Source organism: Sphaerisporangium aureirubrum, assembly GCF_042658925.1.
Lineage (GTDB): Bacteria > Actinomycetota > Actinomycetes > Streptosporangiales > Streptosporangiaceae > Sphaerisporangium > Sphaerisporangium aureirubrum.
The window spans coordinates 1-57,458 of the sequence record NZ_JBHSRF010000026.1 but is presented as its reverse complement, the minus strand read 5'-3'; the positions used below and the strand labels follow the sequence as shown (position 1 = coordinate 57,458).

Below are 57,458 nucleotides of genomic sequence, written 5' to 3'. Positions count from 1 at the left end.
GCCGTCCCGGCCGGCGGCGGGCAGCCCGTAGCCGTCCAGGAACATGCCGAGCCACCCGGCACGGGTGGCCGCGTCAGGCAGGTCGTTGCGCTCGGCGACGTCGTCGTCGTGCAGCTGCGCCTGCCACCACGCGGTGGCCACCACCTCGTCGAGCGGGTCGACCGGTCCCGCCAGCGTCCAGTCGATGAACGCCACCGGGAGCCCGTCCCTGAGCACGGTGTGCCAGGGGCCCGCGTCGCAGTGCCCGATCACCGACCCCGGGCCCTCCCGGTGCATCCACCACGGTTGCCAGCTCAGCCCCGGCGGTGGCCGGAAGCCCGCCGTGGCGGTGTGCAGGTCGCCGAGCAGGCGGCCCGCCTGCCAGACGGCCTCGCCCGACAGGGTGCGCAGGTGGACCACGGACCCCTCGACGTAGGTCAGGATCTCGTTGTCGTCGTCGTCGAGCCCGGTGCCGGCCACCCGGGGGGCGCCGGTGAACCCGGCCTCCTCCAGATGGCGCAGCAACGCGTGGACGGCTCCCGTCCACGGGCCGGCGGCACTCCTGACGGTGCCGTCGGAACGGGTGACGCGACTGGGTCCTCCCTCGGCCGCGGGCAGCGGCTCGAAGGATGATGAGGATCGCACGATTTCTCCTCGTGTCAGCGTGCTGAAGCGGTGCCGCGATGCCGGGAATCGGCACCGCGGGCACGCGGCGCGGTGTGGACCGCGGCCGCGTGGGACCGCCGCGCGGTGAGGAGACGCACGTCTCGCCGGGTCGCTCACGGCGAGAGGGGAGGTCAGACTCCGGCGTGCTCCCGCGCCGCGGCGGTGACGACCACTTCACGCTCGACCATGCACACCATCATCGACCTCCTAGGGGTGGACGCGGTCAGGCTAACCCGGCCGCCGTCCCCGCCGCATCGGGTTTTGCGCCCGCACGGCGAACGGCCACCTCCCGGGGTCGGGAGGTGGCCGTCGGACCGGGGGTACCGGCCCCGCGTGGACCGGAGGTCAGGTGACCCGCTCCCTAGCGGACGGTGAGCAGGGCGTTGTAGGCGGGCTTGGGCGCCAGGTTCTCGTCGAAGACGCAGGCGGCACCCTCACCGGTGAACCAGCCGGGGACCCACGAGTGGCGGTCGGTGTAGCCCCAGACGGTGAACTCCACGCAGCGGCGGTTGTCGGCGCAGGTGGTCAGCATCCGCTTGTAGTAGTCGGCCTGGGTGGCCAGCTTCTCCGGGGTCACCGGCAGCACCATGCGCACGTCGGCCTCGGTGATCGCGGCCTCCAGCCCGAGGTCGGTGAACTGCTTCATGACGGAGGGGAAGTCGGCCGGGTAGTCGTACTGGATGCCGAGGTGCCCCTGGAAGCCGACGCCGTGGATCGGCACCCGCTTGGCCTTGAGGTCCTTGACGATGTTCAGCGTGGTCGCGATCTTGGCGGCGTTCCACTCGATGTTGTAGTCGTTGATGTAGAGCTTGGCGTGCGGGTCGGCCTGGTGGGCCCAGCGGAAGGCGTCGGCGATGTAGCCGGGGCCGAGCTTCTCCAGCCAGATGGTCTGGCGCATGTTGCCCTCGTCGTCCACGACCTCGTTGACGACGTCCCAGGCGCGGATCTTGCCGCGGTAGCGGCCGACCTCCTTGAAGATGTGGTCGCGCAGGATCCCGCGCAGCTCGGCGGCGTCGATGCTGCCGTCCGCGACGCCCGCGGTGAGCCAGGCGGGGATCTGGTTGTGCCACACCAGCGTGTGCCCGCGCACCTTCTGGTCGTTGCGCATGGCGTTGCGGACCACGGCGTCGGCGCCCTCCCAGGTGAACCGGCCGCGCTCGGGCTCGACCGACTCCCACTTCATCGCGTTCTCCGCGGTGATGTGGGTGAATTCACGGTTGAGCGTGCGGCGGTAGTCGCTCTCGTCCGCCAGTGCCGTGACGTCCACGGCCGATCCGATGAACACCTTGGTCTTCTGCGACAGCTCGCGCAGGTTGTCCGGGGTCCTTCCGCCGTGCCCCGGGTGCTGCGCGGCGATCGCCGGCAAAGGTACGGCCACCGCGAGCGCGATGGTTGCCAGGCCCAGTAGGACGCGTTTCATGGATTCCTCACTTGGGGTCATGGATGACGATCTGCTGGTCCCCCGACTAACGACGCACGATCTTTGAAACTTTCGTACTGATGCCGAGATGTTTCGTGTCATGAAACGTAGATGTAACGCAGAGCGCCGTCAACGGTCCGAAATCTTTCGGAGACATCACCCCAGGTGACGCTGATTTTTCCCTTCAGACCTTTCTGGAGCCCGGAAAACGGAAAGGCCACATCCCGCGAGGGGAGGTGGCCGGGCACGTTCCGAGCCGGTGGTCAGGCCGGAAGCGGGTACCGGTAGGACAGGTCGGCCTGGATCCAGCCCGGGTACTCCATCGGCAGCGCGCTGACGGCGTCCAGCTCGGCGACGTCCTCCCCGGTGAGCTCCAGGTCCACGGCGGCGAGGTTCTCGGCGAGCTGGTCCACGCGCTTGGCGCCGACGATGGCGCTGGTCACGCCGGGCCGGGCGAGCAGCCAGGCGAGGGCGACCCTGGCGACGCCCACCTCGTGGCGGGCCGCGACCCGGCGCAGCACGTCGACGACGTCGTACGTGCGCTCCCGGTCCACCGGCGGGAACTCCAGCGTCGCGCGCCGCCCGCCGCCGTCCCGCTCGCCGTCCCGGTCGAACTTGCCCGACAGCAGGCCTCCGGCCAGCGGGCTCCACACCAGCAGGCCGAGCCCCTGGTCCCGCACGACGGGCAGGACCTCGCGCTCGATGTCGCGGGCGGAGAGCGAGTAGTGCGACTGCAGGGAGGCGAACCGGGCCCAGCCCTGCCGCTCGGAGACGCCGAGGGCCTTCATGGTCTGCCAGGCGGTCAGGTTCGAGGCGCCGACGTAGCGGATCTTGCCCTGCCGCACGGCGTCGTCCAGCGCGGACAGCGACTCCTCGAACGGCGTCACCGGGTCGAAGTTGTGGATCTGGTAGAGGTCGATGTGGTCGGTGCGCAGCCGCCGCAGGCTGTCCTCCAGCGACCGCATGATGTACATGCGGGACTGGCCGACGTCGTTCGGGCCCGTGCCCGTCCGCGCGGTCATCTTGGTGGCCAGCACCACGTCACGGCGGCGGCTGCCGAGCACCTGACCGAGGATCTCCTCCGACTCGCCGCCGGCGTACACGTCGGCGGTGTCGATGAGGTTGACACCGTGGTCGAGCGCGACGCCTACCAGGCGGTCGCCGTCCTTCGCGTCCAGCGCGCCGACCGCGTCCCAGACCTGGTCTCCGCGCCCGCCGAGGGTCATCGCGCCCAGTGAGATACGGGAAACGTAGACTCCGGTGGTCCCGAGCTGCGCGTATTTCATCGTTCATGCCTTCCGGATGGGTGGGGTCATCGGCACGCTACATCCGGACAAATGGGACAATCTATGAGTTAACGTCCGCCATTCATGCGCGATCGTCCGGAGGTCTCGTGGACCCGATGTCCGACGTGCTGACCCTGCTGAACATCCGCGGCGCCTACTCCTCGCGCTTCGAGGCCACGGGCCGCTGGGCGCTGCGCTTCCGCGGGTTCCAGCACATCAAGATCGGCGCGATGGTGTCCGGCCACTGCTGGGTCACCGTCGAGGGCGAGCCCCCGGTGCGGCTGTCGCCCGGCGACTGCTACCTGCTCGCGGGCGGGCGGCCGTACCAGGTGGCCGGTGAGCTCGGCGTCGAGCCCGAGGACGGCCACGCGGTCTACGAGCGGTCGCCCACCGTCCGCAACGTGCGCTACGCCGCCGGCCCGGACGACCGGGACGGCCCCCCGGACGTGCTGGTCGGCGGGAGCATCACGCTGGACGACGTGACCGCCGCGCTGCTGCTCGACTGCCTGCCGCCGATCGCCCGCATCCCCGCGGCCGGCGCGCCCGCGCGTGCACTGCGCCCTGTGCTGAGGATGCTGGCCGACGAGACCGCGGCCGAGCCCCTCGGCGCGGCGGTGATGATCGAGCACCTGACCCAGATCCTGTTCATCCAGGCGCTGCGCGCTCACCTCGTGGCCGCCGAGCACGTCCCCGGCTGGCTCGGGGCGCTGAGCCACCCGCGGATCGGGGCCGCGCTCACCCTGATACACCAGCAGGCCACCCGGCGCTGGACGGTCGCGGGCCTCGCCGCCGAGGTGGGCATGTCCAGGTCGAGCTTCGCGGAGCGGTTCAAGGCCCTCGTGGGGCTGGCGCCGCTGGACTATCTGCTGCACTGGCGCATCCGTTCCGCCGCCGAGGCGCTGCGCGGCGGCGACCGCACGGTGGCCTCCGTCGCCGCCGAATGGGGCTACTCCTCGGAGAGCGCCTTCAGCAACGCCTTCAAACGCGTCACCGGCCTCCCGCCCGCCCGCTACCGCGCGTCCCTCCCGGCACCGCCACTGGTCCCCGTGCCGCACGGGTGACCCCGTGCCGTGGAACTTTCACGGGCGGGCCGGCGCGGGCCAGGGGTGGCCGGTGGGTTCGCCCGGCGGTCCGGCGGGATACGGCGCCGATCTTGACACTCCGATCCGGCTTGGGAGACTCCGTCCAGCCGATTCCTCGCAGGACACTGGAGATCTCGTTGCCGATCCTCCGCACGGTGACGGCGCTCGTGGCGGCCGTCGTGCTGCTAGCGGGCGGCGCGCCCGCGCACGCCGGGACGGCCGGGGGGAGCGGCCCGGAGTGGCGGGGGACCCCGGTACGGCTGGAGCCGCTGGCCGAGCCGCTGCGGCTCGCCGGTGCCGGGCGGTCGTGGTCGCTGCGGTACCTCTCCACCTCCTGGAACGGCGGGCGCGCGGTGGTCGGCGGGACGCTCTCCCTGCCGTCCGGCCGGCCGCCGTCCGGTGGCTGGCCGGTGGTCTCCTTCGGGCACGGCTTCAACGGCGTCGCCGACGCCTGCGCCCCGTCCCGCACCGGGCCGAGCCCGTGGGAGCGCGCGGCGCAGGAGGCGCTGATCGCCGCCGGGTACGCCGTCGCGGTCACCGACTACGAAGGACTCGGCACCCCCGGGCCGAGCCCCGGGATCCACGGCAGGTCCGAGGCGTACAACATGATCGACATCGTGCGGGCCGCCCACGTGATCGCCCCGGTGTCCCGGTCCTGGGCCTCGGCCGGCTACTCCATGGGCGGGCACGCCGCCCTGTTCGCCGGAGCCCTGGCCCACCGGTACGCGCCGGCGCTGCGGCACACCGGCACCATCGCGATGGCCCCGATCACGCAGTGGGGTGTGCAACTGGCCGGTCCCGCGTTCCGCGACCCGGGCGCGCAGGTCCCCTTCACCGTGCTCTACAGCGGGCGCACCCTCGCGCTGACCGACCCCGGCTTCCGTCCCGCCGACTGGTTCACCCCCGCCGGACTGGAACTGGTGGATCTCGCCGGCCGGGCCTGCGTCGCGGAGATGCTCCAGGCCGTCGCCGGGCACGGCAACGGGGAGGTTCTCAAGGATCCGGCGGCGGCGGCCGACGTGTTCGCCCGCGCCCTCGCCGACGACGAGGTCATCGTGTCCCGATATCCGCGGCCGGTGTACATCGCGCACGGCGTGGCCGACGACGGGGTCCCCATCGCCCTCAGCGAGCTGACCGCCCGGCAGCTGTCCGGCGCCGGGAGCGACGTCACCTTCGTCCCGGTGCCCGGGGCCGACCACATCACCCTGCTCCCCATGATCGCCGCGCGGGTGACCGGATGGGCCGGGCTGCTCTTCGGGTAGCGGCTCCCGGCCCTCGCACCGGGAGAGCGGACGCCGTACAGTGCGAGCGATGCCTAGAAGGTCGGCGCCCGGCCGTGGTGGTCCCGCCGGGAACCCATGGCGGTCCCCGGTGGCCGTGCTCGGGTTCCTCGCGGTCGTCGTCACGGTGATCCTGGTCGGGGGCGCGCTGGCCTCGCCGGAAGACTCCCCTGCTCCCGCCCTCAGCTCCGTGCCCCAGGCGACGGGCACGGTGGACCGGAGCAGCCTGGAGCGTAACCCGATCTACCGGGCCAGGCCGCTGACCGCCACCTGCCGGGCTCCCGAGGCGGACGACACCGAGACTCGGCTGGCGCTCCTCAACACCATGGCCGACTGCATGGACGCCGCCTGGCACCCGGCCTTCACCGCGCGCGCCCTCTCCTTCCAGCTCCCCACCCGGATCTTCTGGACCGAACCCGGCCGGGGGCCGTGCGGCGACTACCCCGGGGACGCCGCCGCGTACTACTGCTGGGCCAACCACGGCATCTACCTCGGCGCGGCGGACGACGAGCACCGGATGGTGCTGACCGCGATCCTCGCCCACGAGTACGGCCACCACGTGCAGGAGATCTCCGGCCTCTCGGACGCCGCGGTGGACCGGATGTACCACGCGACCAGCAAGGACGCCGTCAACGCCGTCAGCCGCCGCGTCGAACTGCAGGCCGACTGCTTCGCCGGCGTCTGGTTCGGCGCGGCCCGCCGCTCGCTGCCGGTGACGCCGGACGACTGGCGGCTGATCCTGGACGACTTCGCCCGGCGCGGTGACGACGACGACGATCGCACCCACGGCACCGGCGAGCACGGCGCCGCCTGGCTCAACGGCGGCTACCTCGGCCGCACCCCCGGCCACTGCGTCACCTGGGCCGCCCCGGCGGCCGACGTGGACTGACCACCGGGAGCACGCCGCGACGTCCTCCGGGGTGACCTGCCACCAAGAGAACGCCGCGACCTCGTCCCGCGTGACCGGCTACCAGGAGAGCGCCGCGACCTCGTCCGGCGTCAGCGCGACCCCCGCGGCCTCCCCCGCCGGGGTGTACGCCAGGGCGGTGTCCAGCAGCGTGACCCCCGCGTCCAGGGCGGCGCGGACGGTCCGCTCGGCGCGGCCCGGGTCGTCCGCGAAGGCGAACGAGAACCTCGCGCAGCCGAGGCCGACCGCGCTCACGTCCGTGCCGCCGATCCTGCGGGCCGGGCTCATGGTCATGGGTCACCTGGGTCGTGCGGGGGCCGTCGATCCGATCACCTGAAGGATAGGGTCCGGGCATGAAGGATCACCCCTGGCCACCCCCCGAGGGGAACGTGCCGGACGGGGCAGGAAACGCCCCGCACGCCGGCGACGTGCGGGACCCGGAACAGATCCTCCCGCCCACCGAGCAGGACGTCCTGGACGTGGTGCGCGCGCACCTGCCCGGCGTGCCCGCCCGGTCCGTGGCGCTGCTCGGGGAGGGCATGGACAACGTCGCCTACGAGGTCGGCGGCGAGCTGGTCGTGCGCTACGGCAAGGATCCCTCGGCGCGGGTGGATCTGATCGCCCGCGAGACCGGCCTCCTGCGCGTGGTCGCGGAGATCTCTCCCCTGCCGGTGCCCACCCCCGTGTTCACCGACCTCGGCCGGGGCTGCTGGGCCTACGCCAAGCTCCCCGGCGTCCCCCTGCTGAGCCTCCCGCCGTCCGCGCGCGCGGCCCGCACCACGGCGATCGCCGCCGTGCTCGGCGGGTTCCTCGCCGCCCTGCACGCGGTCCCGGCCGGGCGCGTGGCGTCTCTCGCCGGGCGGGACGACGACCCGCTGGTCACGTGGCGGGACGAGGCGGCCGAGCTCCACCCGTCCGTCGGCGACGTGATCCCGGCCGCCCACCGCGGCGCCGTGGAGGCCTTCCTCACCGCCCCGCCCCCGGACGACGCCCCTTCCCTGGTCTTCTCGCACAACGACCTCGGCATCGAGCACGTCCTGATGGACCCGGCCACCGGCGCCGTCACCGGCGTCATCGACTGGACGGACGCCGCCCTCACCGACCCGGCCTACGATCTCGGTCTCCTGTACCGCGACCTCGGCCCGGCCGCACTGGCCGCCGCCCTGAAGGCCTACCGCCCGCCCGCCCCCGGGCCGCTGCGCGAGCGTGCCGTCTTCTACGCCCGCTGCTCCGTGCTGGAGGACCTGGCCTACGGCGTGCGAACGGGCCTGGCCGCGTACACGGACAAGAGCCTGGCCGCGCTCGCGTGGCTGTTCCCCCCGCCGTCGCCCGGCGTCTGAGCGGGCCACGGCGGGGCGCGCGGTTCCGTGTGGCTCTCCCCCGGAGGACTATCCTCCCCGTATGGCACGTGACGACCACGGTGTGACACCTCAGAGTGAGGACTTCTCGGCCTGGTACAACGAGCTGGTCGCCAAGGCCCAGCTCGCCGACCGGGGCCCGGCGAAGGGCACCATGGTCATCCGACCGTACGGGTACCGGTTGTGGGAACTGCTCCAGCACGAGCTGGACCGGCGGATCAAGGACACCGGGCACGAGAACGCCTACTTCCCGCTGCTGATCCCGGAGAGCTATCTGCGCAGGGAGGCCGCGCACGTCGAGGGCTTCTCACCAGAGCTCGCCGTGGTCACCCACGCGGGCGGCAAGGAGCTCGAGGAGCCCCTGATCGTCCGGCCCACCTCCGAGACCGTCATCGGCGAGATGATGTCCAAGTGGATCTCGTCGCACCGCGACCTGCCGCTGCTGCTGAACCAGTGGGCGAACGTGGTGCGGTGGGAGCTGCGGCCCCGCATGTTCCTGCGCACCACGGAGTTCCTCTGGCAGGAGGGCCACACCGCGCACGCCGGCGCCGGCGACGCGATGCGGGAGACGATGCTCGCGCTCGGCCTCTACACCGAGGTGGCGCGGGACGTCGCGGCCATGCCGGTGGTCCCGGGGGAGAAGACGGCGGGGGAGCGGTTCGCCGGGGCGGAGCGCACCTTCACCGTCGAGGGCATGATGCGCGACGGCAAGGCGCTCCAGTCCGGCACCTCCCACTACATGGGGACGAACTTCGCCAAGGCCTTCGATATCCAGTACACCTCGGACACCGGGCGCCTGGAGCCGTGCCACACGACGTCCTGGGGCATGTCCACCCGCATGGTCGGTGGGGTGATCATGACCCACGGCGACGACAAGGGGCTGGTGCTCCCCCCGATGCTCGCCCCGCACCAGGTGGTGATCGTGCCCATCGGCCGCGGCGAGCAGGCGGAGCAGACCCTGGCCGCGGCCCGCGAGCTCGCGGCGCGGCTGAAGGCCGCGGGGGTGCGCGCCCACGTCGACGACCGGTCCCAGCTGTCACCGGGCTTCCGCTTCAACGACTGGGAGCTGCGCGGCGTCCCGGTCCGCCTGGAGCTCGGGCCGCGCGACCTCGCGTCCGGCACCGCGCTCATGTCCAGGCGCCTCGGCGACGAGGGCAAGCAGCCGATCCCCCTGGCGTCACTGCCGGGGGACATGCCCGGCATCCTCGCGGACTTCCAGGCGTTCCTGCTGCGCAGGGCCACCGAGTTCCGCGACACCCACACGAGGGTCGCCGACGGCTGGGAGGCGTTCGCCGGCGCGGTGGCGTCGGGCTGGGCCCTGGCGCTCCACTGCGGCGACCCGGCCTGCGAGGCGGAGATCAAGACGCGGACCGCGGCGACCCCGCGCTGCGTCCCCCTCGACGGCCCTCCGGCCTCCGGGCCGTGCGTGCTCTGCGGCGCCCCCGCGGCGTACGGCAAGCGGGTGATCTTCGGCCGGGCCTACTGAGCGGGGCCGCCTCGCCGATCAGAACAGGGTCAGCGGTTCGGCAGGCAGGGGGTCGGGGAGCGGCTCGACCTCCGGCAGGCCGGCCCGTACCTCGTCGTGGAAACGGCGGGCGAGCGTCAGCGCGTCGGCGTTGTCCGGGGTGTGGACGAACACGGTCGGCGAGCGGCCCTCCCGCAGCCACCCGGTGACGGTCTCGACCCAGAACCGCCAGCCCTCGACCGTCGCCGCCGTGGCGTCCCTGCCGATGTAGCGGACCATCGGCCGGTCGGTGAGCGCGAACGCCCGCCGCGGCAGCCGCGGCTTCTTCGTCCACGCGTCCCGCTCGGCGTCGCTGACCGGCGGGCTGCCGAAGAGCGCCGTGGTGTCGAACGGCACCCACTCCGCGCCCGCGCCGGTGAGCACCTCGCGCAGTCGCCGCTCGGCCCGCTCGTCCGCGAAGAACGCGCGGTGGCGTACCTCCACCGCGGGCGCGTGCGAGTCGGGAAGAAGGCGGAGGAACCCCGCCAGCGTCCCGAGGTCGCCCGGCGTGAACGACGCCGGGAGCTGCACCCAGAGCCGGGCCCGCGCCCCGAGCGGCTCGACGGCCGCCAGGAACGCCCGTAGCTCGTCGCCGACGCCGGTCATACGCCGCTCATGGGTGATCGTCTTCGGCAGCTTGACCAGGAACCGGAAGTCCTCCGCGGTCTGCCGCGCCCACGACTCCACCGTCCCCGGCGACGGCGTCGCGTAGAAGGTGGTGTTCCCCTCGACCGCGTTGCACCAGGTCGCGTAGGCCCGCAGGCGTTCCCCCGGCGGCAGCGGATGCGGCAGCAGCCGCCCCTGCCACGGCGCGTGCGCCCACATCGCGCACCCCACATGAAGCCGCATGTCCCCGACGCTATCCGAGGACCGGGATCCGGAGCCGTGGAACGGGACGCTCCTCCAGCCCGAACATCCCTTAAATGTCCGTTTTGTCGTACTATCCAGCTGTTCGCCAGCCACCCACCGGAGGTCCCATGTCCGCGTCCCCCGCCACCACCCCGGCCACCGGCCTGGTCCTCGGCGACGACCCCGTGGCCGTGCTGGAAGCCGCCTCCTGGGCGCTCGCCGCGATGGTCGGCACGATGCGGGACGCCCTGACGACGCCGCTCGCCGACGTCCTGGCCGCCGCCCCCGAGCGCACCGCCGTACTGGAGGCCGCCGGGCTGCTGGAGACGACCCCGGACGGGCCCACGCCGCACCCCGCGCTGCTCCACGGCACCGGCGCGGCCCGGAGCGCCGTGGAGGCCAAGCTCAGCTCCCTGCGCCAGGCCGTCTCCGCCGCCGCGAACGACCCCGACCGCGCACAGGCCGGCTGGGCAGGCCAGTCCGACGAGGTCCTGCTCAACCAGGGCCGCGCCTCCGCCGCCACCGGCCGCGCCCTCGCCACGAAGATCGTCCCCCAGCTGCCCGGCCTGACCGGCCTGCTGGACACCCCGGGCGCCCGCATCCTCGACATCGGCACCGGAGTGGCGGCCCTCGCGCTCACGCTGGCCCAGGCGTTCCCCAACGCCCACGTCCTCGGCATCGACATCCTGGACCGCGTCCTCGACCTGGCCCGAGCCGAGCTCGCCACCGCCGGAGACGCCGCGGCCCGGGTCTCCCTGCGCCACCTGGACGTCGCCGACCTCACCGGCCGTGAGACCTACGACCTGATCTGGCTCCCCGCCCCGTTCCTCCCCGAGGCGGCCCTCACCGAGGCCCTCCCCCGCCTGATCGACGCGCTCCGCCCCGGCGGCTGGCTGGTGGCAGGCACCAACCCGGGCTCCCACGACCCCCTGCTCCAGGCCGTGGCCCGCTGGACCGCCGTCCTGAACGGCGGCAACTCCTACGACACCGCCCGCATGGCCGAAGCCCTCGAATCGTCAGGCCTGCGGGAGCCGCGACACTTCCCCACCGTCCCAGGCGGCCCCGTACTGGTCGCCGCCCGCCGCTGACCTGATCCCTACGAGCCCCCGGAGAGCACGGCCGCGGTGGCCGCGTCGGCGGGCAGGAACGCCTCCAGACGCAACTCGGCGACGGTGACGTCGACGGCCGTGCCGAAGTGGGTCAGGGTGGTCAGGAGCCTCAGCTCGCCGTCGCCATGGCGCAGCCGCAACGGGACCGCGAATCCGAGGTGGTCCGGCCCGGGCCGAGGCCGGTCGGGCACCAGCTCCACGAGGTCGGCGACCAGGGCGTCGAGCCGGCCGCCGGGATCGCGGGCCGCCTCACCCCGCAGGTGGTCGATCACGTGCCAGGCCCACACATCCAGGTTGACGATCCGGGGGGCCATCCCCCCGGGGTCCAGCAGCACACGCGGCACGCTGACCGGCGGCACGAGGAGACCGGGCGCCACGTCACCGGCCAGCGCCCAGAACGCGTCGTTGGCCGAGACGAGGTCGCCGTGCCGGTCGACGATCACCGCCGGGTACGGCTGGTGCCCGCGCAGGATGCCCTCCAGCGCGGTGCGCACCGGCGCCAGCGCGGGGTCGCCGAGCCGGGTCTCCGGGTAGGCGGGGGCGTACCCGGCGGCCAGCAGCAGCACGTTCCGCTCCCTGAGCGGCATCCCCAGCGACTCGGCGAGCCGGATCACCATGCCCCTGCCGGGTGCCGACCGCCCGCTCTCGATGAAGCTCACATGCCGCTGCGTGGTCCCCGCGCGCAGGGCCAGCTCCAGCTGGCTGACCCCGCGCCGTCCACGCCACTCGCGCAGGATCCCGGCGATCCCGCCGCGTTCCGAAGTGCCGATCACCACACCGTGTCTAACGCGGCGAGCACCCCCGGGCCATTCCCTCCAGGGAATTGCCGCCTCGCACCACCACCGGCCAGCATCGGCGGACACCCGACCGAAGGAGTCCGTCGTGTTCGACGTCAAGGAACTGGTCGCCCGCTATGTGGCGGTCTGGCATGAGCCCGATCCCGAGCTGCGCCGCAAGGCCATCGCCGAGCTGTGGACCGAGGACGGCGTGCACCTGCTCCAGCCCCCGAAGGAGATACGGGAGGCCGCCGCCGCCCTGGGCGTGACGCCCGTACTCCGAGCCCGCGGCCACGAGGACCTCCAGACCCGGGTCACCCGCTCGTACGAGGAGTTCGTCGCCCCCGGCGAGTTCCGTTTCCGCCCCAGGGACGACGCCGCCCGCCTCGGCGACGCCGTCAAGTTCACCTGGGAGATGGTCCCCACCGCCGGCGGCCCCCCGGCCGGCGTCGGCGTGGAGGTCCTGCTCCTCGCCGAGGACGGGCGCATCCACACCGACCACCAGTTCGTCGAGTGACGACGCGTCCCGCGGCGCCAGGACGGCACCCTTACCCGGCCCCCGCTCCCGCCAGCGATCGCCCCCCAATTAGGGTGATTTCATGACGATTCGTGATCTTCCGGTGCGGACTTTGGCCGACACCCCCACCACCCTCGGGGAACTGGTCGGCGACGCCGCCACCCTGGTGGTCAACGTGGCCTCCCGATGTGGCCTCACCCCCCAGTACGCCGGCCTGGTCCGTCTCCAGGAACGCTTCGCCGACCGGGGCTTCACCGTCCTCGGCGTCCCCTGCAACCAGTTCGCGGGCCAGGAACCCGGCTCGGCCGACGAGATCCAGGACTTCTGCGTCACCACCTACGGCGTCGACTTCCCCCTCCTGGAGAAGACCGACGTCAACGGCGCCGGCCGCCACCCCCTCTACACGTCGCTGGTGGAAACCCCCGACGCCTCGGGCGACGCGGGCGACATCCAGTGGAACTTCGAGAAGTTCCTCCTCGACCGCGAAGGCAACGTCGTGGCCCGCTTCCGCCCGGGAACCACCCCCGAGGACCCGTCCGTCATCGAGGCCATCGAGAAGACCCTCGGCTAGGACCGTGACCGACACCTCCTACCTGGCCGAGACGGCCGGAGCCTATGACGCCGTCGCCACGCAGTACGCGGAGTTCGTCAAGGGGATGCTCGAACGCCTGCCTCTGGACCGCGCGATGATCAGCGCGTTCGCCGAGTACGTGCGGACCCGGGAGGCGGGGCCGGTCCTGGACGCCGGGTGCGGGCCCGGGTACCTGACGGCCCTGCTGCGGGCGGAGGGACTGGACGCCTCCGGTGTGGACCTCTCGGCGGCGATGGTGGACCTCGCGCGGCGGGCACATCCCGGGGTGCGGTTCGAGATCGGGTCGATCGACGCGCTGGACACTCCGGACGGAGGGCTCGCGGGCATCATGGCCTGGTACTCCCTCATTCATGTCCCGCCGCGGGAGCTGGGGCGCTACTTCGGCGAGTTCCGGCGGACGCTGGCCGCCGGGGGGTATCTCCTCCTCGGCTTCTTCGAGTCGGCGGGGGAGCCGGTCACGGCGTTCGACCACAAGGTGACCACGGCCTATCGATGGCCGATCGACGACCTCGCCGGGCTGGCCGGTGACGCGGGCTTTCTCGAAGTCGGGCGGGTGCTACGCGAGCCCGTCCCCGGCGAGCGCTTCCGGCACGGGCACCTGCTGCTGCGCGCGGGGTGAGTCCGAGCCTGCTCGCGACGCCACGCGGGACTGGGTGAGGCGGTAGTGCGAGGGTGAGACGCCGTACTGGTCGATGAAGGCCTGGCGCAGGGTCTCGGCCGTGCCGAAGCCGCAGCGGGCTGCCACGGTGGGCATGGGCAGGGACGTGGAGGCGAGCAGGTGGGCCGCGGCCTCCGTGCGGGCCTGGCGCACGTACCTGCCGGGGGTCTGGCCCAGGTGCTGGAGGAAGAGGCGGGTCAGGTGCCGCTCGCTCACGCCCGCGGCCGTGGCGAGTGCGGCGACGCCGAGGTCCGCGTCCAGGTGGCCGCCGATGTGGTCGACCACTCGTTTGACGAGGCTGTTGGACGGCGGCGGGGCGGCGGTGAACATGCTCATCTGCGCCTGGTTGCCGGGGCGCTGCAGGTAGGTCACGAGCTGCCGGGCCACGGTACGCGCGAGTTCGGCGCCGTTGTCCTCCTCGATGAGGGCGAGTGTGAGGTCCAGGGCGCTGGTGACCCCGGCCGAGGTGTAGACGTTCCCGTCCCGGACGAAGATGGGGTCGGGATCCACGTGGACCCGCGGGTGCCGCGCGGCGAGCTGGTCCGCCCAGCGCCAGTGGGTGGTGGCGCGCCGGCCGTCCAGGAGCCCCGCGGCGGCCAGGATCCACGTGCCGGTGCACACGGACGCCACCCGGCGGCTCTCCCGCGCCAGGCGGCGGACATGCGCGAGGACCAGACGGTTGGCCGCCGCGTCCTCGCTCCCGATCCCCCCGGACACGAGCAGCGTGTCGACCGGCCCCGTGACCCGTTCCAGCCGCTCACTGGTGTGCAGCGTCACCGTGGGACCGCAGTCGATGGGCCGCGCGCCCGGCGTGACCAGACGGACCTTGTAGTAGGGGGCCGCGCCGTACCAGTTGGCGCACTCAAGGCTCGCCACCACACAGGCGATGTCGAGCAACTCGGCCGCGTCGTACCCGACGATCACGAAATGCCGCTCTTCCATCCCCCGACTGTAGGCCGAAAAGACCACCTACCCAAGATTTCAGACCACCCTGGCGGCATTCCTTGGGCTCGGCCCACGCGCCTCACATAGTCGAACCATGACTCACACAGCGACGCGGCCGCACGGCGGATGGCTCCGCTTCACCCTCCACTACATCGAGATGATCGTCGCGATGTTCGTCGGCATGTTCGCCCTGGGCATGCTCAGGTCCGCCGCCGGCCTGGACCTGTCCCACGCCGAGCATCCCGAGCTCGGCTACCTGCTGATGGCCTTCGACATGTCGGTGGGCATGACCGTCTGGATGCGCTTCCGCGGTCACTCCTGGCGCCACACCCTGGAGATGTGCGCGACCATGTTCCTCCCCGTCGTCCCGCTCTTCCCCCTGCTCTGGCTCGGCGCGATCGACGGAGGCACCATGATGGTCCTCGCGCACGTCGCCATGTTCCCGCTGATGCTCGCGGTGATGCTCCTGCGCCGCTCGGACCATGCCTGAAATCCCGGCGAACGACCAGGCCACCTCTCGACCCCCGGGCGGTGGCCTTCGTGCCGGGAGGAGGGAGGGACCCCTCCCGGCCGCTCAACTCAAGGACCGACGTCCTAAGGAGTGGTGCAGGTGACCGCCGGAACCGCGTTGGTGCTGCCGTTCCAGCTGGCGAGGAAGCCGAACGTGGTGGTGGTGTTCGGGGCCACGTTGCCGTTGTAGGAGACGTTCCTCACCGCGACGTTGGCGCCGCTGGTGGTCACGGTGCCGTTCCAGATCTGTGTGATGGCCTGGCCGTTGGCGAAGGTCCACCGGGTGGTCCAGCCGTTGAGCCGCGTGGTGCCGGCGCGTACCGTCACCTCACCCTGGAAACCGCCCGGCCATTGCGAGATGACGCGGTAGACGGCCGTGCAGGGGCCGGCCGTCGGCGTGGGTGTCGGAGTCGGCGTGGGTGTCGGTGTCGGTGTCGGTGTCGGTGTCGGTGTCGGTGTCGGTGTCGGGGTGGGAGTCGGGGTGGGTGTGGGAGTCGGGGTCGGCGTGGGGGTAGGCGTCGGGGTCGGGCTGCGAGTCGGGGTTGGGGTGGGGGTCACGGTCGAGCCTGGGAGCCTGAACGAGTAGAACCTCGTGCTGGCGGTGCCGCCGCGCGAGTAGCCGTTGCCCCAGTACACCCTTCCTCCGACGATGGCCGCGCCGCCGTTCGACGAGCCCGCGCCCTGGAACTCCCAGAGCACCCGGCCGTTGCTCGCGTCCAGCGCGTACATCCAGTTGTTCATCGAGCCGACGTACATCACGCCGTTGGCGTAGGTGACCGGGCCGATCGACCGTCCGCCGCGCGGCTCGGGCACCTGCCAGAGGAGCCGCCCGGTCGCCACGTCCAGCGCCCCGAACGAGCTGTAGGTGATGGTCTGCCCGTTGGGCAGTGTGTGTGACATGTTGCCGGCGTTGCTGGAGGTGAAGAACACGCGCTGGCCATCGGTTCGTCGAAGCGGGCCGGCCCGGTGTTCCACTTGATCGCGCCCGTGGTGAGGTCCATCGCGACGATGGAGTCCTTGGCGTTCCACGGCGGCAGGCACTGCTGCGGCGTGCCGCCGCTGCCCTGGCACTGGCTCGCGCTCTGCGGGATCGAGTAGTTCTGCCCGGTGCCGATGAAGATCGTGTTGCTGTCGGGGTCGATGCTCGGTGTGGTGCCCCACACGGACGCGCCGCTGAAGATGTCACCTCCCGGGCCCTGGTCCCGCAGGGTGTACGACTTCCACCGCTGCGCCCCGGTGGCCGCGTCGAGCGCCACCAGGCTGCCGCGGAAGGTGCAGCAGTCGTACGAGGTGTCCGAGGCCAGGGAGAACTCGTCGGACGAGACGCCTTGGTACAGGACGCCGTTGTGGAAGACGGCCCCGCCGGTGAGCACGGCCCGCGGGTGCGGGTCGGCTGCCACGTTCCACCGCAGGTTGCCGTTGGCGATGTCGATCGCCAGCACCCGGGCGCCGCTCTGGGTACCGATGTAGACGGTGTTGCCGGCCACGACCGGGCTGGTCCGGGAGACCACGGTGCCGGTGGCCCCCACGTACGACGCCACCGAACGGGACCAGATCACCGCGCCCGTGTTCGCGTCCACCTTGTGGAAGAAGCCGCCCCAGTCGGGGAAGTAGACGGCACCGTCCACGACCGCGGGGGTCGCCGAGACGTCACCTCGCGTGGTGTAGGACCAGGCGAGCTGGAGGCCTCCCACCGTCGGACGCTGTCACCACTCTTCCGATAATGGATTTCACGCGGCCCTCCTGAACCGGTATAGTTGACACGAGAAAAGATAACTCGCAATGGATCGGATTTTTCGAAAGTTTCATGCCGTCCGCGGGCTTTCTGCCCCGCGGCTTGTACGCGACATGAGACAGGCGGTGGCCTCAGAATTTGTGGGCGCTAACATTAATCGCAATTACCTCGCCACGACGCCGGAGGGACCCTCGCGCGCGGAGTTGCCGCCGGACCAGGTCCGCCCCTAGCCTGTTGTGCCGTGCGATACGCCTTGATCCCCCTCGCCGTTGCCACCGCCGTCGCGGTGCTTCCCCCCGCCTCCGCCGGGGCCGCCGCCTACCCCGTGAAAAGCAGGATCCTCACCGATAATCCGCTGTACGATGCCGGCCCGCTTGCCACCACCTCATGCCCGGAAAAACCCGTCAAGAGATTGAGTCTGAGCTCCGCGAAGAGTTATCTCAACGGCGTGCGGGCGTGCCTCGACCGCACGTGGGCCGCCCATCTCCGCAAGGCGGACATCAAGTTTTCCAAGCCGAAGTTCGTCTACGCCGCCAAGCCCCCGAAGAAATATTGCGGCGAGAAATGGGACAAGGAATGGCTGGAATTCTACTGCGCTGATTCCCGCACCGTTCTCCTGCTGATCGAGAAAGACCTCCTCGAGGAGCCCGAGGACCTCTTCCTGTTCAACCTGATCGCCATGGACTACGGGCGGCACGTGCAGAACCTCGCCGGCATCGAACGCGCGTACGAGAAGATTCCGTACCGGAACAAGTCCGAGATGCTCGAGCAGGACCGCCGCTACAGCGTGCAGAGCGACTGCCTCGCCGGTGCCTTCATCGGGAGCGTGTGGGATTCCCTCGATCGCGACAAGGAGGACTGGGCCGACCTCCTCAGCTACATCCGCGACTGGGCCGGCAAGACCACCGGCACGCGGAAGACCATCACCTACTGGGCCGAACGCGGCTTCAAGTCCGGCGACCCCGGGTCCTGCGACACCTGGAGCGCGCCGTCGTCGAGGGTGGCCTGACACCCCACCGATCGAAAGGCCACCTCCCGCGTAACGGGAGGTGGCCTGGAGCGGCCGTCGCCGCGGGTCAGTGCACCCCGACCACGGGCGCCTCCTGCGGGAACAGGCCGTCGAACACCGCGACCTTGTCGAAGAGCATCGCGCGGGCGCGGGCGCGGAGCTCCAGCTCCTGCCGCTCGGCGACGGGCATGTCCAGGACCACGCGGTCCACGGCCGCGGCCAGACCGGCGACGTCCCCGGTCTCGACGAGGACGGCGGTGTCGCCGACCGCCTCAAGGGTCCCGCCCGTCCTGGTGGTGACGATCGGCCCGCCGCCGGCCAGCATCTTCTCGGCCAGGGCGATGCCGAACGTCTCGACGAAGTCGGGCTCGGGCTTGGTGGGCAGGACGTAGGCCGCGCAGCCGTGCATGAGCAGCGGCTTCTCCTGGTCGTCGACATCGCTGAGGAGGACCACCCGGTCGTCCTCCTTGGCCATCGCCCGCACGTCCTCCAGCGCGGGCCCGGTGCCGGCCACGACCAGTTTCACCCGCGAACGGGAGCGCATCCGCCCGAAGGCGACCAGCAGGTCGTCGATCCCCTTGGCCCGGGTCACCCGGGACAGGAACAGGATGTACCCGTCACGCTCCAGGCCGCGGCGCGCGAGCGCGGCGTCCACCTGCGCCTGATCGAGGTCGAGGAAGGCGGCGGAGTCGATCGGCGGGTAGCTGACGGTCACGCGGCGCCGGCACTGCTCGGCGAAGGCGGTGCCGCAGTGCGCGTCCACCTGCTCGGCCGACGCGACGATCTCCTCCCGGGTGTACTCGGAGACCGCGACGACCTCGTCGTTGGCCAGGAACGTGGTGAACAGCACGGTCGCCGCGCCGAACCGGCGCTCCCGCAGGCACGACCGGATCACGTTGGTCACGTCCGAGCCCACCGCCTTCGCGACGGTGCGCACCCTCGGCGCGAACCCCGCCGCGCGCGCCGCCGTCACCGCGTCCATGACCACCGCGGTGTGCGGGACGAGGTACATCGACAGGCACGTCGTCGGGACCGGTTCGGCGAGCAGCTCGACGAGCCGCCCGGTGAGACCGGCCTGGTGGCGCCCGTCCGGCACCCGGTAGTCCCCGACCGCCTCCGGCCGCTCCACGGTGATCCCGGGGCTGTACGGCAGCAGCCGGTCCAGCGGCTTGAGCGGCAGCCCGGCGGCCTGGAGCGTCGGAATCGGCCAGGTCAGCAACCGTACGTCGTCGAACCCGCGGGTCAGCGCCACCTCGGCGAGATTGCGGGCCTCGCCGGAGTGCCCGCAGATGACCGGGTCAGCCCTGACCACGATGACGAGACGGCGACTAGGGTGGATCATCGTGCTTCCTTCGGTGTCGCGGGCGGATCGGAAAGGGACGGCGGGCGGATCCCCCGCCCCCACGCCGACGGCTCCGGGCCCAGTCGCAGGTGCAGCACGCCACCGCGGTGCACGGTGGCGGCACTCAGGTGGGTCGTGTGCAGGGGTTCACCGTTGAGAGTAGCCGCCTGAACGTACTGCGCCGGGGGGTCACGATCGATGCCGTCGACGCCGATCGGTGTCTCCCGGTGCCCGCTGGTCTCGATGACGAACTCGTTGCCCCCGACCTGGAGCGCGGCCCGGGCGAACGCGGGCGCGTTGACCAGGAACATGTTCTGCCCGGCGACCGGGAACAGCCCCAGCGAGGCCCAGACGTACCACGAGCTCAGGCCGCCGGAGTCGTCGTTACCGGGGAGCCCGCCGGGCCCCGTGCCGAACTGCCAGGTCAGCGCCGCCTGCACCACCTGGGCCGTGCGATCGGGCCGGCCCGCGTAGTGGTACGCCCACGGCGCCTCCATGTCGGGCTCGTTGTTCAACCCCTCGAACCGGTTCAGGGCGTATCCGGCCGCCATCTCGGCCAGTTGCGGACGCCGTCCGGGCTGCGTCACCGGTGCGGCGCCGAAGCCGAAGAACTTGTCCAGTTTGTCGACGAAGGCCCTGTCGCCACCGATCAGGGCGATCCGCGCGGCCATGTCGTGCAGCAACCGGAACGAGTAGTTCCACTTGCCGCCCTCGTAGAACTCCGAGTCACGCAGCAGCCCGGTGCCCGGGTCGAAGGCGTTGGTCCACTGACGGCTGCGGTTCTCGAGATCGTCGGCCAGTCGCTTGTCGTTCAGCGCCCGGGCGACCTGTGCCGTGCAGTGGTGGGCGTAGGCGAGGTCGAGGGTGTGGGTGATCGGGTGCACCACGCCGTGCTCGAAGAAGTCCTCGCCGTACAGGCGGCGCAGGTCGTCGACCATGTGCACGAGCGCCCAGTTCCAGTCCAGGGTCCCCCAGCCGAGGGCGTGGACGTCCGCCAGCGCGGTGTGCACGAGGGCGCTGCCCTGGCGGAAGAACCGGTCGGCGCCGCGAGCCATCCGGTACCCGATCGGGAAGTTGCCCTCCTCCTCGCAGACCCGGATCAACGACTCCAGCAGGTCCGCGGCCCTGTCGGGGACGATGGCCTCGAGCAGCGGCAACTGTGTCTTGTAGATGTCCCACATGGTGCACACGTCGAACGCGAACGGTCCAGGGGTCGGCCAGAACGGACTCTCGTCGTCGGCGATGCACGGCTTGATCAGCGAGTGGTAGAGCGCCGTCCCGAACACGGTGCGGCGGGCCGGCGTGCCACCCTCCACCTGGACCCGGTCGAGGTGCTCGCCCCAGCGGGCCCGGGTCCGGGAACGCACCGCGTCGAACGCCGGCTGCCCCTGCCCGCACTCGCGCTCGAGGTTCTCCCGCGCCTGGTCGCACCCGCGCAGCGAGAACCCCATCCGCACCTCGACGGTCTCCCCCGGCCTGGTCGGCCCCATGAACAGCATGCCGAAAGGGCGCAACGTGGTGTGCCGGATGCTGTCGAAGTCCAGCCGGGTACCGCCGTTGATGAGCCGGCGGTCGTACCAGAGCATCTGCCGCCACCCCGGACTGTCGACGTCCAGGTACACCGACAGCGGGACCCCCTCCATCGCCACCGTGCCCTGGGCCCGCCCGTGCCCCATGCTCTCCGCCTGCGCCCGCAACGGCACCGTGCGCCCGAGCTCGATGGCCAGCCCACCACAGGAAAGGTCCACGACCACCCGGGCACTGCTGTGCGCCGGAAACGTGTACCTATGCACCGCGACCTTGGCTCCCACGGTGAGCTCACATCGAATCCCCGTGTCCAAAGTGGCCGCGTAATACCCTGCCTCCGCCACCTCGTCGTGAAGTGTCCAGGACTCTCCCAGCGCGTCCAGCGGCTGCACCATAGGCGTGACCCGAACGTAGTTGTAGTACTTCCGGATCGCCCCCGTACCCGACTGCTGGAAATGCGTGAACCCGGATGCCTGCAGGTCCTCGAACAACACCTCGGGGACTCCCTCGGTGTTCTTCGTATACCGCCCGTACCCCGTCGGATACGCACCCGAGTAAGCACAAGCCGAAACCATCCCCAATGGGGACGTGGCTCCCGGATGGGTGTTCCCGACCTGTGGTTTCGGCCACCACCAAGTAGCGGCCAGACCGTGTGCTCTAGGCAGTTCAGTCGCCGCGGTACCAATGAAGGGATCAACGTTGTCGAGGATGGCGGGACTCTACCCATCCCGCCCCTCCCTTAGGTTTCAGCGAGATGAACTCCTGTGTCCGGTTCCACCGAACCCCGGAGCCCACGAGCCTCCCCGCACCGGAGGTGACGCGTTTCACAGTGACTGCGCAGGTCAGCCACCCCAGGACGCCGGTCCCGGCGACCCGGTTCGGGGGGTCGTCCGCCGGGCTGGGGACCACCCGGCCGATCATGCCCGGCCGATCGCGGTCGGCGGACAGCCGCGCAGGTGAGCAGGTGCCGGCACCGCGCAGGGGACGGTTATGCCCGCGCCTGTCGCCAAGGCCACCAAAAATGGCCGATCGCCGGGAGATCACCGACATCATCCTAAATGCAGGCCGGAAATGATAATTGATTCGTTCTTATTTTCCATTTGAACAGGCGGCACCCGCCGCCGCCGATCTCTCCGGGTAGCGTGCTTTTTCATGGGAGGTCCCCCTCGCGCCCCACGAACCATCGACAGCTCCGTGGAGTATTTCCGGTGGATCGGCGACTCTCACGGCCGGAGTCCGCACCTTACAGGGATGTGAGACTCGGGCTCGTCCGATGTTCTTATTGGGAGAATGATTCGCCAAATGAAGGCTATCTTTGCGCGCGGCCTGCCTAAACCGGCCGGGTCCGTCCGGCTGGCGGTGGGTCTGGCGCTCGTCCCGGTCATAGGCCTGCTCGTTGTCGTGCAATCCAGCCGGAGCGTCGCGCAAGAGGCTCCCGTGAACCTCGGAACCGCCGCCACCTTCGCGGTCCTCGCCGGGAGCACGGTGACCAACACCGGCCCCAGTGTCATCACCGGAGACCTGGGCGTGAGCCCCGGCAGCGCGATCACGGGATTCCCCCCCGGCATCGTGCTGGGGGCGCAGCACGCGGCCGACGCCGTAGCACTTCAGGCGCAATCCGACTTGACCATCGCGTACAACGACGCCGCCGGCCGGACCCCCGCCACCAGCGTCTCCGGCGACCTGGTCGGCCAAACCCTCATCCCCGGCCTCTACGCGTCCTCATCGTCACTCGGCCTGACCGGCACCCTGACCCTGGACGGCCAGGGCGACCCCGGCGCCGTCTTCATCTTCCAGGTGGCCTCCACCTTCATCACCGGATCCGCCAGCAACATCAACCTGATCGGCGGCGCCCAAGCCTGCAACGTCTTCTGGCAGGTGGGCAGCTCGGCGACGCTGGGAACCAACTCGAACTTCGTGGGCAACATCCTCGCCCTGACCTCAATCACCGCCACAACAGGCGCCACCGTCAACGGCCGCCTACTAGCCCGCAACGGCCAGGTCACCCTGGACGACAACACCATCACCATCGCGAACTGCACATCGCCAACAGTGACCCCCACCGTGACCCCCACGGTCACCCCGACAGTGACCCCCACCGTCACCCCCACGGTCACCCCGACAGTGACCCCCACCGTCACGCCGACCGTCACCCCGACAGTGACCCCCACCGTCACGCCGACCGTCACCCCGACAGTGACCCCCACCGTCACCCCAACGGTCACGCCGACCGTCACCCCAACAGTGACCCCCACCGTCACCCCAACGGTCACCCCGACGGTCACCCCAACAGTGACCCCCACCGTCACCCCAACGGTCACCCCGACCGTGACCCCAACAGTGACCCCCACCATCACGCCGACGGTCACCCCAACCGTCACGCCCACCGTGACCCCAACGGTGACCCCCACCGTGACCCCCACCGTCACGCCCACGGTGACCCCCACCATCAGGCCAACCGTGCGCCCCACGGCACCTCGTCAGGGCACCGGAGCCACGCCCGAGGGTGACACCGGAACCCGGCCGAGCGCCACCGGCCAAGGGCCGGGCCAGGAACGGAGCCGGGGTCGGGGCCCTGATTCGCACGGCGACCGAGGACGTCCCCTCTTCCCCTGGCACAACTGGAAAGACGACCACGGACATCTCATGGCTCCCTGGCACCGCTGGAACGACGACCACGCGCACCCCGTGTCCCGCAGCCACAATTGGAAGGGCGACCACGGGCCCGATCACCATTGGAACGGCGACCACGAGACCCCGTGGGCACCTACCTCCGAACCACCGAGACGACACGTTTCCGTGACCGGCTGACGCCTGGCGTGATCGCGCGCCTAGATCTCCGTTCTCGCCTGCTCGATCTGCCGCGCGATGGCATGGGCACCATGCGCCTGTGCGATGGCGTGCGCCTCGTCGAGTGTCGCGAGCGCGTCCGCACGGCGGTCCTGGCCGGCGGCGATGTAGGCCAGCCCGATCATGTTGGCGGCCACGACCGGCAGAGCCCCGATCTCCCGGAACAGCCGCGACGACTCCTCCAGACGCTCGCGTGCTTCATCCGGCCGACCGGCCATGTGTGCCGCGATGCCCAAGTGCCGCAGGGCCTCGGCCTGGGTCGGCTTGTCGCCGACCTGCGCCGCCAGCCGGCGGGACTGCTCCAGTTCCGGAACCGCGGCCTCGTTGTCACGCCGGATGACCTGATGTAAACAGCCGATCCAGAACAACGCCTCGCCCTCACCGCGCACGTCCCCCAGCGCCCGGTACAACTCGATCGCGCGCTCGAACAACGGCAGCTCAGCCGGGTCCTCGGCAGGTGACGAGCCGCCGCTACCGCGCTCGTTGAGAAAACGCGCATGCAGGATCCGCCCACGAGCCAACGCGACATCGGCCTCCACCGCGTCCAGCCCCCGTTCGGCGTCAGCCAACACGCTGACGTCGCCACTGAACACCGCCCGTTCATAGAGCGTCCTGGCCAGTCCGATCCGGTCTCCGGCGCTCATCGCCCGCCCCCGCCCTCGCCTCGCCACCACGTTCTAGATCAGCAGCAGAGTACTCTCCGACCCGTGATCGTCAGCCCCCGATCTTGCTTCGGAGCTGACCGGCCTTTGCCGATGTGCGACGATCGTCCTGGACCCCGAGCCCCCCACCGCAGGCGAATGATTTCAGGCGCAACAGTCCGACGCGGACTATCAAGCAACGATGATCCGATCTGGAGGATGCTCACATGTTCGGTCTGGGTTGGCTTGAGGTGCTGGTGATCCTGGTCGTGATCGCAGCGGTTGTCGTCGGCGTAGTCCTCCTGTCGCGAGGCGGGCGCCGCCAGTAGCGTCGGATCGGTTCACCCGGCGTCATCGTGAGCATGGTCACGTGCTGCTCGGTGCCGGCGTCGGCGAGGATGGGTGCGATCTTTGAAGCGCGAAGAAGGGTCGCCGCGATGACGAAGTACCTGATCTCGTTCCCCAGTGACGCCATGGTCTTTCCCGCCGAGGATCTGCAGGCGGTCTCGGACGCGTCGCACGCTGTGGTGCAGGAGGCGAAGGACGCCGGGGTGTGGGTGTTCGGCGGTGGCATCGACGAAAGCGTTCCGCCTGTCATGGTGGATGGGGACGGGACCGTGACCGAGGGCACATACCCGCAGACACGGCAGATCGAAGGCGGCTACACGGTTCTGGAGCTGCCGTCCCGCGAGGCGGCGCTGGAGTGGGCCACGAAGATCGCGGTCGCGTGCCGATGCGCACAGGAGGTCCGCGCGTTCCAGTACGATCCCGCGAGCTGACGGGCCTCGACCCCGCTGGAATCGCATGCGGCCCCGGGACGGCCGACCGCCGGGCGGCCGTGCTGCCGGTGGGGCCGGACGCGAAAAGGCCGGGCGTCCCATCGGACGCCCGGCCCGCCACCGGTCCCCTGCCGGTGGCCGGTCGCTCAGACCTCGCAGTTCTGCTCGGTCTCGCCGGTGCAGGTGTCGGTGTCGGCACCGCCGTCGGTCGTGTCGTTGCCGCCACGGCCGTTCAGGAAGTCGTTGCCGGTGCCGCCGACGAGGATGTCGCGGCCGCTGCCGCCCCAGAGGGTGTCGTTGCCGGCCGAGCCGAAGATCTCGGTGAACCGGTTGACGGTGTCGTTGTTGACAATGTCGTCACCCTGGCGCATGTTGACCATGATCGTGCCGGCGTTCTTGCAGCTGACCCCGCCGGAGATCGGCTGGCAGTCGGTGTCGCTGGAGGTGACGCCCGCCCCGGTCACCTTGATGGCCCCCCCGGTGCCCTCGGCCAGGGTGATCAGGTCCGATCCGGTCGTGCCGGTGACCGACAGGCCACCGAGGCTCACGGTCACGGTGATCGGCGAGGCCGCCTGGGCGGGAGCGGACAGCGACACCATGCCGGCTAACCCGGCGACGGCGATGGCGAGGGCGACGATGTGACGACGCATTTCATTCAGTCCTTCGATTCGGTGATCCCGGCCCCCGTCGGGCCGATCACCCAAGGAAAGCGCCTCATCCCCCTTCGTTTCTGTGCAGAAATGCGCGCCCGGTACCGGTCCAAATACCTAATGCCCGCACTGCCAGCGGCCGCCGGGGCCGCTGACCGGCGGCTCAGCCCTTGAAGGCGCCGTCCATGATCCCGGCCACCATGCGCCGTCCGACGAAGACGAACAGGATGATCAGCGGGAGGGTGGCGAGGAAGGAGCCGGACATGGCGAGCCCCAGGTCGATGTTGAAGCTGTTCTGCAGAGCCTTGATCGCTATCTGGACGGTGTACATCTCCGGCGACTTCAGCACCACGAAAGGCCACAGGAAGTCGTTCCAGGCGTAGACGAACCCGAGCAGGCCGAGCACGAACGCGGCCGGGCGCACCAGCGGGAACGCGATGCGCCAGAAGATCTGCCAGATCGTCGCCCCGTCGATGCGGGCCGCCTGCAGGATCTCGTCGCTGATGGCATTGGCCATGTGCTGGCGCATCCAGAAGATCCCGAACGCGTTGGCCAGGCCGGGAACGATCAGCGCCTGCAACGTGTCCACCCAGCCCAGCGACGAGATGATCATGTACTGCGGGACGATGGCGAGCTGGGTCGGCACGGTCATCGTGAGGACGACGAGCAAGAACAGCGCATCGCGTCCACGGAAGCGCAGTTTGGCGAACGCGAAACCGGCCAGCGCGCACAGCAGGGCTTGACCCACGCCGATCGTCCCGGCCACGATCAGGCTGTTGATGATCGACTGGACGAACGGCACGGTCGAGAAGACCAGGCCCGCGAGGTGGAAGAAGTTGCCGCCGGGCACGATCTCGGGCGGCAGGTTCGTGGCCGCCGCGGTGTCGGTGGTGGCGACGACGAACATCCAGTAGAGGGGGAACACGCAGGCGAACACGGCAAGGGCCAGCAGAGCGTAGACCCACCACCGCAGGCGGTCGCCGGACCGCGGTGTCGTCCTACTCATGATCGCTCCCTTATGCCCTCTCCGGGCGGATCCGGGTGGACAGGAAGTAGTTGAGCCCGGCGAACGCGACGACCATGACGAACAGTGCCACGCCGATGGCCGCGGCGTAACCGAACTTGAACTGGGTGAAGCCCTGCTCGAACAGGAAGAGGGTCAGCGTCTGGCACTGGCGGATCGGCCCGCAGGTGCTCGGCGCGCTCCGGGAGATGAGCAGGGGCTCGGTGAAGATCTGCAACCCGTAGATGGTCGAGGTCACGATGGTGAACACGATGACCGGCCGCAACGCGGGGATGGAGATGTGCACGAGCTGCCGCAGGCTGCCGGCGCCGTCGACGGCGGCCGCCTCGTAGATCGTCCGGGGGACGGCCTGCAGGGACGCGAGGTAGAGCAGCGTCGTGTAGCCGAACCACCGCCAGGTGACCATCACGGCGATCAGCGCGTGGCTGCCGGCCACCGACTGGATGAAGTCGATGTGCCCGATACCGACCAGGCCGAGCAGCCAGTTCAGCAGTCCGTAGTCGCGATCGAACATCTGGGCGAAGACGATGGCGGTGGCAGCCACCGAGGTGATGTACGGCACGAGCATCGACATGCGGAAGAGCACCGCGAAGCGCAGCCGGACGTGGTTGAGCAGGTGCGCCAGCACGAGCGCCACCAGCAGCTGCGGCACGGTCGACAGCGCCCAGATGCTGACGGTGTTGCGCGCCGCGTTCCAGAACCGCACGTCCTTGAGCAGCCGGGTGAAGTTGTCCAGGCCGACGAACACATGCTCGCCGATCGGGTTCCAGTCGAACAACGCCACGTAGAAGGTGAACAGCAGCGGGATGAGGCCGAAGATCGCGAAGAGCACGAAGAACGGGGCGATGTAGGCGTAGGGGGCCACGAACTCGGTGAGGCGGCCCCGCCTGCTCTCCACCGGCGCCGGCGCAGGCGCGGGCAGGGCCTTCTTGGTGGGGCTGATACTCGTCGTCACGGGTGTGGTCGCTTCCCCGCCGCCGGTGCCGGGCGTCCGGGACGCCGGGCACCGGGGGCGCTCGTGGCAGGAGGTACTAGCTGCCGATCGCGTTCTTGATGTTGGTCACCGCCGCGTCCCACGCCTTCGCGGGATCGCCCTTGCCCTGCTCGACGTTCTGCAGGGCGTTGGTGAACTCCGTGCCGATCGTGGTGCTCTCCGGCCCGATGAGGAACGGCTTCAGGCCGAGCAGCGAGTTGGTGTAGATGGTGCCGACGGGCGCGCCGGAGAAGAACGGGTCCTTGACCGAGGTGAGCTTCGGGTCCTTGTAGACCGACGGGGTCGAAGGCAGCGACCTGGCCTGGGCGAAGTGATCAAGCTGGCCCTGCGGCGACTGCGTGGCGGCGATGTAGTCCCAGGCGGCCTTGGGGTTCTTGGCGCCCTTGGGGATGGCGAGGAAACTTCCGCCCCAGTTGCCCGAACCGCCGGGGATCGTGGCGATGTCCCACTTGCCCTTGGTGTCGGGGGCGTTGTCGCGGATGGAGCCGAGCAACCAGACCGGTGCGGCTATGACGGCGAAGTCCCCCTTCTTCATCGCGGCGCTCCAGCCGTCGGTGAACGTGCTCTGCTTGGCGGTGATCCCGGCGGCCATGGCCTTGAGCGCCTGGTCGAAGGCGGCCTTGACCTGAGGGCTCCGTTCGTACACCAGATTGCCCGCGGGGTCGTAGTACTTCTCCTGCCCCTGGTTGACCACCTGCGAATAGACGCTCGTAGCGGCATTGTCGATGAACGCCTTGCCGGTCGCCGCCGTGTACTTCTTGCCCGTCTCGATGAAGGCGTCCCAGGTGGGCCAGAGCTTGCCCACCTCCTCGCGGTCCGTCGGCAGCCCGGCGTCCTTGAACAGGTCGGTCCGGTAGGCGATGGCCATGCCGCCGACGTCGGTCGGGATGCCGATGATCGTGCCGTCCTTGGCCGTGGACTGGCTGATCACCCAGTCGAGGTAGTCGCCCTTGATCTTGTCGGCGCCCATCGTGCGCAGGTCGACGAAGTTCTGCGCCTGCTGGACGAACTTGGGCAGGTCGTCGCCCTGGATCAGCGCCAGGTCAGGCACCTTGCCGCCGGCGAGCGCGGTGGTGAGCGCCTGAGCCGTCTCCTGCGCGTTCCCCACCTCCGTCAGCTTCACCTTTACGTCCGGCCTCTTCGTCGTGTACTCCGCGAGGGACCCCTTCGCGTTGATCCCGGTGAACGACCAGAATTCAAACGATTTGCCGTCGGACGCGCCGGAGGAAGTCCCGGACGGCGAGCTTGAGCACGCTGCCATGGTGAGGGCCGCGGTAGCGACGAGCACGACCGCTGAGACATTGCGGAACTTCACGGCGACCTCTTTCGCTTGCTGTGGTCAGGGATGTGATACGCGGCCCGGCACCAAGAGGACGCGCTGCACTAGCCGACGGTGCCGTGCTACCTCAGGCTCCGAACCGCGAGCGCCGGACAGGTACAGCACCGCCATGCCGACCTGGCGTTTTAACTGCATAGTCTTCTGCCGTCACTCATGGTGAATTGAAACTTTCGGCGATGTCACGTCGGTCATTGCTCCAGGACAGTAGGATCCTGTTAACCGGAGCGTCAATATTCTCACGACGATGTGTCTGAAACAATCGGCCCACCGGTTTTATGTTTCGGGCACACACCGCACCCCTCACCGAGACGACGGAAGCGGCCGGATGAAACGCGAAACCCAGGTCGGGAACGAGCCCGACCTGGGTTGTTTCGGTGGAGCCCAGGGGGCTCCCGTCCCCCGCGATCACCGATGGGTCTGGACGACCGACCAATCGAAGTCGATCTCCTCGAGGACGCCCATCTCCGAGAACAGCGTGTGAATCCCACTGAAGTCGCTGAACAGGCGGATGCGGCGGGGGCCCTTGCAGTCTTCCAGCATGGCGCGCCCCTCCGCCACGCCAACCAGGTCCATGATGCGCTCCCACGTGCCGTAGTCAGCGGTCGTGTAAGCGGTCAGGGCCTCGAAGGCCGAGCGGGTGAAGAATCGCTGCTGCACCGGGTCGAGGCTCGGATAGACCTTCTTGGCCAACTCGGCCGCGATGGCCGAGTGGCAGTATTCATCACGGGCGTGTAACCGCGCGGTGGCGCTGTGCACGGGCTGGATGCCGGGGTCGTCGGCGATCGTGTCGAGGTACGGGCCGATGCCGATCTCGGCGATGGTCGCGAAGGCAAGGGTCGTCAGGCTGCGCTGCCAGCGCTCGGCACACCCTTCCCACATCTCCTGGTGGCGCCGCGAGTGCAGCGGCAGCGGCAGCGCGTTGTCCGGGAATGGCTTTCCACGTAGCTTTCGCGTGACGGCACTCGCGTTCATGTGCATGAGCGTGTGGTACTGCTCGTCGACCATCGCCTGGGTAAGGCACGTCTCCAGCTCGTCACCGGACAGGGCAGGGAACTCCCCGCTGATGACCAACCCGAAGGCGGGGTTGGCGATCGCCTCCTCGGTCACGATCGTCTTCCGGTTGAAGGCGATGATCGCCCAGGTGAGCACGTCGCTCCGCTTACTCGGGTCGAGAGCGAGCCAGGTCGGATGGTCGCGGAACGGAAGGATGCTCTCCGGATAGTCAGGGCGGTCCAGCTCGTACAGGTCCTCCAGACGGAGTTCGTCACGCTTGACACTCGCGCGGCGGTGCCAGTTTCCGGCGAGCCGCCGGATCACTGCGCTCTCGGTGGCATCCACGCCGCCGTCGTTGATCGCCACCAGATCTTCGAAGAGCGCTTCGTCGTAATCGTCGCGCTTGATGACGCCCATCAGAATTGCTCCATCTTGTAGTCAGGGCATGGTTGGAAATAGGTGAACAGGCGGTCGTCCCGGAATTCGTGCAGGACCACCAGCGGTTCGGTGCCCCCGTGATCGGGATCCGCTCGGTCCAGCGGGAGTTTCCAGGCATAGGCCGTGCTGGGCGCCATGATCAACGGGATCCCGGCGAACTCGGTACGCACGGCCGTATGGACATGGCCACACAAGATCCCGACCACTTGGGGGTGGTCGGCCAGCACGTCGGCGAGTGCCTGCGCGTCGGCGAGCCGGGAGCCGTCCAGGCTGGAGACGCCGAGCGCGAGCGGATGCTGGTGGAAGGCGACCACGGTCGGCCCCCTGGACCCGCGCAACGCCTCTGCGAGCCATTCGAGCGTTGCCGCTCCGAGCTCGCCCTTCGACGTTCCCGGCACGACGGCGTCGCAGAGAAGCACGGTGAGCTCGCCGACCCTGACCACCTGGTTGACGGGGCCGTCCCCTGGCTGGTTCAGCACCATCCGGCGGATCAGGACTCGGTCATCGTGGTTGCCAGGGCAGACGAAGACCGGCAGCACCCCCGACAGCGGATCCAGTACCTCCGCGAGCGCCTCGTATTCGCGGTCGAGCCCGTCCTGGGTCAGGTCACCGGTGATGACCACCCCCGCCAGGTACTCCGCCCGCCGCCGCAGATACTCCACCACCCGGGACGCCCGGGCACCATGGCGCGCGTCCACGTCTATGTGCAGGTCGCTGATGTGCGCGATACGAGTGACCCGCTCAGTTGACGACTTCATAGAATCCTTCCCCGTCGAGGTAACGGGCCGTGTGGTAGTCCCGCTGGACGACCCCCGGCACCTCGTGGACCATATGGACCAGCATGGAGTAGGTCATGTCGTTGATCGAGCGATGCAGCCTGTCCCCCACCCGGGTCCGGATCAGGGCCTCGTCGAAGCTCTCCAGGGCTTCCAGCTCGGCCATCCGCGGGTACGCGGCCAGCACACCCGACTTGGGGGAGATCATGTTGACGCAGGTGGCGTGGCGCGAGATCTCGTAATCGCGAATCGCCCTCTCCCTGAAGCGGTCCTGGTCGACGTACGCGTCGACGGTCCACTCCAGTTGCGACTCACCGATCGCCTTGCCCGTGAGCACGGGCAGGTCGGAGCCGCAAATCCGGATGCCGGTCTCGATCAGCCGCGGCCCGTCCGGGGTGAGCTTCAACTCTGTGTGCGCGCCGCCGTCGCGCACCCCCAGAGCGTCAAGGACCTCGCCGGCGTACGCGGCCAGCAGGTCCTGCTCCGGCCCCCTTCGGGGCATCAGCACAGACCCGCCGAGCAGATCCTTGACTCCGTTGATGTCGAGGTGCTGGGTCTCCCAGATATCGCAGATGTAGTGGATCCCGTCCATGCTGACCGAGTTGACGTAGTACTCGGTGCCGCGCAGGTACTCCTGGGCCACGACCCCGTCGTTCATCTGGGTGAAGGCGGTGTACGTACCGGCGAGTGACCGGAAGGCCGCGATCACCTCGTCGGCGGAGTCGCAGAAGGAGACCCCGTCGTTGAGCGCGCTGCGCAGCGGCTTGATCACTACTCTGCCGCCGACCTTCTCGTACCAGTCGAGCAACGTCTGCTCGTCGGTCGCCCGCACCTGCTCGGCGGCCGCGACGCCCGCCGCCTTCACCGTCTCGACCATCTGGTACTTGTCGCGGCGGGCGGAGCTGAGAGCGGCTCCGTTGGTGCGAAGACCCAGCCGGTCACTGAGCTGGTCCGCGAGCTCGACACCGCTCTCCGCCCCGGCGATGACAACGTACGGGCCATGTGCGGCGACCTGCCGGAGTGTCTCCTCCAGGTCTCCGCGGTGCACGATGTGCTCGTAGAAGTCAGCCGGCTGGTAGCGGGAGGCGAAGATCGCGGGCGGTTCTGGTGTGCTTTGAACGTGCAGGGTCCGGAAATCCCGCTCGTGGAAGAGGGGAGCTAAGAAACGGGCTGTCGAGTACGCGTCGACGATCGCGACGACAGGCTGTGGGGTCACAGGTTCCTCCTGTTGAGCGCCGCTCCGATGAGTCCGGAGAACAGCGGATGTGGCCGGGTGGGGCGGGAACGAAACTCCGGGTGTGCCTGGGTGGCGACGAGGAACGGGTGAATCGCGCGGGAATACTCGACGAACTCGACCAAGACCCCGTCGGGGGAGGTGCCGGAGAACACCAGTCCGGCGCGCTGGGCCAGTTCCTCGCGATATTGATTGGTCACCTCGTACCTGTGCCGATGGCGTTCGCGGACGACGGTGGTCCCATACAGTTCGTGGACCAACGTGCCCTCCGCCAGCACCGCCAGGTAACCCCCGAGCCGCATGGAACCGCCCAGGTCTGCTTCGCCGGAGACCGCGGCGACCTGGTCGGCCATCGTGGAGATCACTGGGTGCGGGGTGTCAGGACGGAACTCGGTGGAGTCCGCGTCAGGCATTCCCGCCAGCGATCTGGCCGCCTCGATCACGACGCATTGCAGGCCGAGGCAGAGACCCAGCATCGGAACCTGCTGCTCGCGGGCATATGTAACGGCCGCGATCTTCCCGGCGACGCCCCGGCCACCGAATCCGCCGGGTATGACGATCGCATCCGCGTCGTGCAGCACGGCCTTGGGGCTGGGCAGGCAGGCCTCCGCGTCCACCCAGTGGAGGCGCACCCGGGCCTGGTGCGCGAAGCCACCGGCCCGCAGCGCCTCAGCGACCGAAAGATAGGCGTCCGGCAGCTCGACGTACTTGCCGACCACGGCGACGGTGACCTCGTGGAGCGGGTGGTGAACCTGCCCGACCAGGTCATCCCATCGGGTCCAGTCGATCTCGCCCGCGGCCAGGCCCAGCTTGCCGATGACAACACCGTCCAGTCCCTCGGCGTGCAGCGCACGGGGGATGTCGTAGATGGAGGCGGCGTCGATGGCGGCGACCACCGCCTCTGTTTCCACGTCGCAGGCCGCGGCGATCTTGTGCTTGAGCTTGTCGGGGATGGCGCGATCGGCCCTCAGTACCAACGCGTCCGGCCGGATGCCCAGGCTGCGCAGGGCCGCCACCGAGTGCTGGGTCGGCTTGGTCTTCAGTTCCTGGGACGCGCCCAGGTAGGGGACGAGCGAGACATGGAGGTGGAAGACGTTCCCCGGACCTTCCTCGTGCCGCAACTGCCGGATCGCCTCCAGGAAAGGGAGCGACTCGATGTCGCCGACGGTACCGCCGACCTCGGTGATGACGACGTCGACGTCGTGCGCCGCCCGCCGGATGTTCGCCTTGATCTCGTCGGTGATGTGCGGGATGACCTGGACGGTCTCCCCCAGATAGCCACCACGTCTCTCTCGTGCCAGTACCTCCGAATAGATCTTTCCCGTCGTGATGGAGGCGACCGCGCTGAGGTCGACGTCGAGGAACCGCTCATAGTGGCCGATGTCCAGGTCGGCCTCGGCGCCGTCCTCGGTGACGAAGACCTCGCCGTGCTGTAGCGGGTTCATGGTGCCTGGGTCGACGTTGAGGTAAGGGTCGAGCTTCTGCATGGTGACCCGCACGCTTCTGGCGGCCAGCAGCGTCCCAAGGCTCGCGCCGGTGAGCCCCTTGCCCAGGGAGGAAACGACCCCGCCCGTAACGAAGATGTACTTCAAGCTCTCTACCTCGCAGGTCACGATGTGGATGGCACCAGGGGAGGGTCGGACTCTGCGGCCTTGGGCACGAGCTGCCCCCGAGCCAGCGCACGCTCAAGCCAGGAGCCGGCGAGAAGTGAGGTGGCGATCGCGGTGAGTACCAAGGTGGTGAACAACTGCTGGCTGACGATTCCCGCGTCAAAGGCGAGTGTCGCCATGACGATCCCTGGGCCGCCGCGCGCGTTCATCGCGACCGCCAAGTTGAGCGCGTTCTGTGCGGGGCTCCCGGCCAGCCGTGCCCCGGCGAAGACCCCGGCGATCTTCAGTGCGCAGGCGAGCAGGAAGAACCCGATGGTGAACCACAGGGCGAACCCGTGCACCAGATCGAGCTTGAGGCCGACGATCGCGAAGTAAATGGGAATGAAGAACCCGGAGGCGAAGGAGCGGATCGCCGTCATGGATTCCGATCCTGTGCGAGGCAGGTCCGTCAGCAGTCCGACCGCGAACGCACCGAAGATCGGCGCCAGCCCGAGCAGGACACATGAGGCGGCCACGCCCAGCGTGAGCACGACCCGGATCGCCACCTGGTCAGCGGCGCGGTCGGACACGAGCCGGCTGGTCGGCCGACGTACCTTGCTGACCCCGTACACCAGCAGCAGGAATCCGACCGAGGCAAGCGTGTGGTAAACGATCGACTGGGTGGTGGAGGAAAGCTGCAGGACCGAGGACAGACCGAATGCGTCCTGCTTCGCATGACTCACCATGCCGAGCGCGACGGCGAGGAGGACATTCAGCACGATGTCCTCAAGCACCGCGACCGACAGAACGACTCGCGCGAATACCGTTTGCATGATGCCCAGATCGAGCATGATCCGGGCGATCACGGGAATGCTGGTGACCGCGAGCGAGCTGACCAGCACCAGCCCCAGCGCGGTGCGGTCGTTCGCCGGGCCGATGAGTCCGGAGCCGTCCAGGGACCACGTGAACAGCACGCCCCCGGCCAGAGGTACCACCATCCCGGCTACCGCGATCATGCCGACCGTCCGGCCGTCGCGGCGAGAGAACACTGTCCTCATCTCCGCACCGGCAAGGAACATCAGCAGCAGCATTCCGATCTGACTGACCAGGCCGAGCCCGCCGGCGACCGCTCCGGTCCGGGGAAACAGCCATGCCTGTGCTTCGGGAGCGAACAGGCCGAAGAGCGTCGGCCCGAGCAGGAGGCCGCCGAGGATCTCCCCGATCACCGGGGGCTGGCGGAACCGTTTGAACAACCGCGCGAACAGGTTGGCCGAGCCCAGCAGGATCGCCAACGCCGTCAGGATGCCGAACAGGTCACCGTCGGTGATGCTCACTGCGGTCTCCGGATATCAAGGCTGAACCGGGACGCCACAGCCGAGGAGGATCCGGTGTACTTGCCGTCGTAGTTGATCGCGGAACCCTGCATCGCCCAGAAGGCGAGCTTTCCGATGATCATTCCGGGGTAGACCCGGACAGGATGGGCGACCTTGATCTCAAGCGTCCAGGGGAAGACCGCGCCGCTGTGTCCGAGCGGCGCCGAGTACTGGATCCAGATGCCAAGAGTCGAGGCCGACCGGCAGGCGTAGAGCGTGGCCGCGTGGTGGGGGCTGCCCATCGCCTCCATCGTGCTACCGAGGTAGAGCCGGCCGGGTTCGAGAACCATCCCGTCCGGGCTCATGACGGTGTGCACCGCCTCCGGTAGTTCGTAGCAGTCGATGACCCCCTTCTCGTAGGTCAGGATGTCCGCCGCCAGCCGGAAGCCGTAGCTGTTGGGCTCAAGCCTTTCGGCGTCGAAGTCGTCGATGTGGATACGGCCGACCTCGACCTCGGCCAGGATCTGCGCGCCGGTGAGGATCACAGCCAGCCCTCCAGGAGAGCGCGAACGGCGGCACGATGCCCGTCCAGATCACCGCTGTTGTCCAGCTCGAGGTCCGCCTCGATCTCGTCCAGCCGGCTGGTCGAGCGATCGGCGCGTGTCGGGTCCCCCCGCTCGGCTAATCGCTTCTGCCGCAGCTCCTCATCGCAGCGAACCCGCAACACCCGGAAGCCCAGGGCACGCAGGGCGACGGCGTCCACCTCCGGGTCGCGCAGGTCGTCATTGACGATCACGTCCGCGTCGACGGAACTCAGCCTGACCGTGAAGTCATCGACGAAAGCGCGCGGGTTGATCCGGCGTAGGTTGTCGGCCAGGTCCTCCATCAGGATCTGGTCCTGCGCTCCGGCGCTCACGGCCCGGCCCGCGGCCACGTACACCGAGTCCTGCAGGTCGTACAAGGGCTTCGCCAGTTTGACCCTGGCGTGGCTGAGGCCTGCGGCGGTCGCTGCCTCCTCCAGCAGGGACGCGGTCGTCGACTTCCCGCTGCCCGCCAGGCCGATCACGGCGACCCGAAGACCTCCGCCGCGCAGTACCCGGTCAGGGTCCACATCGAGGGTGCCACGCAGCCGGATCATCGCCACCGACGGAAGAACCTCACGGAGGCCGGCGAGCGATCGGTAGAACGCGGAATAGTCCGGCACCAGGTGGGACTGCCAGGTGAAGAACGTGGTGTCCACCTGACGGTCAACGATCTTGTTGAGGTGGGCCCAGCGCTCGGCCTCCGACCGCAGCTGCCAGGTGGTGAGCGGCTCACCGGGGCGCACCTCGGGCAACAGGATCGCTGCGAGCCGCCGCGGCTGTGCCGAGAACTCAACCCCCAGCCAGCCCTCGAAAAGGTCCGGATCGATGAGTAGTTTGTCGGTCGCGGCCCGCTCATCGATTCCGGGGTCCACCTGTTCGCGGACCAGCCGTTCCAGCCGGGCGTCGGCTCGGATGGTGCCGACACCGACGTACGGGTAGTCGCGCCACGGGTAGACCTCGATCGCCTCGCCGACGCGGCGGCAGAACACCTTGTCACCGGAGAAGTACGACCAACCGGGACGGCCCAGCGCCGACAGCATGGTCGTCGTCTTACCCGCGCCCTTCGCCCCGGCGATGATCACGGCTTCATCGCCTCGGACCAGCCCGGAGGCATGCAGAACCACGGTGCCGAGGTCCTCTTCGTTCCGGATGACCAGATCACGCAGGAAGTCGATGACCTGGATGGTGGAGCCCGCGGTGATCCGCAGCCGGAACAGCCCGTCCGACCGGGCGTCCTTCGGGACGTCCACCAACGTGGTGCGGTTGACGTAGCGGCGGCGGTCGCCCTCCTCCACCACATGGGCGTCGAAGTTGAACTCCGCCGCGTTGCTGCGGCGGATCACAGACTGCTCGGTGTCCCAGATCTGCCGGTTGACGTCGGCTTCGGGATCGTACGCATCCACCTTGATCGTGAACGTGGCCGGCCGGTCCGAGACCGGCACCAGCAGATGCCGGAAGAAGCGGCGGATCGGCTGGAAGGCGGGTTCAGCGCCGGGTGAGATCTCGAACCGCATCACGGTGTTCAGGAATTCGAGGTCAATCATGGTCATTGGGTTCCTTGGCAGAGGCGAGGGCGGACAGCAGAAGGTCTGCGTGAGCGCGTAGCGACTGCGCCCAGATGGGGTCCAGCAGCGGGGCCAGCCCGTCGATCCCGAGCTGAAAATCGATGCTCAGTCCGACCCAGGTGCCGGCGCAGTCCGGGGCGAACGTCCAAGTCACGGCCAAGGAGTCGAAGTCGCCCTGGGTCTGCGCGAAGACCAGCCGTTGGCCTGAGGTAGTGGTCTCCCGCTGAGTCCAGCCCACCCGGCTTCCGTTGAGCAGGACGCTCCAACGGGCTGTCCCGTCCGACTGCGGCTCGACCTCGAGCACATGAGGCGCGAGCGCCGGCAGGCCGGTACCCTCCCGTACGATCCGGCGGAGTTCGGCCGCCGACGCGGGGACGAAGGCCGTAGCGGAGATCTGGGGCATCACGACTCCTTCATGAACGGAGTGAGGAAGCCGATGTCCAGACCGGCCGCACGGGAGAGCGCGGCCCAGGAGCGCAGGGTCACCAGCATGTCGCGCTGTCCCTGCGCGATCAGACGGTCGGGCAGCTCGCCAGGGAAGGCTTCGAGCAGCCGCTCCCAGAACACGAAGATCTCGTCATGGGAGCCGGGGCCGCCGAACTCCTCCGCCAGGTCGAAGATCTCGATGAGGTCGGTCCCGGTGGCCTGCGCGACCTCCTGCAGCCCGTACTCCAATCCGAGCGCGAGGCAGTGCGCGTCGGCCACCGGGACTCGTCCTGCGAGCCGGTTGTCCACGTCGACGAGTTGCTCCAGCAGTCGCAGCTTGACGGCACTCTGCATCTGCGGCTGATCGGTCCCGCCCTCGATGTCCTCGATATAGGAGCGGCCCTCGGCCAGCATCAGCCAGGCGGCCTGGATCCAGGCCTCCACCGCCGCCGTGACGGGCCGTGCGTGCCCAGCCCTGACCTGGGGGAAAACCGGGATGTCCGCTGCGTTCATGCGCTCGTTCCTCCGGTGTAGTCGATCCGCTGGGCCAAGGCGCCACCCCGCAGGGCGCGCAGCAGCACTCCGGCTTCGCGTCCGGGGACGTCACTCAACTCGGTGAGGGCGTACGGTCCAGCCGGAGCCTGGCCAGAAGCAGGCATCGCACCGTCCGGCGTCAGCAGCAGCTCCGCGCCGGGCAGGAAGGCATACCGGTCCGCGCGATCGGCCGGGTCGAAGGCGACGCCGACCGAATGCGTCTGCGCGGTGAGGGCCGCCGCCTCCCGCACCAAGGCGAGGTAGTCGGCGGCGATCCGGGCATCCGGCCTGGTCAGGGCGGAGGCCACCGTCACACGCAGCCGCTCCACCTCCGCACCGAGCGCGGCGAACGAGGCATCCGCCCAGCCCTGCTCCGCGACGAGCCGAGTCCACCTGAGCAGGTACCACTTCCGGGTGGTGTAGACGTCACCGTGGTGGGAGAGGATCGCGTCCATCAGGAACAGCAGCGTGTTGATCGCATAGCCGACCCGGCCGCGCAGCTCGCCGGCGGCTTCGGCCAGGGCGAGATGAACCGCCTGCTCGATCGAGTTCTGCAGTGCCGCCCGGCTCCACACGGCCGCCAGTGCCGGCAGCGCGGCGACATAAGGCATCTGCCCGTCGAGAGTCAGGCCGTTGATGATGCGCTCGGTCTGTTTGCGCCGGGGTTCCCGATGCTTGTCCCAGCTCCGGAAGAACCTGACGATCTCTTCAGGGGGACGAACGGCCAGGTCCGTGAGCTCCTTGAGGTTGGCGGCCAGCTCCGCGGTGGAGAATGAGACGACCTCCAGATGTTCACCCCACTCGAAGATCTTGGTGGAGATCCGGGCACCCTCCAGAGGTTCGTCCTGGATTCGAATGAAGTCCAGGTCGCTGGTCGCGTTGGCGAGACCGTGCACCGGCGAGCTGGTGATCAGGAGCTGTCCGGGGCCGACCCGCTCGGTCATGAGCGCGCCGAGCGCCGCCGGATCCAGCCGCCTGCTCCGCAGGAAGGTTGTGACGTTGGCGTGCCTCTGCTCGGCCAGCCGCGTCGTGGAGAGATTCATGAGTCGACTTTCTGGAGGGAGCTGAGAAATCGCCGTCGCACCAGCTGAGCCGCGAACGTGTTGTCGACTTCGCCCAGGTGACAGCGGGCCTCGATGCCGGGGCCCGCAACCGCGAAGGTGGCCAGTAGCCGGTCATCGCCTGTGTTGACCACGTGGGCACCCGGCTTGGCCGCCGACCGCACCACAGGACCGGCCCCGGCCGGCGCGGCGGTCGGCTGGTAGTCGTGTCGCAACTCGACGAAGACGACGGGAGGAACGGCTCCGTCCGACAGCGGCACGCCATGCTCGTCCAGGAACCGGGCGACGACCGGCCGGCCGGAGTCGGGGTCGATCACCTCTCGGAGCACAGCCATCGCCCTGGCCATGGCGGGTCCAGCCTCTTGCGGTGGGACGACCCCGTAAGGGCGGTCCAGGGTGTTGACGCAGAGCGAGCCATTGTTGGCAGGGTGGTAGACCACACTGGACCGGGCCGGGTCCAGGGCACCCGCCGCGTCCCACACGGCCAGTCCCGCCTCGATCAGGGGCTCGTTGAGGTGGACCAGTTTCGTGCATCCCACGATGCCGTGGTCGGCGGTCAGGATCACGGTGTCGTCCTGGTCGGCACGGTCCAGTACCCGCCCGAGGAACTGATCAGCCCAGCCGTAGACCTGGCGCACGAGCTCCCACAGGACAGGAGCGCTTTCGGGGCGGAACATCCCGCTGCGCTCGTCGCACCAGCCGACGAACTCGTGCCCGACATCGTCGGTGATCGGAAGATAGAGAACGACGAGATCGGCTTCATGGCCGGCCAGCGTCCGCTCCGCCGCCCCGATGAACGCCCGCGCCGCGCACTGGACCGCGGAGAGAAAGACCTCCTCCGCCGCGCCGTCGCCCCCGTCGATCAGACGGGGACCGAACGTCCCAATCCGGTAGGAGGGACCGAGACTCTCCCCGGCGAAGACCGGAGCGGTGCGCATCGCCTCGACCAGAGCCGGGTCCGCTCCCGCGAAACGGGCGTGGTAGAGGCCGGTATGCGCGAACAACCGATCGCCGTCCGGCTGCTCCAGACAACGAATCCAGGTGCCGAGACCGTCAGAGAACCGGCGCTCGACCCACCCCTCGGCCGAGCGCACCAGCCGGCCGTCGAACAGCAGCCCGCCCGGCACAGCTTCAAGGCTGTGCCCCTGCCATTGCACCTTTGCTCCGGTGGGGACCCGCAGATGGCCAGGGCGGGCGATTCGCCCGCTGAAAGCCTCGACGGCGGCGTCGACCCAAGGCGCCACGGCACCATCGGCGTCGAACACCCATGGGACGTGCACGAAGGCCGCCCGCAGACCGAGCTCCGCCCAGACCGGCGGTATCAGCGGGAATTTGGGCCCGAAACCCGAGCTCATCCCGGTGATCGGCCCGTCCCGGTCCGGAACGGGAAAGCCGGTCACGCCGTGCCGCTCCGGCCCTGCCCCCGTGAAGAGAGTCGCGAGGGAGGGTGGGGTCTGACAGTTGGGGCGCGGTGGCCTCGCAGCGGCGAAGCTCCCCGTCGCCCGCAGCCTCCGTACCGCCGGCAGCGACCCCTCGGCCTCCAGCCGGTCGACGATCCAGGCCGCTGCGGCATCCCAGACCACCCAGTAGACCGTCATCGCGGCCCGGCCAGCAGATCGGGCAGGTCCACGATCGAGTCGATGGTGTGCGAAGCGCCGCCGGTCAGCCCTTCGGCTTGTTGATCGGCGAACTTACCGGTCCGTACCTGGACGGTGACGGCCCCGGCGGCGCGGCCTCCGGCGATGTCGGTAGTGGCATCGTCCCCGACGACGACGCAACCGGTGACCGGGGTCCCGACCGAATCGGCGGCCAGGGTGAAGAACTCGGCCGACGGCTTGCCGACGACGACGGCCTGACAGCCCGCGGCGTACTCCAGCGCGGCGACGACCGCCCCGGTGTCAAGGTGATCGCCGTCCGCGCGCTTGAAATAGCGGCCGCGCTGCAACGCCACCAACTGCGCTCCCGCGCGGAGCGCGCGGAACGCTCCATCGAGAAGGCCGTAGTTCAGCGTGTCGCGGCAGTCCCCCACCAGCACATGCGTGCAGGGAGCGCCGGCTACGACTTTGAACTCAGTGCGCAGAGCCTCGGCAACGACTAGATACGCGTTCCCTCCAGCCGCCTCGAGCAACCGTTGCGCGGCGACCACCGGTGTGAACAGCTCCTCCTGGTGGATCGTCAGCCCGAAGCCCTCCAGGTCTTCGGCGACTCGGACCACAGGTTTGGAGTCGGTGTTGGTCAGGAACCGCAGCACGTGGCCTTGCTCACGCAGCGCGGCGACCGCTGCCGTCGCGCCCGGGATGGGCTCACCCTTGGCGTAGAGCGTTCCTTCCAGGTCGAGCAGGATCGTTCCCACCTCAGCGCACCACCAGGGCGAGCTCGGGGCGGGCGGACACAGAGTCCTTCAGGAAGGTCCTCTTCGAGTAGTAGCCACGCTGGTCGTTCATGCCGCGGGCTCGAAGGAACCCTTCCAGCCACTGTGCGATCTGTGCCATCTCATCCAGGACGGCGGCCTCGTCCGCGGCGATCGCGGTACGGCTGCGCAGGTACTCCAGTTCGCACTGGTGCAGGACGACGTCGGGGGCGTCCAACAGGCTGCAGTGGTCGAAGAAGATCCCGTATACGTGTCCGGTGGTCACGGACTCGAAGTTGACGTCGTAACGGACCCGGCGGAAGGGGGGGAGCCGGACCGCCTCAAGGCCTAGCACGTCGGTGATGTACTCGCCGAAGTGCTCGACCTCGACACCGTAGGTGTGGCTCTCCCTGCGATCGAAGGAGTCCTCGGCGTACCACTTGCGCTTGACCAGGTGCTTGCCGTCGGTAGTGGGGATGAAGGAGACGTATCCCAGATCCGCCGCGGGCGCGGTGATCTCGTACAGGTGGTTCAGGTAGTCCCACGCCTGGAACTCATCGCGGTACTCCATGACGTAGCCGGGTAGGTCCCCCGCTAGCAGGCTCCGGTAGAGGTCCAGGTTGGCGGTCCATATGTCCACTGGGGGAGTGAGTGTGTACTTGTACTCGAGCTCCTGGCCGGCGAAGCACTTGCGGTAGTACCGCTGGTGGTTGTTGAGGAACAGCGCCTGCTCGCTGTGGAGCCGGGCCGCCTCGGGCAGCCAGCGCAGCGAATCGGCACGTTCGGCCAGCGGACTCGAGGTGATCCGGATGAAGCACGCGTCATCCTCAAGGAATCGGATCTGGGAGTACACGTGCAGCCCGTCGCCGGTGTCGCTCAGGAAGAACAGCGGGACGATCGGGCCGTCTCCCAGCAGGCTCCGGACCTCCTGGCTCGGCCGCATGCCGGGGAACAGAGCGACCCCCTCGGATTTGACCCGGCGGTCACCGGCGATCAGCTCGACCGGGCCGAGGTCGGACCAGCGCAGCACGAGGGTGTTGCCCGGGGCCCGCAGGTCCAGCGGAATCAGGATGAGCGGCTCGTCCGCGCGCAGCGGAGCTGTTCCGTTGAGAACGTGCAACCCGCCCAGGACCAGCCAGCAGTTATTTTCTGTCACGTCAGTCACTTTCCGCCCGTCACAGTGACGGTTCCACTGCTGATTACCGCATGTCCTTCGCTGGGCAGGCCCTGGGCCGCCACCGCCGGCACCTGGGCCTCCCGCAGCAGGATGGCCAGGTGGCCAAGGGTGGAGCCCTGATCGAAGACGAACCCCGCGACGTCACCGATGAGGACCGAGAGCACGGCGTACGGGCGGGAGGCCCGGACGATCGGTGGCTCCGGGCAGGCCCGGACTCGCGCGATGATCTCCGCGAGCCCTTCGTGGCCGGACAGGTCCTGCGACCTGTCGACACTGACTGCCGGCCCGATCGACAGCCGGCTGAGCACTTCGTCTTCGTCCAGGTCGAGCAGCGGCCCAGCGGCGGTTCCCACCGAGATCACACGCGCGTCGGCGGAGTTCAGGGCGTCCCCGCCCAACAGCGAGTAATCGACGAAGAACAGCTTCCCCGACTGTCGCACCCACTCGAGAGTCATCGGTCCGTACTGGTCACTCATGACCCCGGTGAACTCGGCGAGCTCGCCCACATGGGCGTTGATCGGGCTGTCGGCCGGGTCGATCTGTCCGTCACGTATCACCACCGCCGCGGCGCCCGAGGTGCCGCGATTGAGTGCCATGAGGCCCTCAGGGGTGTACTCGACGATGAAGTCGTCGCCGACGCGCCGGGAGATGATTCCCAGATCGCCCCGAAGGTAGTCCCGGACGATCACTGTGTGCAGCTGGGTGGAGTCCGGTCCCGCTCCGGTGGTCTCGGCGAGTCGGCCGAGAAGCTCCGCCTTGTGCACCACGATCTGCCGGAGGGTGTCACCGAAGTCCAGTACGCACTCGTCGGCGCACCCCTCGTCGATGACCTCACGTAGTCGGCCACCGGTCTCCGCGGCGCACAGGCCGCGCCCGTTGAAGTGGACGACCCAGCCGTGGCCGACACCGACACCGCATTCGACGGCCAGCCTGTGCGCAGGCCCACGCTTGGCCGCGTAGCCGCCGTAGATCGCGGAGACCTCACCGAGATCGACGGAGGCGGGTATCTCGTCGAAGTAGAGTCTGTAGGCATCAGCGACCGGCTCGTCCTGGCAAGTGTCCTGCTGGGACGGGGCGGTCTGCGGCCGGACCTGGATGAGGTGCACCCCGTCAGCGTCGGCGGCCCACTCGACGTCCACGTCATGGCCCTCGGCCGTGCGGAGCGCCTGGACCAACCGCACGACCTCGTCCAGAGCGGGGACATCACCGGTGAGCTCAGCCGATTTGGCAAGGACCGGAACGGCGACCCCGGCGACCATGGAGTCGGCCAAGCCTTCGACATATTCGATCACGACCCCCTCCTCGGGGTCGGAGAAGGCTACCCCGGCCAGCTCAGGCCGGATCATCCTCTGGACGATGACGGCCAGCCTGGGTGTATGGGAGAAGTCGCCCGCGCGGACCCGGGCCGCCACAGCCGAGGCCTCGTAGTAGGAGCGCCAGCATTGCTCGACCGCCTGGGCCACCGCGTCGACGCCCTGTACACCGAGGACCGTGGCATGGATCCCGGCCAGGCTCGAGCCGGCGGTGTCCTCGTCGAGGCCGGAGGAACGGACGGCGAACTCGACGCTCTCGTCGTCGCCGAACACGTCGGCGATCCGGACCGCCAGCAATTGCCGGGCCTGTTCGGCCAGGTGCACCCCGGACACGATCTTGTGGATGTCCTTCAGGGAGTCCGTTAGGAACGCTCCCACCGTGGCGCGAAGGTCATTGAAGGCCGCGGCCAACCCGCGGCGCTGGTCGTCACTGAGCGCTCCGTCGAACTCCTCGGCTGAGATGCAGAACGCGTTGGGGACTCGGAAGCGGCGACTGTTCGCCGCCAGAGCGGCGAACTTCGGTCCTGTCCTGGCCGGGTCGACGCTCGCCCCCAGGCCGACGAAGCGCTGCCGGGCGAACTGCTTGTGGAAGTCCTTGTGGATGTCGCTGCTTCGGGGTCCGGTCGCGCCCTGGTACTTGCCGTCGTAGAGCTCGATGTCTCCCTGCGGTCGCCACCACATCATCTGACCGATGTTGATGCCCGGATAGACCCGGACCGCGTTCATGGAGTAGAGCTGGAGCGTCCATTGGCCCTTGTACCCGATGTCGCCCAGACTCGCCGACAGGTTGATGAACAGCCCTAGCCTTGCCACCGACGAGCGTGCGGCGAAGGTCGGCGCGTAATGCTCGCTGCCCAGGACCTCGATCGTGTGCGCTAGATACAGCCGGCCAGGCTCAAGGACATATCCTTCGTCGGGAATCTCGATCTTGTCGCACTCGTTGCCTTGCCGGGCATCCAATGGCATGTCCCGATAGACGTAGAGCGTCCGACCGAGACGGAAGTTGTAGCTGTTCGGATTCACTTGCTCGGGAGTGAAGGGGTCGATGGTGATACGACCGTTCGCCCATTCCCGCTCAATCTCGGTACCCGTGAGGATCACTGTCCACCCGTCCTGAATCTTTGCTGGGTGAACAACATCCCTCCGTGGAGTAGCGCAGCAGTATCGCGCAGATGGCGTACAGGATCAGCACAGGACGGCAGCGGCTCCGCTTCACCTGGACCGCAGGACCAGCCTCTACCGACGACCACGGGCGATACCTGTGCGATACGGAGTGCACGGGATGATTATTCACTTAGCAGCCGACCGTCCCCTGGAGAGTCACCATTCACGCCCAAGGACAACGGCCCCTGGTCATCCTGATCGTGACGGGGCTTCAGAATTACCGTGAGTACCTACTGGCGAGCATCAGTACCCGCTACCGGATCCATCTGTTCACTCTGACCCCGACCACCTGGGAAGATCCCTACCTGGTCGGCAGCACCGTCGTCACGGCGACCGACACCGACACACTCGCCGCGGCGGCCGCCGAGCTGAACGCGCGTGAGCCGGTCAGTGGCGTGATCTGCTGGGACGAGTCCCGGATCCACCAGGCGGCGTGCGTCGCCGAGCGCCTCGGCCTTCCACATACTCCTACCGAGGCGGTGTGGCGCTGCCGGGACAAATACCAGGGCCGCTCCGCCCTGGCCCAGGCCGGGCTCGCACAGCCGGTGTTCGCGCTGGCCGGGACCCTCGAAGAGGCCTTGGCCGCAGCCGAGAACATCGGCTATCCAGTGGTGGTCAAGCCCCGGGCCGCGGCGGCCAGCTATGGCGTGTCGCTGGTGCGCTCCGCCGAGAAGATGGCCGAAGCCTTCGCCTTCGCGGACCAGGCAACCGTGGCACATATGCCCGAGTTCGACCAGTCAATCCTGGTTGAGGAGTATCTCGCCGGACCTGAAGTGAGTGTGGACTCCGTAGTCGTCGGCGGGCGCGTGACACCGCTGTTCGTCGGCCGCAAACAAACCGGCTACCCGCCCTACTTCGAGGAGACCGGCCATGTGGTCACGAACCGTGACCCACTGCTGCGCGACCCCGCTTTCCTCACCCTGCTCCAGGACACCCACACCGCGCTCGGCTTCACCCACGGCTGGACTCACGCCGAGCTGAAACTCGACCCGATCCTGAAGGTCATCGAGGTGAACGCCCGGCTCGGGGGCGACATGATCCCTTATCTCGGGATGGCCGCCTCGGGGATCGACCCCGGCCTGGCCATCGCCGCGCTGGCCAGCGGCGCCGAGCCGGCGCTCGAGGTGCAACGCGACCTGGTGGCGGCGATCCGGTTCTTCTATCCCGAGCATGACGACACCGTCATCGACAGCGTGAAGTTCGACGCCGCGGCGCTGCCGGCCGATATCGACCGAGCAGTCGCCGTCGTCCTGCCCGGCGCCACCGTCTCCCCACCACCGCGCGGCCTGCTGATGGGCCGGATCGCGTACGCCACCGCGGTCGCCCCGACCGAGCAAGAGTGCGTGGCCGCCCTCGACCAGGCGGCCAAGGCATTGCAGATCAGGGAAAGGACAGAGGTCCGGTGACCACCCACGCCCCTCGGACCAACGACGGGAAAGCCGGCGTACTCGCGACCTTCACCGAGTCGCCGTTCGCCGTGAAGGCGCTTCTCTTCGGTGTTCTGGTCAACAAGCTGGGTTCGTTCGTCCAGATCTTCCTCATCCTTTTCATGACCACCCGCGGTTTCACCGCGGTCCAAGGAGGCATAGCACTAGGCGTCTACGGTGCCGGCTCCGTTCTGGGCGTGCTGGCCGGCGGCACGCTGGCCGACCGCATCGGCGCCCGGATGACCATCGTCATGGGAATGGCGGGAACTGCCGTACTTCTCGTCGCTGTGCTGCACATCCGCTGGTACGCGGGGATACTGGTGGCGGTTGCCCTGGTCGGGACGATCAGCCAGGTCTACCGGCCGGCGGCCTCCTCGTACATCGCCGCGCTGATCTCGGGCGACCGGCAGGTGATGATCACCGCGATGTACCGGCTGGCGCTCAATCTGGGCACCACCGCCGCTCCGCTGCTCGGAACGGCACTGGCCGCGGTCTCCTACGATCTGCTGTTCTACGGTGAGGCGGCCGCCGCCCTCTGTTACGCCGTGATCGTCCTGGTGGCCCTGCCGCGCAGAACCGTCACATCGGTTGCCACCCCTGTCAGCCCCAGAGGCGGGTACATGGTGGTCCTGCGTGACCGCCGCTTCGTCGCCTTCTTGGTCGCTGTGATGCTCAACTCGGCGGTGTACATCCAGTACATGAGCACCCTTCCTCTCGCCATCCGCGAGGCGGGCCTCGGCGCCATCTGGTACGGAGTCATGCTCGCGATCAACGGTGCGATCGTGATCTGCTTCGAGCTGCTGATGACCAAGGTCGTCCAGAGGTGGCGGATGCGACGGGTGGTGACAATCGGCTTCTTCTTGCTGGGCGCCGGTATGGCCGTGTACGCGCTGCCTGGCGGACTGGCGGTGTTCGTCATCGGCACCCTGCTCTGGACACTCGCCGAGATCATCCAGGGGCCGTCGATGTTCGCCTACCCCGCCCTCGCCGCCCCCCCTGAGAGCAGCGGTCGCTATCAGGGTGCCACCCACGCGATGTTCGGTATCGGGACCGCTGTCGGCCCCGCCATCGGCGTCGTCCTCTGGAGCAGCCTCGGCAATCCTGCCTGGATCATCATAGGCGCGGTCTCCGTGCTGGCCCTCGTCCCCGCTTGGTATGCCATCGGCGAGAACAGGTGACGTTCACTGGCCGAGCATGGAATGGATCTTCTGATGAACCGCATCCCGCAACGGGTGGTTGAGCTCTTCTAGGAGTTCCTGGGCCTTGCGCCAGAGCTGCAGCGCCCCGGCTGTGTCCCCAAGCTCTTGTCTGAGGTCGCCGTACCTGCTCAGGGTCTCGGCCTGGTTGTAGCGGTGCCTGAGCCGGGGGAGTTGCTCGTCCATGGGAATCACCTGCCGATAGCATTCCTCAGCCGCATCAAGGTCGCCGCTGCTCTGGTACGCGTAGGCGAGGCTGTCCCACACGTCGGCCTCGCCGGCCAGGTTTCCGGATTCGCGATTGAGGGTCAGTGCCTCGCGGCAGGCCGACACAGCCGTGTCGTAATCGCCGAACGACGCTAAGTACCGGCCCAGCGCATTGCGCGCCTCGGCCTGCCCGACCGGGTTGTCGTCCTTGGTGTGCAGATCGAATGCCCGCTCGGCGTGGTGCCGGCACTCGTGCTCACGGTGACGTCTACCGCTGTACAGGCTGAGACGGTGATGGGTCCTGGCCTGTCCGCTGACGTCGCCGATCTCTTCGAACAGGGCGAGTGCGCGGACCAGTTCCGGCTCGGCGCCTTCGCCCGCGGGATCCAGCACGTCGGCGGCACTCCCGAACTCCAGCCGAGCGATGGCCTCAGCGTACGGATCGCCAAGAGCACCTGTCGCGTCGACCGTGTTCTTGGCCACCCGATACCAGTCGTGCCAGTGGCCGAGCCGTTCCAGGAGGGGAGCGAGCCCCTCGACGATCCGCCACCTGTGGTTGGGGAAGCCGTCGTCCTGTGCCTTGAGAAGTGCTGCGATGATCGAGCCCCGGTTGTCCTCGAACCAGGCTCCAGCCTCGGCCACCGTTTGGAAAGGGGTCATGAGCACTCCGCGCTGCAGGGTGGGCAGCGGGGTGAGGCGGCGATTGGGCATGAGCAGTCCCACAGCACCGTGCACGTTGTGGAGGTAGTAATCCAGCACACGGTTGGAGGCCAACCGCCGGTCGGCCTCGGACTCCTCCTGGTTCACGACCTCCGCGGCGAAGCTGCGGACCAGGTCGTGCATCGAGTACTGCCCCGGTCTCACAGTCTCCACCAGGTGGTTTCTCGCGAGGTTGGTGAGAGCTTTCTGCGTGTTCGCCAGGGACATCCCGGTGAGAGTGGCCGCCGCCGCGGTGGTCACCTGATTTCCATGATGGAGGCCGAAGAAGCGCAACAGCCTGCGTCCGTCGTCAGTGAGGTGCCGGTAGGAGCCGTGGAGCAGGGACCGCATGCTGGTCGCGGTGTCGCCGGTTTCCAACCGGTCCAGCGGGCTCAGCGTCTCCTCGAACATCTCTACGAAGTCCGCGAGTCGCAACGACGGCTGGCTGAGGGTCATCGAGGCCAGGATGCTGGCCGCGAGCGGAATGCACTCCGACATCGCGACCATCGTGGATATCGCCTCAGGCTCGGCCTTGACCCGCTCGTCCCCGACGAATTCCTCGATCAACTTGGCCGTCTCGTCCGTCCGCAACGGTCCCAACCTGATCGACTGAGCGCCGGTACTGACCAGGAGACCGGTCAGTTGGTTGCGGCTGGAAATGACGGTCAGGCAGCCAGACGAAGCGGGGATCAGGGGAAGTACCTGCTCGGTGTCCCTGACGTTGTCGAGGATCAACAGCACCCGTTTGCCCGCGAGCGCACTACGGAACAGGGCCGCCTGTGCCTCGAGCTGTGCCGGGATTTGACTTTCCGGAACGCGGAGCGCGTTGAGCATGGACCGGAGCGCCGTCTCCGGCTCGATCGGATTGTCCGAGGTCTCGAAGCCTCGGAGGTTGAGGAAGAGCTGGCCGTCAGGGAACAGATCTGCCACTTGATGTGCCCAGTACACGGCCAAAGCAGTCTTGCCGATGCCCCCGATGCCACCGATCACCACGACGGAGGCAGCCGTCCGGTCCTCTCGCCGGGTCTGACTCAGTGCTCGGTTAAGAACTCTCAGCCCGTCGACTCGTCCTGTGAAGTGATACGGGGCCGCGGGCAGCTGCCGGGGTACCATCGCCGGCGACTCGATCGCCTGCTGCCGGACCTCTGGTTCCTCACTGGCTTGCGGCACGACCAGGGTTTCGTCGTTCTTGAGTATCGCCAGATGCAGTTGCTGCAGTTCGAGCCCCGGCTCGCTTCCCAGCTCCTTGATGAGCGCGCGGCGAATTCTCTGGAAGGCGGCGAGAGCGTCACCCTTACGCCTACTGCGGTAGAGGGCCGTCATCAACTGAGCCCAGAACCGCTCACGGAACGGATGTAACTCGACGGCACGCTCGAGCTCCAGCACGATGTCATCGTGATGCCCCAGCGCGAGCTGGGTCTCGTAATGCAGCTCCAGCGTCCGCTGATGAAGCTGCTCGAGGTGAGGCAGCTCGCGCTCCCGAAGGCTTGCGGACGGCACCTCGGTGAACGGCTCGCCAGTCCAAAGCCCAAGCGCTCGCTGCAGCTCGCCCGCGGCCGCCTTCCAGTCGCCCTCCCGTACGGCGGACCTGGCGTTCATCGCATGCCGCTGAAACATCAGCAGGTCTACCTCATGCACCTCGGCTCTGATCTGGTAGCCCTGTGGCCGGGTTACGATCCTGCCGCCCAGTTCGTCGCCCAGTGCTTGACGCAGCCGCATCACATAGGTGCGCAGAGCTACCCTGGCGTTGTCCGGAGGGTACCTGCCCCAGAGGACCTCGATCAGGTGCTCCACCGACAGAGGCTGGTTCGGTTTCGCCAAGAGTGCGGCCAGTAGCGCGCGCTGACGGCCGGAGTTCACGGGAATCGTTCGATGGCCGTCGCTGATACTCAGCGGCCCGAGTATCTGGGCTTCCAACCGTCCCCCAAGGCTTTCACCCATTCTCCATACGCAACACTTTTGTTGCCGATATTTCCATGATACGGGTAACATGAGGTTTTCTCGACGATATAGATCCGGACAGATCGAATTCGAATATAACGGCAGCCCGAAATTTAAACTTTTCTCGCCGTAAGAGATCCGGACAGATCGATTTCGAGTATCACAGTGGCCCGAAACAGACGTGAAGCCACCAACAGAAGAGCGTCTACACGCAACGACCCCACACGATCGAGAAACGTCATTACCCGCCCTCGAAAGCCCCAGCACGGAAGTGTCGCCGCGCCCGCACGCCACGCACCGAACTCGGCCAACGTCGAGAGCATCAAGACGTCGCCGAAGAACGCGGCAGCAGAGGATCCCCCGGTGAAGATTCCTATCCACCAGGACCCTCATGACACGTCTAGGTGCTACCTGGTAGCACCAGATGGCACGTGGAGGTGGAGTCAATGAGTGAGCATCCCTGAGCCGGAGCACTCCCACCAGATCTCCCAGCGCGATCTACGCAACCGATCAGCAGAGATCATGGATGGCCTGAAACGCGGAGAGCGGTACGCCGTCACACGCAACGGCCACCACATCGGCGACCTAGTCCCCATCCGCCGGCGACGCCGGGCCGTCTCGCGGGCCGAGTTCGCCGCCGTCTCCCGCGTCATGCCTCGCCTTGACGACCGAAAGTACCGCGAGGACATGGACCACCATGTCAATGACGACCTCTACGACCCTTATGACCGCGCCTACAGCAGAGGCGAGTTCACCGAGGACGGGGAATGACCCCCACCCAAGGTTTGCTCGACACCAACATCCTCATCCTGCGCGCCGGAATCGACCCCGACGAGCTACCGGACGAGATGATGATCAGCGCCATCACCACAGCAGAGCTGTCGGCCGGCGTGCTGGTGGCCAACGGGGCACAGGAACTCGCCCAGCGGATGAAGATCCTCCAGACCACCGAAGCCGAGTTCGACCCCCTCCCCTTCGACGACACCGCCGCCCGGGAGTACGGCCAACTGTGGACCGCCGTCATCGCCTCCGACCGCAAACCCCGCCCCCGAACAGCGGCCCTGATGATCGCCTGCGTAGCGACAGCGAACCGGCTCCCCCTGTACACCTGCAACCCAAAGGATTTCAAAGCCCTGGACCACCTACTCACAGTGATCCCGGTCACACGGCCACGCCAGCAACGCGAGTAAAGATGCCCAGCCCGACGCACTCCTGGCCGATCTAAAGGCACGGTGGAGGCGGAACAAAAGAGCGATGACGACAGGCGCGCCAGCGCGCTGGTTGTGCCAAAACTCGATGGACCCGCGCGCGTGGAGCAGAAGGGTGGGCCCGACGCCGGCGGCCGTGAAGACTAATGACACGGACGCCCCGTTCCACAGCGGAAACGAGGCGTTCTGCCTAGTGGAGCCTAGGGGATTTGAACCCCTGACTTCCTGCTTGCGAACGGGAGCCAGTCACGACGTAGAGAGTTGCTCGCCCTGTTCGGGTGTGTGATGACGGATGTCGGTGTGAGGTGTTGTGTGGCCCTGTTGCTGTAATTTCCTGCTGTACAGGGTTAGGGCTGCGATGCCTTGGCGGGCTGAAAGGGTGTGGCGGCGGCGCGCTTTTCTGTAACGGTTTGATCGCATTGAGTGTCCGATGCGGTGGTGTAAGGCGAGCCACCGTAAGTATCGAAGGTGTGACCGTTCCTGTTCGGCGGCGTGCGCGCTGGGTGTACCCCTTGGCTGGTGGGGCCTTGGGGAGTGTCTGTGGGTCGGTTCTTGTCTTGGTCTCTGCGGGTACAGGTTGGGCCGGGCTGGGGGCGGTGGTTGGGGGTGTGTTGTCGGCGCTGGCCGGGGTGGGGCTGGATCGCGGGTTGGAGCGGCGTGACCGAGCGCGTGAGGCGGCGCGTGTTGAGAGCGAGCGCAACAAGAAGATCCGCCAGGACTTTGATGCGGTGGGTGAGTTGCCGACGGGAGGTAGCCGGGCGGGGTTGTTGCGGCCGGAGGAGGGTGTGGTGCCCTTTGCCGGGCGGCAGGATGAGCGTGGGCGGTTGGCCGAGTGGTGTGCCGGAGCGGCGCCGGTGTCGGTGCTGTTGTTGACGGGTGCGGGTGGGGTGGGTAAGACGCGGCTTGTTTTTAGGGTGATGGAAGATCTGCCTAAGCAGTGGAGTAGTAAGCGGGTCGATGAAGGCCAGGAGGTGGCGGCGGTTTCGGCGGCGGTGTCGCTGGGTGGGTGGGTTCTGCTGGTGGTGGACTATGCCGAGACTCGGGCAGGGTTGCCGCAGATTATGGCGGCGATTGCTCGGGTGAGGGCTGAGGGTGTCGTTGAGGGGCGGCTTCGGGTGTTGCTGGTGGCCCGGCAGGTTGGTGAGTGGTGGGACCAGCTCGGCGCCGACGTGCCTGTTGTGCGTGAGTTGGTGGAAGACACTTTGGTGGTGGAGTTGGCAGTCGCGTTGGATGATCAACGCAGTGACGCCGATGTCGTTCGTGCTGCGCTGCCGTACTTCGCCGATCGGCTCGGCGTGGATGTGCCACAGCGAATAGTGGTCGAGATGCCGGGCGGGCAAGGCCGGTTGCCGGTGCTGGTATTGCATGCGGCGGCGCTGGTGGCGGTGTTGGACCGGTCGGGGCCTACTGGGGCCGTTGGGAGTGGTGGGGTACGCGCGGTGGTGGACATGGGGGTGCTGGGACGTCTGCTCGGGCATGAGAGCCGGTTATGGCGGGGGGCTGCGCAGCGGGCCGGGCTGGGGTTGGATCTTGCGGTGCTGAAACAGGTGGTCGCGGTGATGGCCCTGTTCGGTGTGACCGATGAAGAGCAGGCTCACCGGTTGCTGGGGCGAATTCCGGACCTTCATCAGGCCGGCAGCGTGTTATGCGGACAGATCCTGCGCTGGCTTCACGTCCTATATCCAGGGCGTGATGGTATTTGGTTGGATGGGTTACGACCCGATCTGATAGCTGAGCGCCACGTCACCGACCAGTTGTTTGAGTCTTCCCCGCTGCGGCGGGCCTGCTTGATCGGGATGGAACCCGATCAAGCGGCGCACGCACTGACTGTCCTATCACGTGCAACGACCCATCATGATCACGCTCGGGGGATTATCGGGGAGGCGCTCAGGGCCGATCTGGCGAATCTGGCCGGTCCGGCGATCGTGGTGGCGGTCCAGACAGGCATCACCATGGGTGACTTGCTGGCCGCGGCTCTGGATCAGGTCGTGGTGCCTTTGGCGGATCTGCAAGCTATCGCCACCGCGATCCCCTATCCGACCGTTGCTCTGGCACAAGCTGACGCGGTGGCTACCCGGCGGATATGTGACCTCCTGCCCGCAGACGCTGACCCGGGCGATCTGGCCCGATGGTACGGCCAGCTTTCCGTCACTCTTGCTCAGATCGGCAACCGCGAGGACGCGTTGGCCGCGATCAACGAAGCCGTCACCATTCGCCGGACACTGGCCGACGCACACCCCGACGCCTTCCTCCCCGACCTCGCCACCTCGCTGAACAACCAGTCCAACTTCCTGTCGGGGCTTGGGCGGCGGGAGGAGGCAGTGGCCGCGATCAACGAAGCCGTCACCATTCGCCGGACGCTGGCCGACGCACGCCCCGACGCCTTCCTCCCCAAGCTCGCCATGTCACTGAACAACCAAGCCAACCGACTGTCGGAGCTGGGGCGGCGGGAGGAGGCACTGGCCGCGATCAACGAAGCCGTCACCATTCGCCGGACACTGGCCGACGCACGCCCCGACGCCTTCCTCCCCGACCTCGCCACCTCGCTGAACAACCAAGCCAACTTCCTGTCGGAGCTGGGGCGGCGGGAGGAGGCACTGGCCGCGATCAACGAAGCCGTCACCATTCGCCGGACACTGGCCGACGCACGCCCCGACGCCTTCCTCCCCGACCTCGCCGGCTCGCTGAACAACCAAGCCAACTCCCTGTCGGAGCTGGGGCGGCGGGAGGAGGCACTGGCCGCGATCAACGAAGCCGTCACCACCTACCGGACACTGGCCGGCGCACGCCCCGACGCCTTCCTCCCCGACCTCGCCGGCTCGCTGAACAACCAAGCCAACTCCCTGTCGGAGCTGGGGCGGCGGGAGGAGGCACTGGCCGCGATCAACGAAGCCGTCACCATTCGCCGGACACTGGCCGGCGCACGCCCCGACGCCTTCCTCCCCGACCTCGCCGGCTCGCTGAACAACCAAGCCAACCGACTGTCGGAGCTGGGGCGGCGGGAGGAGGCACTGGCCGCGATCAACGAAGCCGTCACCATTCGCCGGACACTGGCCGACGCACGCCCCGACGCCTTCCTCCCCGACCTCGCCGGCTCGCTGAACAACCAAGCCGCCTTCCTGTCGGAGCTGGGGCGGCCGGAGGAGGCACTGGCCGCGATCAACGAAGCCGTCACCATTCGCCGGACCCTGGCCGACGCACACCCCGACGCCTTCCTCCCCGACCTCGCCATGTCGCTGAACAACCAAGCCGCCTTCCTGTCGGAGCTGGGGCGGCCGGAGGAGGCACTGGCCGCGATCAACGAAGCCGTCACCATTCGCCGGACCCTGGCCGACGCACACCCCCACGCCTTCCTCCCCGACCTCGCCATGTCACTGAACAACCAAGCCAACTCCCTGTCGGAGCTGGGGCGGCCGGAGGAGGCACTGGCCGCGATCAACGAAGCCGTCACCACCTACCGGACACTGGCCGACGCACACCCCCACGCCTTTCTCCCTGAGTTGGCGAAGAGTTGTGCGGTGAAAGGTATGGTCCTCCTGCAGGGAAGCTCGATCACAGAATCGGTTTCATGCCTGGTCGAGAGTCTCTCGATAGCCATGAATAGTCGACTCCAGGAGCTGATTTCCACTGTGGCCGGACTACTACGTGTGGCCTACCAACAGAGCCCGGAGGAAGTGACGCGGGCCTGGCGAGAGCTCACCGGGGGTGATGTACCTGATTGGCTAAGCGATAGTGCCTAGTTGCCATCTGTGTGGGGCGATGGGTGAGGAATGGGTCACTGTCTATCCCTTGCATGGCGGTTGACTGGCCACTAGCGCGCGGGGTGGTGCCGGCCGGGACCGGCCGCAGAGCCGCAGCCCGGCCGACAACCACCCAGAGCGCGGCGGGCCGCGCAGCGGACCGCCCTTGAACCCGTAGAGAAAGTTCTCATCCGCAAGAACGCGGGTCTTGTGTCCTACCTCGGTTGGTGCTTGACGCTGCGGCCTCGGGTGATGGTTGACATGATCAATCCGGAGTTGTGCCGGGGATGCGACTCGCGGCAGAAGCGGATAAGGCGATTCACGACCGAAGCCAGTCAGCGATTGTGTTCAACCGTCCATCTGAACGCTGCGGCCGCGTGGGTTGCACCTTGGTGAAGGTAGAAGCGGTGTGCCTCGGTTCGTGCGACGCCGGACTCCAGGAAGACGTAGTCGGCGCCATGCTCTTGCGCCCAGGTCCTGGCGGCTGTCAGCAGGCTGGCGCCGACACCTCGGGAGCGCCATTCGGGGTGCACGGCGAGATCCTCGATCGAAGCCCGGCGACCGAAGCGCACCGAGAGGATGTCCAGGTAGACGCTGGCAACGCCGACCAACTGGTCCTGAGGCGAGCGGGCTTCGAACAGTGCGACGTTCTCGCTCGCGAGGACCTGGGCGGTGCGCTCGACGGCGCGGTCGCGGTCCCAATCCGGAGGACGGCTGCCGGGCGGGTCGAAGAGCCACTCCAGCCCCATTACGAACTCCGCCTCGGTACCCTGCTGGAGCCGTCGAATCTGGATGTTCATCAGATCATTATCGGGCTGAGTGGTGACCGATGTCCCTCGGCTTGGTGTCTCTGGCCTGGTGCTTCGCGTGTTGTTGCTGGGCGGGGGGTCAGCGTCGTGGTTGGGGTCTGGTCAGGCGTTGGCGTACTTGGTGGCGGACGATGCGTTCGGCGAGTTCTTGTGGGGTGTCGGCGATGAGGGTGGTTGTGCGGCCGTGGAGGGCGTGCCAGCGGTAGGTGAAGGGGTTGTAGAGGAAGGCCCATCGGGGGAAGCGTTTGCGGAGGGCGCGTAAGGCTGATGGTGTGTCGCTCATGGGGTGGGTGGGGGGAGTTGGACCCAGACGATGCGGCCGGCGGCGTCGCCGTTGACTCCCCAGGTGGTGGTGAGGGCGGTTACGAGGTGGAGGCCTCGGCCGC

General features: G+C 68.4%; 51 protein-coding genes (1 of these 51 running past the window's edge). 18 read left to right on the top strand and 33 right to left on the bottom strand.

The genetic code is table 11. The annotated features are described in order from the left end of the window. The 3 genes from ACFP1K_RS19015 to ACFP1K_RS19005 all read right to left on the bottom strand — a co-directional run. Positions 1–624, bottom strand: partial view of an aminoglycoside phosphotransferase family protein gene (locus ACFP1K_RS19015; RefSeq protein ID WP_380754961.1) — the 5' portion only. It extends 177 nt beyond the left edge of the window; the window shows 624 of its 801 coding nt (coding positions 1–624); it begins with the start codon at positions 622–624; its stop codon lies beyond the left edge, outside the window. Positions 625–1,006: 382 nt separating this feature from the next. Continuing rightward, positions 1,007–2,065, bottom strand: coding sequence for an endo-1,4-beta-xylanase (locus tag ACFP1K_RS19010; RefSeq protein ID WP_380754958.1), 1,059 nt, complete (start codon positions 2,063–2,065; stop codon positions 1,007–1,009). 263 nt (positions 2,066–2,328) lie between these two features. After that, positions 2,329–3,351, bottom strand: a complete 1,023-nt coding sequence (locus ACFP1K_RS19005; RefSeq protein ID WP_380754955.1) for an aldo/keto reductase — start codon at positions 3,349–3,351, stop codon at positions 2,329–2,331. Positions 3,352–3,467: 116 nt separating this feature from the next. Here ACFP1K_RS19005 and ACFP1K_RS19000 point away from each other — a divergent pair, with 116 nt between their 5' ends. The 3 genes from ACFP1K_RS19000 (at position 3,468) to ACFP1K_RS18990 (ending at position 6,602) form a co-directional block, all read left to right on the top strand. Further along, positions 3,468–4,412, top strand: a complete 945-nt coding sequence (locus tag ACFP1K_RS19000) for an AraC family transcriptional regulator (protein WP_380754952.1) — start codon at positions 3,468–3,470, stop codon at positions 4,410–4,412. A gap of 176 nt (positions 4,413–4,588) precedes the next feature. Beyond that, positions 4,589–5,695, top strand: a complete 1,107-nt coding sequence (locus tag ACFP1K_RS18995) for a lipase family protein (RefSeq protein WP_380754949.1) — start codon at positions 4,589–4,591, stop codon at positions 5,693–5,695. A gap of 49 nt (positions 5,696–5,744) precedes the next feature. Next, a complete protein-coding gene (locus ACFP1K_RS18990) occupies positions 5,745–6,602 on the top strand; it encodes a neutral zinc metallopeptidase (protein ID WP_380754946.1) in 858 nt (285 codons plus the stop codon). A gap of 78 nt (positions 6,603–6,680) precedes the next feature. Here the strand turns inward: ACFP1K_RS18990 and ACFP1K_RS18985 are convergent, their stop codons facing one another. After that, positions 6,681–6,914, bottom strand: coding sequence for an aldo/keto reductase (locus tag ACFP1K_RS18985; protein ID WP_380754943.1), 234 nt, complete (start codon positions 6,912–6,914; stop codon positions 6,681–6,683). Between the two features lie 59 nt (positions 6,915–6,973). On the opposite strand from ACFP1K_RS18985, the gene ACFP1K_RS18980 reads away from it, so the two are divergent. Then, entirely contained in the window at positions 6,974–7,960 is a 987-nt protein-coding gene (locus ACFP1K_RS18980; RefSeq protein WP_380754940.1) for a phosphotransferase family protein, read from the top strand. Positions 7,961–8,021: 61 nt separating this feature from the next. After that, the gene (gene proS / locus ACFP1K_RS18975) at positions 8,022–9,464 is read left to right on the top strand and encodes a proline--tRNA ligase (protein WP_380754937.1); all 1,443 of its coding nucleotides are present in this window, start codon (positions 8,022–8,024) and stop codon (positions 9,462–9,464) included. Positions 9,465–9,482: 18 nt separating this feature from the next. On the opposite strand, the gene ACFP1K_RS18970 is transcribed toward proS, so the two are convergent. Beyond that, positions 9,483–10,331, bottom strand: coding sequence for a DUF72 domain-containing protein (locus ACFP1K_RS18970; protein ID WP_380754934.1), 849 nt, complete (start codon positions 10,329–10,331; stop codon positions 9,483–9,485). A gap of 128 nt (positions 10,332–10,459) precedes the next feature. Here ACFP1K_RS18970 and ACFP1K_RS18965 point away from each other — a divergent pair, with 128 nt between their 5' ends. Then, positions 10,460–11,419, top strand: coding sequence for a class I SAM-dependent methyltransferase (locus ACFP1K_RS18965; protein ID WP_380754931.1), 960 nt, complete (start codon positions 10,460–10,462; stop codon positions 11,417–11,419). An 8-nt stretch (positions 11,420–11,427) separates the two neighbouring features. On the opposite strand, the gene ACFP1K_RS18960 is transcribed toward ACFP1K_RS18965, so the two are convergent. Continuing rightward, positions 11,428–12,213 carry a helix-turn-helix domain-containing protein gene (locus tag ACFP1K_RS18960; protein WP_380754928.1) on the bottom strand — a complete coding sequence of 262 codons (786 nt, stop codon included), beginning with the start codon at positions 12,211–12,213 and terminating at the stop codon, positions 11,428–11,430. 109 nt (positions 12,214–12,322) lie between these two features. On the opposite strand from ACFP1K_RS18960, the gene ACFP1K_RS18955 reads away from it, so the two are divergent. The 3 genes from ACFP1K_RS18955 to ACFP1K_RS18945 all read left to right on the top strand — a co-directional run bounded on the left by ACFP1K_RS18955 (position 12,323) and on the right by ACFP1K_RS18945 (position 13,944). Continuing rightward, on the top strand, positions 12,323–12,733 hold the full coding sequence (locus tag ACFP1K_RS18955; RefSeq protein WP_380754925.1) for a hypothetical protein: 411 nt from the start codon (positions 12,323–12,325) through the stop codon (positions 12,731–12,733). Between the two features lie 82 nt (positions 12,734–12,815). Beyond that, on the top strand, positions 12,816–13,304 hold the full coding sequence (locus tag ACFP1K_RS18950; RefSeq protein ID WP_380754922.1) for a glutathione peroxidase: 489 nt from the start codon (positions 12,816–12,818) through the stop codon (positions 13,302–13,304). Positions 13,305–13,308: 4 nt separating this feature from the next. Beyond that, entirely contained in the window at positions 13,309–13,944 is a 636-nt protein-coding gene (locus tag ACFP1K_RS18945) for a class I SAM-dependent methyltransferase (RefSeq protein ID WP_380754919.1), read from the top strand. Here the strand turns inward: ACFP1K_RS18945 and ACFP1K_RS18940 are convergent. Then, positions 13,882–14,925 (bottom strand): GlxA family transcriptional regulator, encoded by a 1,044-nt coding sequence (locus tag ACFP1K_RS18940; protein WP_380754917.1) that lies wholly within the window; start codon positions 14,923–14,925, stop codon positions 13,882–13,884. The two genes, ACFP1K_RS18945 and ACFP1K_RS18940, sit on opposite strands and share 63 nt — an antisense overlap. Before the next feature lie 97 nt (positions 14,926–15,022). Between ACFP1K_RS18940 and ACFP1K_RS18935 the strand changes: the two genes are divergently transcribed. After that, positions 15,023–15,418, top strand: coding sequence for a hypothetical protein (locus ACFP1K_RS18935; protein ID WP_380754914.1), 396 nt, complete (start codon positions 15,023–15,025; stop codon positions 15,416–15,418). A gap of 104 nt (positions 15,419–15,522) precedes the next feature. Here the strand turns inward: ACFP1K_RS18935 and ACFP1K_RS18930 are convergent, their stop codons facing one another. Both ACFP1K_RS18930 and ACFP1K_RS18925 read right to left on the bottom strand, forming a co-directional pair. Further along, on the bottom strand, positions 15,523–16,251 hold the full coding sequence (locus ACFP1K_RS18930; protein ID WP_380754912.1) for a cellulose binding domain-containing protein: 729 nt from the start codon (positions 16,249–16,251) through the stop codon (positions 15,523–15,525). Next, complete coding sequence (locus tag ACFP1K_RS18925) at positions 16,194–17,132, bottom strand: outer membrane protein assembly factor BamB family protein (protein ID WP_380754910.1); 939 nt, start codon at positions 17,130–17,132, stop codon at positions 16,194–16,196. The genes ACFP1K_RS18930 and ACFP1K_RS18925 overlap by 58 nt, the downstream gene beginning before the upstream one ends. A gap of 282 nt (positions 17,133–17,414) precedes the next feature. Between ACFP1K_RS18925 and ACFP1K_RS18920 the strand changes: the two genes are divergently transcribed. Further along, complete coding sequence (locus ACFP1K_RS18920; RefSeq protein ID WP_380754906.1) at positions 17,415–18,182, top strand: neutral zinc metallopeptidase; 768 nt, start codon at positions 17,415–17,417, stop codon at positions 18,180–18,182. Between the two features lie 67 nt (positions 18,183–18,249). Here the strand turns inward: ACFP1K_RS18920 and ACFP1K_RS18915 are convergent, their stop codons facing one another. Continuing rightward, positions 18,250–19,524 (bottom strand): glycosyltransferase, encoded by a 1,275-nt coding sequence (locus ACFP1K_RS18915; protein ID WP_380754904.1) that lies wholly within the window; start codon positions 19,522–19,524, stop codon positions 18,250–18,252. Next, a complete protein-coding gene (locus ACFP1K_RS18910) occupies positions 19,521–21,737 on the bottom strand; it encodes a GH92 family glycosyl hydrolase (RefSeq protein WP_380755087.1) in 2,217 nt (738 codons plus the stop codon). Before ACFP1K_RS18910 ends, ACFP1K_RS18915 begins: the two co-directional genes overlap by 4 nt. 751 nt (positions 21,738–22,488) lie before the next feature. Here ACFP1K_RS18910 and ACFP1K_RS18905 point away from each other — a divergent pair. After that, positions 22,489–23,862, top strand: coding sequence for an ice-binding family protein (locus tag ACFP1K_RS18905; protein WP_380754901.1), 1,374 nt, complete (start codon positions 22,489–22,491; stop codon positions 23,860–23,862). A 20-nt stretch (positions 23,863–23,882) separates the two neighbouring features. Here the strand turns inward: ACFP1K_RS18905 and ACFP1K_RS18900 are convergent, their stop codons facing one another. Next, complete coding sequence (locus ACFP1K_RS18900) at positions 23,883–24,545, bottom strand: tetratricopeptide repeat protein (RefSeq protein WP_380754899.1); 663 nt, start codon at positions 24,543–24,545, stop codon at positions 23,883–23,885. A 434-nt stretch (positions 24,546–24,979) separates the two neighbouring features. Between ACFP1K_RS18900 and ACFP1K_RS18895 the strand changes: the two genes are divergently transcribed. Continuing rightward, positions 24,980–25,321 carry a YciI family protein gene (locus tag ACFP1K_RS18895; RefSeq protein ID WP_380754896.1) on the top strand — a complete coding sequence of 114 codons (342 nt, stop codon included), beginning with the start codon at positions 24,980–24,982 and terminating at the stop codon, positions 25,319–25,321. A 146-nt stretch (positions 25,322–25,467) separates the two neighbouring features. Here ACFP1K_RS18895 and ACFP1K_RS18890 read toward each other — a convergent pair whose 3' ends face one another. From ACFP1K_RS18890 to ACFP1K_RS18805, 18 genes are all read right to left on the bottom strand, one after another. Continuing rightward, complete coding sequence (locus ACFP1K_RS18890) at positions 25,468–25,971, bottom strand: calcium-binding protein (RefSeq protein ID WP_380754894.1); 504 nt, start codon at positions 25,969–25,971, stop codon at positions 25,468–25,470. Positions 25,972–26,134: 163 nt separating this feature from the next. Beyond that, positions 26,135–26,977 (bottom strand): carbohydrate ABC transporter permease, encoded by an 843-nt coding sequence (locus ACFP1K_RS18885; RefSeq protein WP_380754893.1) that lies wholly within the window; start codon positions 26,975–26,977, stop codon positions 26,135–26,137. Between the two features lie 10 nt (positions 26,978–26,987). Next, positions 26,988–27,950 (bottom strand): carbohydrate ABC transporter permease, encoded by a 963-nt coding sequence (locus ACFP1K_RS18880; RefSeq protein ID WP_380754891.1) that lies wholly within the window; start codon positions 27,948–27,950, stop codon positions 26,988–26,990. A 76-nt stretch (positions 27,951–28,026) separates the two neighbouring features. Continuing rightward, on the bottom strand, positions 28,027–29,250 hold the full coding sequence (locus ACFP1K_RS18875) for an ABC transporter substrate-binding protein (protein WP_380755083.1): 1,224 nt from the start codon (positions 29,248–29,250) through the stop codon (positions 28,027–28,029). Between the two features lie 483 nt (positions 29,251–29,733). Beyond that, a complete protein-coding gene (locus ACFP1K_RS18870) occupies positions 29,734–30,738 on the bottom strand; it encodes a diiron oxygenase (RefSeq protein WP_380754888.1) in 1,005 nt (334 codons plus the stop codon). Further along, the gene (locus ACFP1K_RS18865; protein WP_380754886.1) at positions 30,738–31,517 is read right to left on the bottom strand and encodes a phosphodiesterase; all 780 of its coding nucleotides are present in this window, start codon (positions 31,515–31,517) and stop codon (positions 30,738–30,740) included. The genes ACFP1K_RS18870 and ACFP1K_RS18865 overlap by 1 nt, the downstream gene beginning before the upstream one ends. Continuing rightward, positions 31,501–32,751 carry an ATP-grasp domain-containing protein gene (locus ACFP1K_RS18860; RefSeq protein WP_380754884.1) on the bottom strand — a complete coding sequence of 417 codons (1,251 nt, stop codon included), beginning with the start codon at positions 32,749–32,751 and terminating at the stop codon, positions 31,501–31,503. The genes ACFP1K_RS18865 and ACFP1K_RS18860 overlap by 17 nt, the downstream gene beginning before the upstream one ends. After that, positions 32,748–34,382 (bottom strand): CTP synthase, encoded by a 1,635-nt coding sequence (locus ACFP1K_RS18855; protein WP_380754882.1) that lies wholly within the window; start codon positions 34,380–34,382, stop codon positions 32,748–32,750. Before ACFP1K_RS18855 ends, ACFP1K_RS18860 begins: the two co-directional genes overlap by 4 nt. Further along, positions 34,379–35,692, bottom strand: coding sequence for a cation:proton antiporter (locus ACFP1K_RS18850; RefSeq protein WP_380754879.1), 1,314 nt, complete (start codon positions 35,690–35,692; stop codon positions 34,379–34,381). The genes ACFP1K_RS18855 and ACFP1K_RS18850 overlap by 4 nt, the downstream gene beginning before the upstream one ends. Then, a complete protein-coding gene (locus ACFP1K_RS18845; RefSeq protein ID WP_380754877.1) occupies positions 35,689–36,216 on the bottom strand; it encodes a dCTP deaminase in 528 nt (175 codons plus the stop codon). Before ACFP1K_RS18845 ends, ACFP1K_RS18850 begins: the two co-directional genes overlap by 4 nt. Further along, positions 36,213–37,805 (bottom strand): AAA family ATPase, encoded by a 1,593-nt coding sequence (locus ACFP1K_RS18840; RefSeq protein ID WP_380754874.1) that lies wholly within the window; start codon positions 37,803–37,805, stop codon positions 36,213–36,215. Before ACFP1K_RS18840 ends, ACFP1K_RS18845 begins: the two co-directional genes overlap by 4 nt. After that, positions 37,792–38,223 (bottom strand): type II toxin-antitoxin system RatA family toxin, encoded by a 432-nt coding sequence (locus ACFP1K_RS18835; protein WP_380754872.1) that lies wholly within the window; start codon positions 38,221–38,223, stop codon positions 37,792–37,794. The genes ACFP1K_RS18840 and ACFP1K_RS18835 overlap by 14 nt, the downstream gene beginning before the upstream one ends. Beyond that, positions 38,223–38,759, bottom strand: a complete 537-nt coding sequence (locus tag ACFP1K_RS18830) for a DUF6031 family protein (RefSeq protein WP_380754869.1) — start codon at positions 38,757–38,759, stop codon at positions 38,223–38,225. Before ACFP1K_RS18830 ends, ACFP1K_RS18835 begins: the two co-directional genes overlap by 1 nt. Next, the gene (locus ACFP1K_RS18825; protein WP_380754867.1) at positions 38,756–39,823 is read right to left on the bottom strand and encodes a DUF6001 family protein; all 1,068 of its coding nucleotides are present in this window, start codon (positions 39,821–39,823) and stop codon (positions 38,756–38,758) included. The genes ACFP1K_RS18830 and ACFP1K_RS18825 overlap by 4 nt, the downstream gene beginning before the upstream one ends. Continuing rightward, complete coding sequence (locus tag ACFP1K_RS18820) at positions 39,820–41,439, bottom strand: alkaline phosphatase family protein (protein ID WP_380754865.1); 1,620 nt, start codon at positions 41,437–41,439, stop codon at positions 39,820–39,822. Before ACFP1K_RS18820 ends, ACFP1K_RS18825 begins: the two co-directional genes overlap by 4 nt. Then, positions 41,436–42,194, bottom strand: coding sequence for a TIGR01458 family HAD-type hydrolase (locus ACFP1K_RS18815; protein WP_380754862.1), 759 nt, complete (start codon positions 42,192–42,194; stop codon positions 41,436–41,438). Before ACFP1K_RS18815 ends, ACFP1K_RS18820 begins: the two co-directional genes overlap by 4 nt. Position 42,195: 1 nt before the next feature. After that, on the bottom strand, positions 42,196–43,347 hold the full coding sequence (locus ACFP1K_RS18810; protein ID WP_380754859.1) for a hypothetical protein: 1,152 nt from the start codon (positions 43,345–43,347) through the stop codon (positions 42,196–42,198). 5 nt (positions 43,348–43,352) lie between these two features. Then, positions 43,353–45,782, bottom strand: coding sequence for a dCTP deaminase domain-containing protein (locus ACFP1K_RS18805; RefSeq protein WP_380754856.1), 2,430 nt, complete (start codon positions 45,780–45,782; stop codon positions 43,353–43,355). Positions 45,783–46,045: 263 nt separating this feature from the next. On the opposite strand from ACFP1K_RS18805, the gene ACFP1K_RS18800 reads away from it, so the two are divergent. Together ACFP1K_RS18800 and ACFP1K_RS18795 are read left to right on the top strand one after the other, a co-directional pair. Further along, complete coding sequence (locus ACFP1K_RS18800) at positions 46,046–47,251, top strand: ATP-grasp domain-containing protein (protein WP_380754853.1); 1,206 nt, start codon at positions 46,046–46,048, stop codon at positions 47,249–47,251. Next, positions 47,248–48,450: an MFS transporter gene (locus ACFP1K_RS18795; protein ID WP_380754850.1), complete on the top strand. Its 1,203-nt coding sequence runs from the start codon at positions 47,248–47,250 to the stop codon at positions 48,448–48,450. Before ACFP1K_RS18800 ends, ACFP1K_RS18795 begins: the two co-directional genes overlap by 4 nt. 3 nt (positions 48,451–48,453) lie before the next feature. Here the strand turns inward: ACFP1K_RS18795 and ACFP1K_RS18790 are convergent, their stop codons facing one another. Beyond that, on the bottom strand, positions 48,454–51,315 hold the full coding sequence (locus ACFP1K_RS18790; protein ID WP_380754844.1) for an AfsR/SARP family transcriptional regulator: 2,862 nt from the start codon (positions 51,313–51,315) through the stop codon (positions 48,454–48,456). A gap of 450 nt (positions 51,316–51,765) precedes the next feature. On the opposite strand from ACFP1K_RS18790, the gene ACFP1K_RS18785 reads away from it, so the two are divergent. The 3 genes from ACFP1K_RS18785 (at position 51,766) to ACFP1K_RS18775 (ending at position 56,263) form a co-directional block, all read left to right on the top strand. Beyond that, positions 51,766–52,086 (top strand): type II toxin-antitoxin system Phd/YefM family antitoxin, encoded by a 321-nt coding sequence (locus ACFP1K_RS18785; RefSeq protein WP_380754838.1) that lies wholly within the window; start codon positions 51,766–51,768, stop codon positions 52,084–52,086. Next, on the top strand, positions 52,083–52,505 hold the full coding sequence (locus ACFP1K_RS18780) for a type II toxin-antitoxin system VapC family toxin (protein ID WP_380754835.1): 423 nt from the start codon (positions 52,083–52,085) through the stop codon (positions 52,503–52,505). Before ACFP1K_RS18785 ends, ACFP1K_RS18780 begins: the two co-directional genes overlap by 4 nt. A 626-nt stretch (positions 52,506–53,131) precedes the next feature. Then, a complete protein-coding gene (locus ACFP1K_RS18775) occupies positions 53,132–56,263 on the top strand; it encodes a tetratricopeptide repeat protein (protein ID WP_380754832.1) in 3,132 nt (1,043 codons plus the stop codon). 335 nt (positions 56,264–56,598) lie between these two features. On the opposite strand, the gene ACFP1K_RS18770 is transcribed toward ACFP1K_RS18775, so the two are convergent. After that, a complete protein-coding gene (locus tag ACFP1K_RS18770) occupies positions 56,599–57,063 on the bottom strand; it encodes a GNAT family N-acetyltransferase (RefSeq protein WP_380754830.1) in 465 nt (154 codons plus the stop codon). Positions 57,064–57,151: 88 nt separating this feature from the next. After that, the gene (locus ACFP1K_RS18765; protein ID WP_380754827.1) at positions 57,152–57,355 is read right to left on the bottom strand and encodes a hypothetical protein; all 204 of its coding nucleotides are present in this window, start codon (positions 57,353–57,355) and stop codon (positions 57,152–57,154) included. Positions 57,356–57,458 lie beyond the last annotated feature (103 nt).

Bases quoted from the DNA above. Each gene is read 5' to 3' on its own strand.
- ACFP1K_RS18870 (WP_380754888.1), bottom strand. From the start codon at position 30,738: ATGGGCGTCATCAAGCGCGACGATTACGACGAAGCGCTCTTCGAAGAT.
- ACFP1K_RS18965 (WP_380754931.1), top strand. From the start codon at position 10,460: ATGTCCGCGTCCCCCGCCACCACCCCGGCCACCGGCCTGGTCCTCGGC.
- ACFP1K_RS18885 (WP_380754893.1), bottom strand. From the start codon at position 26,977: ATGAGTAGGACGACACCGCGGTCCGGCGACCGCCTGCGGTGGTGGGTC.
- proS (WP_380754937.1), top strand. From the start codon at position 8,022: ATGGCACGTGACGACCACGGTGTGACACCTCAGAGTGAGGACTTCTCG.
- ACFP1K_RS18865 (WP_380754886.1), bottom strand. From the start codon at position 31,517: ATGAAGTCGTCAACTGAGCGGGTCACTCGTATCGCGCACATCAGCGAC.
- ACFP1K_RS18840 (WP_380754874.1), bottom strand. From the start codon at position 37,805: ATGACCATGATTGACCTCGAATTCCTGAACACCGTGATGCGGTTCGAG.
- ACFP1K_RS18790 (WP_380754844.1), bottom strand. From the start codon at position 51,315: ATGGGTGAAAGCCTTGGGGGACGGTTGGAAGCCCAGATACTCGGGCCG.
- ACFP1K_RS19005 (WP_380754955.1), bottom strand. From the start codon at position 3,351: ATGAAATACGCGCAGCTCGGGACCACCGGAGTCTACGTTTCCCGTATC.
- ACFP1K_RS18940 (WP_380754917.1), bottom strand. From the start codon at position 14,925: ATGGAAGAGCGGCATTTCGTGATCGTCGGGTACGACGCGGCCGAGTTG.
- ACFP1K_RS18820 (WP_380754865.1), bottom strand. From the start codon at position 41,439: ATGACGGTCTACTGGGTGGTCTGGGATGCCGCAGCGGCCTGGATCGTC.
- ACFP1K_RS18890 (WP_380754894.1), bottom strand. From the start codon at position 25,971: ATGCGTCGTCACATCGTCGCCCTCGCCATCGCCGTCGCCGGGTTAGCC.
- ACFP1K_RS18900 (WP_380754899.1), bottom strand. From the start codon at position 24,545: ATGAGCGCCGGAGACCGGATCGGACTGGCCAGGACGCTCTATGAACGG.
- ACFP1K_RS18950 (WP_380754922.1), top strand. From the start codon at position 12,816: ATGACGATTCGTGATCTTCCGGTGCGGACTTTGGCCGACACCCCCACC.
- ACFP1K_RS18970 (WP_380754934.1), bottom strand. From the start codon at position 10,331: ATGCGGCTTCATGTGGGGTGCGCGATGTGGGCGCACGCGCCGTGGCAG.
- ACFP1K_RS18770 (WP_380754830.1), bottom strand. From the start codon at position 57,063: ATGAACATCCAGATTCGACGGCTCCAGCAGGGTACCGAGGCGGAGTTC.
- ACFP1K_RS18765 (WP_380754827.1), bottom strand. From the start codon at position 57,355: ATGAGCGACACACCATCAGCCTTACGCGCCCTCCGCAAACGCTTCCCC.
- ACFP1K_RS18780 (WP_380754835.1), top strand. From the start codon at position 52,083: ATGACCCCCACCCAAGGTTTGCTCGACACCAACATCCTCATCCTGCGC.
- ACFP1K_RS18825 (WP_380754867.1), bottom strand. From the start codon at position 39,823: ATGAATCTCTCCACGACGCGGCTGGCCGAGCAGAGGCACGCCAACGTC.
- ACFP1K_RS19010 (WP_380754958.1), bottom strand. From the start codon at position 2,065: ATGAAACGCGTCCTACTGGGCCTGGCAACCATCGCGCTCGCGGTGGCC.
- ACFP1K_RS18990 (WP_380754946.1), top strand. From the start codon at position 5,745: ATGCCTAGAAGGTCGGCGCCCGGCCGTGGTGGTCCCGCCGGGAACCCA.
- ACFP1K_RS18835 (WP_380754872.1), bottom strand. From the start codon at position 38,223: ATGCCCCAGATCTCCGCTACGGCCTTCGTCCCCGCGTCGGCGGCCGAA.
- ACFP1K_RS18980 (WP_380754940.1), top strand. From the start codon at position 6,974: ATGAAGGATCACCCCTGGCCACCCCCCGAGGGGAACGTGCCGGACGGG.
- ACFP1K_RS18915 (WP_380754904.1), bottom strand. From the start codon at position 19,524: ATGATCCACCCTAGTCGCCGTCTCGTCATCGTGGTCAGGGCTGACCCG.
- ACFP1K_RS18985 (WP_380754943.1), bottom strand. From the start codon at position 6,914: ATGACCATGAGCCCGGCCCGCAGGATCGGCGGCACGGACGTGAGCGCG.
- ACFP1K_RS18935 (WP_380754914.1), top strand. From the start codon at position 15,023: ATGACTCACACAGCGACGCGGCCGCACGGCGGATGGCTCCGCTTCACC.
- ACFP1K_RS18875 (WP_380755083.1), bottom strand. From the start codon at position 29,250: ATGGCAGCGTGCTCAAGCTCGCCGTCCGGGACTTCCTCCGGCGCGTCC.
- ACFP1K_RS19000 (WP_380754952.1), top strand. From the start codon at position 3,468: ATGTCCGACGTGCTGACCCTGCTGAACATCCGCGGCGCCTACTCCTCG.
- ACFP1K_RS18895 (WP_380754896.1), top strand. From the start codon at position 24,980: ATGACGAAGTACCTGATCTCGTTCCCCAGTGACGCCATGGTCTTTCCC.
- ACFP1K_RS18830 (WP_380754869.1), bottom strand. From the start codon at position 38,759: ATGAACGCAGCGGACATCCCGGTTTTCCCCCAGGTCAGGGCTGGGCAC.